Source organism: Serratia sp. CoH_122_TC_1 (assembly GCF_058191755.1).
Window position 1 is genome coordinate 300092 of the sequence record NZ_JBXWLA010000002.1, and the last position, 55712, is coordinate 355803.

63 protein-coding genes and 3 tRNA genes (1 of these 66 cut by a window edge) are annotated in these 55712 nt (G+C 52.4%); 15 read left to right on the forward strand and 51 right to left on the reverse strand.

Annotated features, from left to right (window positions below; genetic code table 11):
• From celB to AC2FC2_RS04070, 4 genes are all read right to left on the reverse strand, one after another.
• Positions 1-1190, reverse strand: partial view of a PTS cellobiose transporter subunit IIC gene (celB, locus tag AC2FC2_RS04055; RefSeq protein ID WP_404759845.1) — the 5' portion only. It extends 172 nt beyond the left edge of the window; the window shows 1190 of its 1362 coding nt (coding positions 1-1190); it begins with the start codon at positions 1188-1190; its stop codon lies beyond the left edge, outside the window.
• A 57-nt stretch (positions 1191-1247) separates the two neighbouring features.
• The gene (locus AC2FC2_RS04060) at positions 1248-2549 is read right to left on the reverse strand and encodes a 6-phospho-beta-glucosidase (RefSeq protein ID WP_490658785.1); all 1302 of its coding nucleotides are present in this window, start codon (positions 2547-2549) and stop codon (positions 1248-1250) included.
• Complete coding sequence (locus AC2FC2_RS04065; RefSeq protein ID WP_209632689.1) at positions 2542-2868, reverse strand: PTS lactose/cellobiose transporter subunit IIA; 327 nt, start codon at positions 2866-2868, stop codon at positions 2542-2544. Before AC2FC2_RS04065 ends, AC2FC2_RS04060 begins: the two co-directional genes overlap by 8 nt.
• A 111-nt stretch (positions 2869-2979) precedes the next feature.
• Positions 2980-3285 carry a PTS sugar transporter subunit IIB gene (locus tag AC2FC2_RS04070; RefSeq protein ID WP_209632688.1) on the reverse strand — a complete coding sequence of 102 codons (306 nt, stop codon included), beginning with the start codon at positions 3283-3285 and terminating at the stop codon, positions 2980-2982.
• 407 nt (positions 3286-3692) lie between these two features.
• On the opposite strand from AC2FC2_RS04070, the gene AC2FC2_RS04075 reads away from it, so the two are divergent.
• The gene (locus AC2FC2_RS04075; RefSeq protein WP_209632687.1) at positions 3693-4835 is read left to right on the forward strand and encodes a MurR/RpiR family transcriptional regulator; all 1143 of its coding nucleotides are present in this window, start codon (positions 3693-3695) and stop codon (positions 4833-4835) included.
• 242 nt (positions 4836-5077) lie between these two features.
• Positions 5078-5308 carry a biofilm development regulator YmgB/AriR family protein gene (locus tag AC2FC2_RS04080; RefSeq protein ID WP_209632686.1) on the forward strand — a complete coding sequence of 77 codons (231 nt, stop codon included), beginning with the start codon at positions 5078-5080 and terminating at the stop codon, positions 5306-5308.
• Positions 5309-6120: 812 nt separating this feature from the next.
• On the opposite strand, the gene AC2FC2_RS04085 is transcribed toward AC2FC2_RS04080, so the two are convergent.
• The 6 genes from AC2FC2_RS04085 to uvrY all read right to left on the reverse strand — a co-directional run bounded on the left by AC2FC2_RS04085 (position 6121) and on the right by uvrY (position 9657).
• Positions 6121-6206, reverse strand: a tRNA-Leu gene (locus AC2FC2_RS04085).
• Between the two features lie 10 nt (positions 6207-6216).
• Positions 6217-6290, reverse strand: a tRNA-Cys gene (locus AC2FC2_RS04090).
• Between the two features lie 57 nt (positions 6291-6347).
• Positions 6348-6423 (reverse strand) — tRNA-Gly (locus tag AC2FC2_RS04095).
• Positions 6424-6568: 145 nt separating this feature from the next.
• Entirely contained in the window at positions 6569-7117 is a 549-nt protein-coding gene (gene pgsA, locus AC2FC2_RS04100; protein WP_209632685.1) for a CDP-diacylglycerol--glycerol-3-phosphate 3-phosphatidyltransferase, read from the reverse strand.
• A 58-nt stretch (positions 7118-7175) separates the two neighbouring features.
• Positions 7176-9008 (reverse strand): excinuclease ABC subunit UvrC, encoded by a 1833-nt coding sequence (gene uvrC, locus AC2FC2_RS04105; RefSeq protein ID WP_209632684.1) that lies wholly within the window; start codon positions 9006-9008, stop codon positions 7176-7178.
• Positions 9001-9657 (reverse strand): UvrY/SirA/GacA family response regulator transcription factor, encoded by a 657-nt coding sequence (gene uvrY / locus AC2FC2_RS04110; RefSeq protein ID WP_012006273.1) that lies wholly within the window; start codon positions 9655-9657, stop codon positions 9001-9003. Before uvrY ends, uvrC begins: the two co-directional genes overlap by 8 nt.
• A gap of 784 nt (positions 9658-10441) precedes the next feature.
• On the opposite strand from uvrY, the gene AC2FC2_RS04115 reads away from it, so the two are divergent.
• Positions 10442-10666 (forward strand): DUF2594 family protein, encoded by a 225-nt coding sequence (locus tag AC2FC2_RS04115; RefSeq protein WP_020826235.1) that lies wholly within the window; start codon positions 10442-10444, stop codon positions 10664-10666.
• Between the two features lie 114 nt (positions 10667-10780).
• Positions 10781-11122 carry a GlpM family protein gene (locus AC2FC2_RS04120; RefSeq protein WP_209632683.1) on the forward strand — a complete coding sequence of 114 codons (342 nt, stop codon included), beginning with the start codon at positions 10781-10783 and terminating at the stop codon, positions 11120-11122.
• Between the two features lie 15 nt (positions 11123-11137).
• Here AC2FC2_RS04120 and AC2FC2_RS04125 read toward each other — a convergent pair whose 3' ends face one another.
• From AC2FC2_RS04125 to AC2FC2_RS04135, 3 genes are all read right to left on the reverse strand, one after another.
• Positions 11138-11569 carry a hypothetical protein gene (locus AC2FC2_RS04125; RefSeq protein WP_490658786.1) on the reverse strand — a complete coding sequence of 144 codons (432 nt, stop codon included), beginning with the start codon at positions 11567-11569 and terminating at the stop codon, positions 11138-11140.
• 224 nt (positions 11570-11793) lie between these two features.
• Positions 11794-12108 carry a hypothetical protein gene (locus AC2FC2_RS04130; RefSeq protein ID WP_209634229.1) on the reverse strand — a complete coding sequence of 105 codons (315 nt, stop codon included), beginning with the start codon at positions 12106-12108 and terminating at the stop codon, positions 11794-11796.
• Between the two features lie 65 nt (positions 12109-12173).
• Positions 12174-12404, reverse strand: a complete 231-nt coding sequence (locus AC2FC2_RS04135) for a hypothetical protein (RefSeq protein ID WP_209632681.1) — start codon at positions 12402-12404, stop codon at positions 12174-12176.
• Positions 12405-12572: 168 nt separating this feature from the next.
• Here AC2FC2_RS04135 and AC2FC2_RS04140 point away from each other — a divergent pair, with 168 nt between their 5' ends.
• Entirely contained in the window at positions 12573-12932 is a 360-nt protein-coding gene (locus tag AC2FC2_RS04140; RefSeq protein ID WP_209632680.1) for a hypothetical protein, read from the forward strand.
• A gap of 57 nt (positions 12933-12989) precedes the next feature.
• Here AC2FC2_RS04140 and AC2FC2_RS04145 read toward each other — a convergent pair whose 3' ends face one another.
• From AC2FC2_RS04145 to AC2FC2_RS04165, 5 genes are read right to left on the reverse strand one after another with little or no spacing between them, the layout of a single operon-like run.
• On the reverse strand, positions 12990-13145 hold the full coding sequence (locus AC2FC2_RS04145) for a hypothetical protein (protein ID WP_209632679.1): 156 nt from the start codon (positions 13143-13145) through the stop codon (positions 12990-12992).
• 48 nt (positions 13146-13193) lie between these two features.
• Positions 13194-14456: an FAD-dependent oxidoreductase gene (locus AC2FC2_RS04150; protein ID WP_490658787.1), complete on the reverse strand. Its 1263-nt coding sequence runs from the start codon at positions 14454-14456 to the stop codon at positions 13194-13196.
• Positions 14449-14709 (reverse strand): (2Fe-2S)-binding protein, encoded by a 261-nt coding sequence (locus tag AC2FC2_RS04155; RefSeq protein WP_490658788.1) that lies wholly within the window; start codon positions 14707-14709, stop codon positions 14449-14451. Before AC2FC2_RS04155 ends, AC2FC2_RS04150 begins: the two co-directional genes overlap by 8 nt.
• On the reverse strand, positions 14706-15830 hold the full coding sequence (locus tag AC2FC2_RS04160; RefSeq protein WP_490658789.1) for an NAD(P)/FAD-dependent oxidoreductase: 1125 nt from the start codon (positions 15828-15830) through the stop codon (positions 14706-14708). Before AC2FC2_RS04160 ends, AC2FC2_RS04155 begins: the two co-directional genes overlap by 4 nt.
• Positions 15830-16777 (reverse strand): 4-hydroxyproline epimerase, encoded by a 948-nt coding sequence (locus tag AC2FC2_RS04165; RefSeq protein ID WP_490658790.1) that lies wholly within the window; start codon positions 16775-16777, stop codon positions 15830-15832. Before AC2FC2_RS04165 ends, AC2FC2_RS04160 begins: the two co-directional genes overlap by 1 nt.
• A 284-nt stretch (positions 16778-17061) precedes the next feature.
• On the opposite strand from AC2FC2_RS04165, the gene AC2FC2_RS04170 reads away from it, so the two are divergent.
• The 5 genes from AC2FC2_RS04170 (at position 17062) to AC2FC2_RS04190 (ending at position 23350) form a co-directional block, all read left to right on the forward strand.
• Positions 17062-17907, forward strand: coding sequence for a helix-turn-helix domain-containing protein (locus AC2FC2_RS04170; protein WP_490658791.1), 846 nt, complete (start codon positions 17062-17064; stop codon positions 17905-17907).
• A gap of 208 nt (positions 17908-18115) precedes the next feature.
• Positions 18116-19036 (forward strand): dihydrodipicolinate synthase family protein, encoded by a 921-nt coding sequence (locus AC2FC2_RS04175; protein WP_265555031.1) that lies wholly within the window; start codon positions 18116-18118, stop codon positions 19034-19036.
• Positions 19037-19097: 61 nt separating this feature from the next.
• The gene (locus AC2FC2_RS04180) at positions 19098-20708 is read left to right on the forward strand and encodes an aldehyde dehydrogenase (NADP(+)) (RefSeq protein WP_490658792.1); all 1611 of its coding nucleotides are present in this window, start codon (positions 19098-19100) and stop codon (positions 20706-20708) included.
• 44 nt (positions 20709-20752) lie between these two features.
• Positions 20753-22318 carry an APC family permease gene (locus AC2FC2_RS04185; RefSeq protein WP_265555035.1) on the forward strand — a complete coding sequence of 522 codons (1566 nt, stop codon included), beginning with the start codon at positions 20753-20755 and terminating at the stop codon, positions 22316-22318.
• 18 nt (positions 22319-22336) lie between these two features.
• Positions 22337-23350: an Ldh family oxidoreductase gene (locus AC2FC2_RS04190; RefSeq protein ID WP_490658793.1), complete on the forward strand. Its 1014-nt coding sequence runs from the start codon at positions 22337-22339 to the stop codon at positions 23348-23350.
• Positions 23351-23395: 45 nt separating this feature from the next.
• On the opposite strand, the gene AC2FC2_RS04195 is transcribed toward AC2FC2_RS04190, so the two are convergent.
• Positions 23396-23824: a universal stress protein gene (locus AC2FC2_RS04195; protein WP_209632669.1), complete on the reverse strand. Its 429-nt coding sequence runs from the start codon at positions 23822-23824 to the stop codon at positions 23396-23398.
• A gap of 177 nt (positions 23825-24001) precedes the next feature.
• Positions 24002-24718, reverse strand: coding sequence for an autoinducer binding domain-containing protein (locus AC2FC2_RS04200; RefSeq protein ID WP_490658794.1), 717 nt, complete (start codon positions 24716-24718; stop codon positions 24002-24004).
• Between the two features lie 451 nt (positions 24719-25169).
• Between AC2FC2_RS04200 and AC2FC2_RS04205 the strand changes: the two genes are divergently transcribed.
• Complete coding sequence (locus AC2FC2_RS04205; protein WP_490658795.1) at positions 25170-26351, forward strand: MFS transporter; 1182 nt, start codon at positions 25170-25172, stop codon at positions 26349-26351.
• Between the two features lie 139 nt (positions 26352-26490).
• Here AC2FC2_RS04205 and AC2FC2_RS04210 read toward each other — a convergent pair whose 3' ends face one another.
• Positions 26491-26790 (reverse strand): putative quinol monooxygenase, encoded by a 300-nt coding sequence (locus tag AC2FC2_RS04210; protein ID WP_490658796.1) that lies wholly within the window; start codon positions 26788-26790, stop codon positions 26491-26493.
• A gap of 463 nt (positions 26791-27253) precedes the next feature.
• Between AC2FC2_RS04210 and AC2FC2_RS04215 the strand changes: the two genes are divergently transcribed.
• A complete protein-coding gene (locus tag AC2FC2_RS04215) occupies positions 27254-28492 on the forward strand; it encodes an MFS transporter (RefSeq protein ID WP_490658829.1) in 1239 nt (412 codons plus the stop codon).
• A gap of 86 nt (positions 28493-28578) precedes the next feature.
• On the forward strand, positions 28579-29073 hold the full coding sequence (locus AC2FC2_RS04220; RefSeq protein ID WP_490658797.1) for a DedA family protein: 495 nt from the start codon (positions 28579-28581) through the stop codon (positions 29071-29073).
• A gap of 136 nt (positions 29074-29209) precedes the next feature.
• Here AC2FC2_RS04220 and tolA read toward each other — a convergent pair whose 3' ends face one another.
• Both tolA and AC2FC2_RS04230 read right to left on the reverse strand, forming a co-directional pair.
• Entirely contained in the window at positions 29210-29767 is a 558-nt protein-coding gene (gene tolA, locus AC2FC2_RS04225) for a cell envelope integrity protein TolA (RefSeq protein ID WP_490307711.1), read from the reverse strand.
• A gap of 20 nt (positions 29768-29787) precedes the next feature.
• A complete protein-coding gene (locus AC2FC2_RS04230) occupies positions 29788-29988 on the reverse strand; it encodes a hypothetical protein (RefSeq protein WP_490307712.1) in 201 nt (66 codons plus the stop codon).
• Between the two features lie 329 nt (positions 29989-30317).
• Between AC2FC2_RS04230 and AC2FC2_RS04235 the strand changes: the two genes are divergently transcribed.
• Positions 30318-31142, forward strand: coding sequence for an endonuclease (locus AC2FC2_RS04235; RefSeq protein WP_209632662.1), 825 nt, complete (start codon positions 30318-30320; stop codon positions 31140-31142).
• 525 nt (positions 31143-31667) lie between these two features.
• Here AC2FC2_RS04235 and AC2FC2_RS04240 read toward each other — a convergent pair.
• Complete coding sequence (locus tag AC2FC2_RS04240; RefSeq protein ID WP_490658798.1) at positions 31668-33668, reverse strand: SGNH/GDSL hydrolase family protein; 2001 nt, start codon at positions 33666-33668, stop codon at positions 31668-31670.
• 103 nt (positions 33669-33771) lie between these two features.
• Here AC2FC2_RS04240 and AC2FC2_RS04245 point away from each other — a divergent pair, with 103 nt between their 5' ends.
• Entirely contained in the window at positions 33772-34929 is a 1158-nt protein-coding gene (locus tag AC2FC2_RS04245; RefSeq protein ID WP_490658799.1) for an acyltransferase family protein, read from the forward strand.
• Between the two features lie 18 nt (positions 34930-34947).
• Here AC2FC2_RS04245 and AC2FC2_RS04250 read toward each other — a convergent pair whose 3' ends face one another.
• The 27 genes from AC2FC2_RS04250 to lysC all read right to left on the reverse strand — a co-directional run bounded on the left by AC2FC2_RS04250 (position 34948) and on the right by lysC (position 55711).
• Entirely contained in the window at positions 34948-35541 is a 594-nt protein-coding gene (locus AC2FC2_RS04250) for a tail fiber assembly protein (RefSeq protein WP_490658800.1), read from the reverse strand.
• Positions 35538-36287: a tail fiber protein gene (locus AC2FC2_RS04255; RefSeq protein ID WP_490658801.1), complete on the reverse strand. Its 750-nt coding sequence runs from the start codon at positions 36285-36287 to the stop codon at positions 35538-35540. The genes AC2FC2_RS04250 and AC2FC2_RS04255 overlap by 4 nt, the downstream gene beginning before the upstream one ends.
• Complete coding sequence (locus AC2FC2_RS04260) at positions 36280-36951, reverse strand: DUF2612 domain-containing protein (RefSeq protein WP_490658802.1); 672 nt, start codon at positions 36949-36951, stop codon at positions 36280-36282. Before AC2FC2_RS04260 ends, AC2FC2_RS04255 begins: the two co-directional genes overlap by 8 nt.
• Positions 36948-38141, reverse strand: a complete 1194-nt coding sequence (locus AC2FC2_RS04265) for a baseplate J/gp47 family protein (protein ID WP_490658830.1) — start codon at positions 38139-38141, stop codon at positions 36948-36950. Before AC2FC2_RS04265 ends, AC2FC2_RS04260 begins: the two co-directional genes overlap by 4 nt.
• Entirely contained in the window at positions 38138-38491 is a 354-nt protein-coding gene (locus AC2FC2_RS04270; protein WP_490658803.1) for a contractile injection system sheath initiator, read from the reverse strand. Before AC2FC2_RS04270 ends, AC2FC2_RS04265 begins: the two co-directional genes overlap by 4 nt.
• On the reverse strand, positions 38488-39243 hold the full coding sequence (locus AC2FC2_RS04275; RefSeq protein WP_490658804.1) for a Gp138 family membrane-puncturing spike protein: 756 nt from the start codon (positions 39241-39243) through the stop codon (positions 38488-38490). Before AC2FC2_RS04275 ends, AC2FC2_RS04270 begins: the two co-directional genes overlap by 4 nt.
• A 1-nt stretch (position 39244) precedes the next feature.
• Positions 39245-40189 carry a phage protein gene (locus tag AC2FC2_RS04280; protein WP_243811175.1) on the reverse strand — a complete coding sequence of 315 codons (945 nt, stop codon included), beginning with the start codon at positions 40187-40189 and terminating at the stop codon, positions 39245-39247.
• Positions 40190-40220: 31 nt separating this feature from the next.
• Positions 40221-40526, reverse strand: coding sequence for a phage baseplate plug family protein (locus AC2FC2_RS04285; RefSeq protein WP_319858027.1), 306 nt, complete (start codon positions 40524-40526; stop codon positions 40221-40223).
• The gene (locus AC2FC2_RS04290) at positions 40513-41109 is read right to left on the reverse strand and encodes a phage baseplate protein (protein ID WP_490658805.1); all 597 of its coding nucleotides are present in this window, start codon (positions 41107-41109) and stop codon (positions 40513-40515) included. Before AC2FC2_RS04290 ends, AC2FC2_RS04285 begins: the two co-directional genes overlap by 14 nt.
• Entirely contained in the window at positions 41109-43118 is a 2010-nt protein-coding gene (locus AC2FC2_RS04295) for a transglycosylase SLT domain-containing protein (protein ID WP_490658806.1), read from the reverse strand. The genes AC2FC2_RS04290 and AC2FC2_RS04295 overlap by 1 nt, the downstream gene beginning before the upstream one ends.
• Positions 43108-43185: a DUF6889 family protein gene (locus AC2FC2_RS04300; protein ID WP_423152907.1), complete on the reverse strand. Its 78-nt coding sequence runs from the start codon at positions 43183-43185 to the stop codon at positions 43108-43110. The genes AC2FC2_RS04295 and AC2FC2_RS04300 overlap by 11 nt, the downstream gene beginning before the upstream one ends.
• A gap of 110 nt (positions 43186-43295) precedes the next feature.
• Positions 43296-43742, reverse strand: a complete 447-nt coding sequence (locus AC2FC2_RS04305) for a phage tail assembly chaperone (protein ID WP_490658807.1) — start codon at positions 43740-43742, stop codon at positions 43296-43298.
• Between the two features lie 10 nt (positions 43743-43752).
• Positions 43753-44193, reverse strand: coding sequence for a phage structural protein (locus tag AC2FC2_RS04310; RefSeq protein WP_490658808.1), 441 nt, complete (start codon positions 44191-44193; stop codon positions 43753-43755).
• 9 nt (positions 44194-44202) lie between these two features.
• Positions 44203-45684: a DUF3383 domain-containing protein gene (locus AC2FC2_RS04315; RefSeq protein WP_490658809.1), complete on the reverse strand. Its 1482-nt coding sequence runs from the start codon at positions 45682-45684 to the stop codon at positions 44203-44205.
• A gap of 3 nt (positions 45685-45687) precedes the next feature.
• A complete protein-coding gene (locus AC2FC2_RS04320; protein WP_490658810.1) occupies positions 45688-46230 on the reverse strand; it encodes a phage neck terminator protein in 543 nt (180 codons plus the stop codon).
• Complete coding sequence (locus tag AC2FC2_RS04325) at positions 46223-46609, reverse strand: hypothetical protein (protein WP_060425166.1); 387 nt, start codon at positions 46607-46609, stop codon at positions 46223-46225. The genes AC2FC2_RS04320 and AC2FC2_RS04325 overlap by 8 nt, the downstream gene beginning before the upstream one ends.
• The gene (locus AC2FC2_RS04330; protein WP_490658811.1) at positions 46609-47115 is read right to left on the reverse strand and encodes a phage virion morphogenesis protein; all 507 of its coding nucleotides are present in this window, start codon (positions 47113-47115) and stop codon (positions 46609-46611) included. Before AC2FC2_RS04330 ends, AC2FC2_RS04325 begins: the two co-directional genes overlap by 1 nt.
• Positions 47112-47522, reverse strand: coding sequence for a DUF4054 domain-containing protein (locus tag AC2FC2_RS04335; RefSeq protein WP_490658812.1), 411 nt, complete (start codon positions 47520-47522; stop codon positions 47112-47114). The genes AC2FC2_RS04330 and AC2FC2_RS04335 overlap by 4 nt, the downstream gene beginning before the upstream one ends.
• Complete coding sequence (locus AC2FC2_RS04340; protein WP_490658813.1) at positions 47491-47883, reverse strand: STY1053 family phage-associated protein; 393 nt, start codon at positions 47881-47883, stop codon at positions 47491-47493. Before AC2FC2_RS04340 ends, AC2FC2_RS04335 begins: the two co-directional genes overlap by 32 nt.
• Before the next feature lie 41 nt (positions 47884-47924).
• Complete coding sequence (locus AC2FC2_RS04345) at positions 47925-48872, reverse strand: DUF2184 domain-containing protein (RefSeq protein WP_490658814.1); 948 nt, start codon at positions 48870-48872, stop codon at positions 47925-47927.
• Positions 48873-48882: 10 nt separating this feature from the next.
• Entirely contained in the window at positions 48883-49386 is a 504-nt protein-coding gene (locus AC2FC2_RS04350; RefSeq protein WP_490658815.1) for a structural cement protein Gp24, read from the reverse strand.
• Between the two features lie 10 nt (positions 49387-49396).
• Positions 49397-50662, reverse strand: coding sequence for a DUF2213 domain-containing protein (locus AC2FC2_RS04355; RefSeq protein ID WP_490658816.1), 1266 nt, complete (start codon positions 50660-50662; stop codon positions 49397-49399).
• Positions 50663-50712: 50 nt separating this feature from the next.
• Complete coding sequence (locus AC2FC2_RS04360) at positions 50713-51261, reverse strand: phage head morphogenesis protein (RefSeq protein WP_490658831.1); 549 nt, start codon at positions 51259-51261, stop codon at positions 50713-50715.
• A 55-nt stretch (positions 51262-51316) separates the two neighbouring features.
• Complete coding sequence (locus AC2FC2_RS04365; protein ID WP_490658817.1) at positions 51317-52786, reverse strand: DUF1073 domain-containing protein; 1470 nt, start codon at positions 52784-52786, stop codon at positions 51317-51319.
• Between the two features lie 214 nt (positions 52787-53000).
• Entirely contained in the window at positions 53001-54239 is a 1239-nt protein-coding gene (locus AC2FC2_RS04370; RefSeq protein WP_490658818.1) for a PBSX family phage terminase large subunit, read from the reverse strand.
• Positions 54240-54310: 71 nt separating this feature from the next.
• The gene (locus AC2FC2_RS04375) at positions 54311-55042 is read right to left on the reverse strand and encodes a terminase small subunit (RefSeq protein WP_490658819.1); all 732 of its coding nucleotides are present in this window, start codon (positions 55040-55042) and stop codon (positions 54311-54313) included.
• Positions 55043-55555: 513 nt separating this feature from the next.
• A complete protein-coding gene (gene lysC / locus AC2FC2_RS04380) occupies positions 55556-55711 on the reverse strand; it encodes an Rz1-like lysis system protein LysC (RefSeq protein WP_490658832.1) in 156 nt (51 codons plus the stop codon).
• Position 55712: the final 1 nt, after the last annotated feature.

The window sequence follows — 55712 nt, forward strand, 5'->3', positions numbered from 1 at the left end:
GCTAAATAACCGCTAATGAAAATTGGCGTGGTGAAGGGCAACGCGATACCGACTGGGGGCGTTACCAGCCCGGTTGCCATCGCACTGTAAGTCACGATCACCAAGACTACCGGCGTCAAAATAAAGGGCAGGAAGAAATACGGGTTCATCACCAACGGAATACCGAACACCATGGGTTCGCTGATGTTGAACAGGCAACCTGGCGCAGCAATTTTTCCCAACTGTTTCATCTGCGCACTACGGCTGCGCACCAGCATAAAGATCACCAATCCCAATAAGGCTCCTGTCCCACCGGGGGCAATCCACAGATCGTAAAATTGCTGAGTAATGATGTGTGGGATCGGTTGATTGTTCTGAAATGCGACCAGATTTTCCGACATATTTGCCAGCCACACCGGCTGAATAAAGACCAATACAATGGCGTCGCCATGCAGCCCCAATGTCCATAGCAGACCAATCAGGATTACCGAGAAAATCATCCCCGGCAGTGTTCCGCCCACGTGGTGCATCGGGATCCCGATCAGCGTAGCGATCATGGTGTTGATATCGCCAAACGGCGTGGCTTCAACGATAAGGCGCAACAGCAATATCACCGCCAATACGCAAAAACCTGGGATCAGTGCCAAGAAGGATTTGGCCACCGCGGGCGGAACCCCTTCCGGCATGTTGATCACCAGGTTACGGTTATGCACAAAACGGTAGATTTCCGTCGATAGCAACGCGACGACAATCGCGACAAACAACCCCTGACTGCCGATAAAATTCATCGGCAACACGCCTTTGACGATCTGCTCGGCCGCGCCTTTCACTGGCGCAAACAACGTGTGCTGGGGAATGGTCATGATGAACGCCACCAGCGAAACAGCACCGGTACTGAGCGGGTCCATGCCGCGGTATTTTTCCGCCAGCCGGTAGGCGATGCCAAAGCTGGAGATAATCGCCATGATGTCGTAGGTTGCCTTAACCGGGTACAGCAATTTGTCGCGCCAGGCCGCGCCGAATATCTCCCCCATCAGATTGGCATAACTGGGGATCGGCAAATAGGCGAAGATCAGGAAGAATGACCCAATCAACATAAAGGGCATATTGAGAATTATGCCGTCCCGCACCGACAAAATGTGTTTTTGCCCCGCGATTTTTAACGCCGTAGGCAATACGTAACGTTCAAGAATGCTATTTAAACCCGCCATCATCCCCCCTGCCCGGCAAAGCCGGCTCTGTCGTGATTGTTATTATGGAATTTCGACTTAATTAAACTGCGGTAAATAGGCTTGATTCAGGCTCAGCACCTCATCCAACAACGGTTGTGCAATGCCGACACCACCAATCAACGGATTCACGACCAACGCCAACAGCGCACTTTGACGATCGCCATGCACGGCGGCCTCAATAGTCAGCCGTTCAAAATCTTTTACCTGTTGAGTCAGCCCGTTCATTGCCAGCGGCATCGGACCAAAACTCAGTGGGTGTGCGCCCTGTGCATCGATCACACAGTTGGTTTCAATCACCGCATCGTCCGGCAAGCCCTGAATAGCGCCGTTATTGCGGGTGTTCACCACCAGCACCTTACCGCTGTTGTTATGAATGGCACGGATCAACTCGACCGCCACTTCAGAATAGAACGCACCGCCACGGAAGCGCAGTTGTTCGGGTTTCTTATCCAATGCGGGGTCGGCATACAAAGCAAATAACTCCGCTTCAACGTTCATCACTTGCTCAGCCCGGGTCCCTTGCGCAGCAGCTGCGGCTATCTCTTCCTCCAGCATTCCAGCCGTTTGATAAAAATAGCGGTGATATGGGCAGGGAATCGCCCCCAGAGCCTGTAAAAACGCAGGCGGCCACGGCAGCTCTTTGATGTTATTCATCGACAGCGTTTCGCCATTGCTTAGCATGTTCAATACGTCGGCGGTGACATCCTTGCCGCTTTGCGTCACCTGGTGCACCCACACCATATGGTTCAACCCGGCGAAACGCAGATCCACCTGATCGTGCGGCGCTTTCAGCATGTCGGAAATCATGTGGTGCATCGTGATCGGCACATTACACACGCCGATGATCTTCGCCTTGCTGTAGCGTGATACCGCTTCGGTGACGATCCCGGCAGGGTTGGTGAAGTTGATGATCCAGGCATCCGGTGCAACGGCTTCCACCGTGCGGGCCACCTCCAACATCACCGGAATGGTCCGTAGCGCTTTGGCAAAACCACCGACGCCCGTTGTCTCCTGTCCAAGACGTTGATATTTCAACCCTAGGCGTTCGTCAGCTGCGCGGGCAGCCAATTGCCCCACCCGCAGTTGAGTTAGCACAAAGCGGGCACCACGGATGGCAGGCTCCAGCGAAAAATGCACCGAAACGACCACCTGTTCCAACCCGTTACGTTTGAACATTCTTTTGGTCAGTTCAGCAATGATGCCCACTTTCTCCCGACCGGATTCAACATCCACCAGCGCCAGTTCGGTCAATGGCACATCCTGATAATGCGCGATCAACCCTTCGACCAGCTCTGGCGTATAGCTACTGCCACCACCAATTACGGTTATTTTAGTCATTGCCTGCCCCTTGAGGTAAACGACGATAAAGCTCGATCATGTCAGTGGCCAGATCCTGGATCAGCATCGCGTTCATCAAATGGTCCTGCGCATGCACCAGAATTAAACTGACCGGTATTTTTCCACAGCCTTCGTCCATGCCTATCAGTTCCGTCTGCATGCTATGCGCCCGGCCGATGCCGGACTTCGCCTCTTCCAGCTTGACATCCGCGGCGTCAAACTCACCGTGGCGTGCCAGTTGCAATGCCGACAGCAGAGAACTGCGTGCACTCCCGGCATGAACCAGCAGTTCCATAACACTCGTTTCCAAATCCATCATTACCTCCCCTGGCCTGATTCCAGGCACAGCAAGCCCCGACGGATTAATAAAATAATCCGCTGTAAAATAATCAAAAATAGGGTTTGAGGGGCAATGCCCCACAGGGTGTTATCAGCCCAGCAGGCCCAGTGCCTTGTCCAGCACCTTATCCCCACGCAGGGTGCCGTAATCCAACATATCAATAACCGCAACGGTTTTGCCTAATGGGGCAGCCAGTTCCGAAAGGCGCGCGTGTTCATATTTCACCTGTGGCCCTAACAGTACAATGTCCGCCCTTTCAACGATGCGTTCAAAATCCGCTACGGGTACGGCTTCAATTTCAATATCCAAAGCACGCTTTTGTGCCTCGGTTTTCATTTTTTGTACCAGCATGCTGGTAGACATTCCTGCAGCGCAGCATAAGACGATTGTTTGCATTTTTGGGTGCCTCGATTGTGACTAGCCACCTTGGCTGTGCAAATATAAAACAGTGCTGTAACACGCTTGTAAATACCTTAGATCCATACGATTTGATTATGATTTTCACTTAATCTTTAAAAAACAAATTGTTAACTAAAAATTATCATGAAAATTTTTTTCAACACTGTGATCGACGATAGACTTTTATTCGCAGACAGAATCCATAAATCCTATTTAACCTTTAAAAACAGCAAGATAAATTATTGGCAACTAAACGATGAGAGGAGCATCTCGTTTTTACACAGGATGAATTGAAAATTATTTTCATTAATTTATTCTTCTGGTTATGGCTTTATGCCGCGCGAAAAACAGGCTAGTTTGGAACACAGATCGCCGATTGGCATAACAGAAGGGACACTGCAGTCATGGATCTCGTTTACCACATTCAGTTTCGCCAAAGCCCGTTCAATCGCCAGGAGGCGAAAATTGCCCGAACCATCCTGGATAATCCCGGATTCACGTCAACGGCAACCATTGAGCAGCTGGCCGAACGTGCCGGTGTCAGTACCGAGATCGTCGCGCATTTTGCTCAGTCCCTTGGCTGCCAGGATCTTAACGACTTTGTCTCTTTGATGCGCACCCAACCCGTACCAGCAAGCGCCGCTACCGCGGTGGCTCAACCTGTATTGGGCAGCATGGATATCGCTTTCGCATCAGCCGCCGGCATCGGTAAGCTACCGGGCGTCAGTTCCACAACGCTCAGTCGTTTTGCCAAATCCATTGGTTGCGAAGATATTGGTGACATTGTCTATCAGATCCGCGCACGCCAAAATCAATTCAGCCAGCAGGAAGCAAAGGTCGCGCAAACCATTTTGGACGATGTCGCCTTCGCGTCTTCCGCCACCATCGAGCTACTTGCCACCCAGGCAGGGGTCAGTCCGGCAACGATCACGCGCTTTGCCAAAACCATTGGTTGCGATGATATTCGCGATTTGCGAATGAAATTGGCGCAGGCCAGCGTAAGCGGCTCACGCTATTTAACCGCACAAACGGCGCCTAATGGGCCACCACGCCTGTGGTTGCAACGCGTTAATGACATAGAAACCACGCTCCATCAACAGCTGCAGCAGGTAGAGCATGCGGCGTTGATCGAAGCCAGCCAACACTTAAGCCAGTCCAAAAGCGTGCATATTTTTGGTGTAAATAGCATGGCACTCTACGTCAATGAATTGCAGCAACGCTTGGTCGGACTCGGCTATCCTGCCTTTGCCTGCCAGGACGCCGCGCTGATGCGTATGACGGCCTCCACGCTCAGTACGCAACAATGCGTTGTACTGCTGTCAATGAGTGGGGAAAACGCTGATCTGCTTAACGCCGCGAAGTTGGCCGGCGCTACTGGCGCTTACCGTATCGCCTTGGCCCCGGTTGGCAGCACGCTGGCTGGATTCGCCGACAAAGTATTGCCACTCAGTGGCGGTAGCGCTGCACGTTATGGACTAATGTTAACGCTCGATCTGCTGCTGGCGCAGCTACTGCCTGAGAGCCTGAGTTCGCAGACGGAAGATTAAATCTGCCTCCCTTTACCATTCGGTTCCTCCTTCAGCACAGCCCGCACTATGCCCATAACCTGAGGATTTTCCTAATTAACCATCTGGATTGCCGTTGCCTATTGATGGGAATATTCTTACTACGTTATCGTAAACCTTCCACATAGATATCAACCTAAGTGGAATTTGCAGGACTTTATTTTTTATATGGCTTCTCTGCCAGCTTCGGCTGGCATTTTAAATTTCACCAGCGGTAAAATTCTATGATCGATTATTCCCTTTACGGTCTCTGCGATAAAGATATCGAGACGTACCGTGAACACATATATCATCTGGTCGGTAAAAGTGTCATTCATGTGCTTTCCGCTAACACACCCATCACCAAGCAAAGTATTCTCGCCTATCTGATCAAAGAGATCGAGAAACAACCCGATGACTACAGCCAAAAGCTGCACAGAGCAGCAATCGAAGTTATCGGGGTAACAGGCCGCTAAGGAGAAGCATGCGCAAGTCGGATCTATGCACCATCATCTCTATTCTCGTCGTCGTAGTCATGATGTTAGTGGCGAACTGTAGCGCGGGTGATATTTCACTACTGGGTGCCGGGAGTTAAGATCTGACGCTTTGAAAGGCAATATCCGGTTTACATAACCGGATAGGGTCTTCATAACGGAGTGTGGCAGGCGTTATGTCACGTTAACCGCATCCTGGCAGCGCCGTGAGTTGGGCAGATGTACGCGTTGACCAAACCATGCAGGCCAGAAGCGGGTAAACCCTTTTAGATACGGCATCTTAAACCCTGATAACTAACGGCATTCACCCGTAATCGAGTTTCTGCCCTGTGGGCAAATGTCAGAATGCTGGGGAATCACGCCCAAGATTGACCCCAAAGGCCCTGAGCAGCCGGATAGCATTAAAATAGCCAACAAAAATAATCCCCCTCTCATCCCATCCTCCTTCTCATTTGCGCTATTTGGTTATAGATCACTTATCGCCGGCCGTCTTTAAAAAATGGCCTACTTTCATGTAAAAATCTGCGTATCAGTGCAATTAACATGATGACTCTTTTGCAGATTGCACAAGCTTATCGATCGGCATTGTAAGCCGACGACAGAAATGCTGATGAAATGGCCGATAGCCACCACGATAGTTTATGCATCAAACTCTATCTGGCGCTTTGTCAGCGGGGAATCATACAGGAGAAAATGAAGAGATATGATGAAGAGGAGTTTCAGATACAAAAAAACCGCCTTCCGGCGGTCACGACATTACTACTTATTGCTTGTTATTCTTGAATTTATTTTCCTGGTACCCGGGGCGGGACTTGAACCCGCACAGCCATAAGCCGAGGGATTTTAAATCCCTTGTGTCTACCGATTTCACCACCCGGGCTCGGGAAAATTGGAGGCGCGTTCCGGAGTCGAACCGGACTAGACGGATTTGCAATCCGCTACATAACCGCTTTGTTAACGCGCCTAAATTCTATTTGCCTTGTTCAGGCTAAAGCTCGTGAAACACCAGCTTTATCAAATTTGGAGCGGGAAACGAGACTCGAACTCGCGACCCCGACCTTGGCAAGGTCGTGCTCTACCAACTGAGCTATTCCCGCATCAATCAGAACTTACTGATTTTTTTGCTATCTTTCGGCAAATCACTGCTGCCGTCTGATGCGATGCATTCTACTTACCTGACGTAATGAGTCAATAAAATTGTTGTCTCATTACGTTTGTTTGACGATTTTTGCACCGCTTTGATCAGGGTTCCAGCAAATCTTTCCTGGCAGCGTTCAAATATTGGAACATTGACCAGAAAGTCAGCACCGCTGCGATGTACAACAAACCAAAAGAGACATACTCAACGGAGCGATCTGGACGCCACAACAATCCAACCAGCGACATCATTTGCGCCATGGTTTTTACTTTACCAATCCAGGATACGGCCACGCTGCTACGTTTACCAATCTCCGCCATCCACTCACGCAGTGACGAGATAATAATTTCACGGGCAATCATGGTCGCCGCAGGCAGAGTGATCCACCAGGTGTGGTAATGTTCCGCCACCAGCACCAGTGCCACAGCCACCATCACCTTATCTGCCACCGGGTCAAGGAACGCCCCGAAACGGGTAGTTTGCTTCCAGCGACGGGCGAGGAAACCATCAAACCAGTCGGTTATGGCAGCAAACACAAAGATAACGGCGCATAGCATCGGAGCCCAAGTGAATGGCAGATAAAATGCCAGTACAAAGAATGGGATCAGAACTACGCGGAACAGAGTAAGCCAAGTCGGTATATTCAATTGCATAATGCTAGGGTAACTATCTGGCTGGAGTGGAAATTAAGAGTATGTTGCTACATTGCCCTCAGTGTTTCAATGCATTGTAGATCTTTTCTGCCAATGCTTGTGAAATACCCGGCACTTTTGCAATTTCCTCCACGCTGGCGTTCAATAATGGTTGAAGTCCGCCCATATACTTCAACAACACCTGTCGCCTTTTTGGCCCAACACCGTCGATCAGTTCCAACGCGCTGGTATTTCTTACTTTTGCCCTTTTCTGGCGATGTCCGGTGATCGCGTGGTTATGCGAATCATCGCGGATATGCTGGATCACATGCAGCGCCGGCGAATCCGACGGCAGAGCAATGCCCTCGCCTTCTGGTACAAAGAACAACGTCTCTAACCCGGCTTTACGATCGGCGCCTTTAGCAATGCCAATCAGTAAAGGTTTGTTTTTATCCCAGGTCACATTCAGCGAGTTAAACACATCAATCGCCATGCCCAGTTGCCCTTTACCACCATCAATAAAGATAACGTCAGGGATTTTTTTCTCTTCCAGAGCCTTACCGTAACGGCGTTTCAGCACTTGCGCCATCGCGGCATAGTCATCACCCGGCGTAATACCGGTGATATTATAGCGCCGATATTCAGAACGCAGCGGCCCATTACCATCAAATACCACGCAGGACGCGACCGTTTGTTCTCCCATGGTATGGCTGATGTCGAAGCATTCCATGCGGTTAATCTCGGTCAGGTTCAACACCTTAGCCAATTCTGCAAGCCGCTGGTGAATCGTCGACTGCTGGGAAAGCTTGGTCGTCAGCGCGGTCGCCGCGTTAGTACGCGCCAGTTTAAGGTAACGCGCACGATCCCCTCGCGGTTTACTCTGGATCTGAATTTTACGACCGGCCAGTTCAGAGAGCGACTCAGCCAGCAGGTCTTTTTCCGGCAAGGTGAAATCCAACAGAATCTCCGCCGGCAAGGTGCGCATCTGGCTACCCTGTAAATAGAACTGGCCGACAAATGTTTGTACGACTTCGCTCATTTCGGTGCCGCCCGGTACTTTCGGGAAATAACTACGGCTGCCCAACACTTTGCCCTGGCGAATAAACAGCACGTGCAGGCAAGCCATACCTGCCTCGAACGCCACGCCGATCACGTCCAGATCGTCACTATTGCCAGAAACAAACTGACGTTCAGTTACCCGCCGAACTGCCTGGATCTGATCGCGTATGCGCGCGGCGTCTTCAAAGTTCAATGCTTTACTGGCGTTTTCCATCCGTTCAATCAACTGATGCAATACCTGCTGATCTTTACCCGACAGGAACAGACGCACATAGTCCACCTGCTGTTGGTATTCATCCTCGCTGACTAGCCCGGCGACACAAGGCCCCAGGCATCGACCGATCTGGTACTGCAGACAAGGCCGTGAGCGGTTGCGGTACACACTGTTCTCACATTGGCGTATCGGGAACAGTTTCTGCAACAGCGCCAGCGTCTCGCGTACAGCATAGGAATTGGGGAATGGGCCAAAGTATTCGCCCTTGGCGTGTTTGGCACCACGATGCACAGCCAGCCGCGGGTGGCTGTCCGCACTGAGGAAGATCAGCGGATAAGATTTATCGTCTCGCAAAAGAACATTATATCGCGGCTGGTATAACTTTATGTAGTTATGTTCCAGCAACAGCGCTTCTGTTTCGGTATGCGTAACAGTTACGTCTATTTGCGCGATATTTTTAACCAACGTCTCCGTTTTGCGGCTACCAACCTGCTGGCGAAAGTAACTGGAGAGGCGTTTTTTCAGGTCTTTGGCTTTGCCGACATAGATAACCGTGCCACTAGCGTCATACATACGGTAGACGCCAGGTTGGCTGGTTACGGTGCTTAGAAATGCTTTGGCATCAAAACGGTCACTCACTGCTTAACAACGTCTCCGCATTGAACAATCCGTGTCGGATAGCCAGGTGTGTCAATTCGACATCGCCGCTGATATTCAGCTTACTGAACATACGGTAACGGTAACTGTTCACTGTTTTAGGGCTGAGGCTCAGTTGCTCTGAGATTTCATTCACCTTTTTGCCTTTGGTGATCATCAGCATAATTTGCAGTTCGCGCTCAGACAGGCAGCTGAACGGCGTCTCAGTCTGCGGTTCCAGCTGGCTCAAAGCCATCTGCTGGGCGATGTCGGACGCGATATATCGCTGCCCGGCCTGCACGGCACGAATAGCATTGACGACATCCTGTGGGGCCGCCCCCTTGCTCAGGTAACCCGCAGCGCCTGCCTGCATTACTTTGGCAGGCAATGGATTTTCCGTATGAATAGTCAGCATGATGACTTTAACGTCGGGCGCATAACGTACAATTTTACGCGTGGCTTCCAACCCGCCAATACCCGGCATATTCATATCCATAAGAACGATATCTACAGCATTGCCACGGCACCATTTAACGGCATCCTCACCGCACTGGGCCTCACCGACAACTTTTATACCTTTGATATCTTCCAGAATGCGTCGTATCCCTGCGCGCACCAGTTCGTGGTCATCAACAAGAAGAACGCTAATCAAGGAAAAATCTCCAAAAAGAAGGGAGTAACGCAATCAGCCTCTGTTATAGCCTGAGATATTACTTGTTTTTCAGACAAGAATGAACACAGATTAATACTTACTCCCGATTAACTTTGCGCAGTGGGCCTGACTTTTGAATTTTAGTCCCTAACGCAGCCCGATAAAAGCCAGCCTGCCGATGAAAATAGGCGATGTAAATATTACGGTGCATACCTTTGCCCCATGATACAGAACCCAAGGTTAACTACAGGTAAAATCAGTGTAAGCAATCGCAACATTGATAATATTAGCACGAATACAATACCATTGTAATTCATTGAAAATGAACAAAATAGCAACCATTCATTTATCTGCCCCTTGGGTAACCACGATGGAAGACATTATTTCCTTATCTTACGGGCAACACATGGCAGGTAGATAGCATTGATATTTTAAATAACTTGTGCACGTTAACTGCGAGTTAGCGATCAAATACTTATTAAGTTTGGAAAAATAACTAACCTATTATTCTCCAACAAACCTGATGTCTGGCAGCAAGCTGCCGATTCATTAATCAATAATGAGTACGTGCCCTAATTTGGCGACAGTGACACCTTCTCCCCATCCCGCAGCCTCGTCCCCGTGCTGGCACAGCCCCATCAGTGCAGATGCATTTCTGCATGCTATGCTATACTCCGCGCCCAGTTAAAGACGCATCTGCACGCCAGAGTGAATGAAACCGGTGTGGGTGCGCATCAAAAATGCATATTGTTTCAGGCTTCGGCCTCAAAAATCAGGAGAGAAAATGAGCAACGTTGATTTCACTACGTCTGCAAACCCGGAAACGCTGGCAACAGAAGTCGCCTGTCTTAAAGCCACGCTGACGCTGATCCTGAAGTCGATCGGCCAGGCTGATGCCGGGAAAGTCATTATCAACATGGAACGCTTTATCGCACAAATCGAAGATCCGACCCAGGCCGAAATCTTTAAAAACAGCATTCAGCAGATTAAGCACGCCTACCGTCAATAATCTGTCCCCTTCAGGCCTGCCGTCAGGGCGGGCCCGCTTCCTCTGCGGTTTCCGACGAATTGATTCCCTTGGTTATTTCAGGCAATGTGTTTTTTATTTACGCCAGAGAGACATATGGGCATCGTGGTTAAAGCGCTGATCGGCGCGTTGGTGGTGGTATTCATTGCGCTGCTTGCCAAAAGTCGCAGTTACTATATTGCCGGTCTTGTGCCATTGTTCCCCACTTTTGCACTGATTGCTCATTACATTGTCGGCAGCGAACGTTCGATAGAAGCCCTGAGAACCACGCTGATTTTCGGCATGTGGGCCGTGTTACCTTATCTGGTCTACCTGATCTCACTGTATTGCTTTATCAACAGCATGAAGCTGTCTTGGGCACTGCTGGCTGCCGTATTGTGTTGGATCGCCGCAGCGTGGCTATTGGTTAGCCTATGGGGATGGTGGCAGGGGCGCTGACGGCCCCCGCCAGATTCATGGCTTGTTGGCCTGCAGGACAAATCCGCGTTGCATATCGCCGGCGATTCGGAAATAACGGCTCTCACCAGCACGTAACGTCATCGGTAAGCGGCCGTTGGTATCGCGCCAAATGCACAGGCTATTTTCGATCATATCCTGCCCAATGCTAATTTCATTATTACCTACGGGTATCCGAAACTCGGCCTTCTCTTTGGCCGCCAGTGATGCAGCAAACTCTCCGTTGATATACACCCCGGTACGGCAACTCCCTGCCAGCATTCCGCTGTCACGAACAACGACTACCGTTGCAAATGGCGTTTGCGGCACGTTCTGATAAAGCAACAAACGGCTAGGTGGTGGTAACTCCGCCTGTTGTAATGGAACACTTTGGGTGGCGCAGCCAGACAACAACATGGCCGTAACGAGTAAAGCGGCGTAATGCTTCATCCTGAGCTCCTGAAAAAAAACGATCCTCATAGTAGCAAGAGAATAACCGCCGACCGTAGCACTGAAGCGCTGTTGGTAGAAAAATAAGATAACTTCCAATGCTCTGGGGAGGATAGAAAAGAGGGCCATCTCCGCTTACCCACATTTTTCTATGTATAACAACCGGAAACATAAGAATATTCTGGTGTTATTATATTGAAATAGATAGGATTTTTATGGATAATCTAAAGCTTAACCATGCGTTTCTTAATGTCATCTTGAAAAACGCCACTCACATAGTTAAAGCCTTCATCTGTCACGTAAACTCGCGAATAGCCATTTTCCGATAATTCAGTCACCATATAACCGGAACTGATCATCTCCGGAGAGGGTGCATTCATCAGGGTGATAAAGCCCCGTCCTCGACACCACTGATAAAAACGCGTGCGGCCATAGCCCAATGAATCACCCACATCTGAAAGATTTCTCAACCCATCATAATTATCTGATAATGAAGGTAAACCAGCACTGTCTTTAGGCACTTCAGGTTTATTCGCCAAAATAAAACTCCCTTTAATGTCTTCATCATCATGACAATCATCTATCGATCCTGAATCTAGAAAATTTACACATGGATTGCAATCGCATTACCTGAAAATTCAATAATAGTTTTAACTGTGAAAACCCATAAAAAGCAATATAAATACCCTGCAACCAATTTTGCATACTTTAAATATCCTTTCTTAACCAAGAATAAAGAAAAACCCTTGGGTAAATATCTTAAAAATGCAGGAATATAAAACCCGAAAAAAAACTTAGCGCGTGTATTATCACAATTAATTATTATTTCAATCATCAGTGAATTTCTCAGCCTCCATCCAGGCCGGCAGACTACATCAACCTCATCTAAACAATAACTATTATCATTTCCTTTTTTGGCACCAATTTATTACACTCCCCCCTTCCTCTGCTAGGAAAATTCCTAGGGAGTGCGTATAGGACGAAAGGAAGAGTCAGGGACACCATGAAGACGTATAGATTTTTGATTATATTACCATTAATGGCATTGAACGCCTGTACACAGTGGGAAAGAGCGGGTGCAGGCGCTGCCACTCGCGATGCTGAATATGCCGAATGCAAAGGGCGCGGCTTCGAGCGTTTTCCACCCGACGTGGTGAGAGATTTTGAATTTAGCTACGAAAACACCTATCAGACTTGCGAGAAAGATAAGAAGAACTGCCCGGCAGGTTATCGCTACGAAAAACAACCCTCGTTTAAAACGGTGCAAAATGATCGTAATGAGGGGGCCCGTTCGGCAACCATCGAAGCCTGCATGTACGGCAAAGGCTGGCATGAGAAAACGTATTATTGGCCACAGTATTAGGAATGCCAATGACAGGGTTGGCATGGCGCCTTCACCGATAGCGCGTGCCGCCGGAGATTATTCATCATCACCGTGCGGCATGCCGGACCTGGGTTTACGCTTGTCCCCTTCCGGCTTTTTATCTTTTGCCGCTGATAATGCCCGGCCAATCAGCCACAACAACAGAGGCATTAGCAGCAGGCACAGCCCCAGTGTAATCAGTGCATTTGTCATCCGTTCTCCGCCCGATTTTTCCGCTCACTCTGTCTGAGTGTAGCAGGCTTATCCGTCGGTTTTTATCCTTCCCAAGCGCGCCAATGTTGCCCCCCTTACCGGTGTTAATGGAATGCGCGGCGTTGAAAACTGCCAGCCGAACACGTGGCGTGCCGCTGTCGCACAGATCTTGCCCTGGCAGGCCCCCATGCCACAGCGGCTCCTCAACTTGGCCGACGTCCAGTCAGGCAAGCCACTAACCTCCCCCAGCGACACATCTTCACAACGGCACAACAATGTTTCGGGTGTCGCCAGCGCTTTCAATGCTGGATTAAGCACAAAGGCTCGCGCCACCGTATCAGAAAATTGCTGCCACTTGGCACGTTGTGCCGTTAATGCCTGCATATTCTCCAGATTGCCGGTTGCGGCATATCCAGCAATGGCGCCTTCAGCCAGCGCCAGTTCACTGCCGCCAATACCGGTACATTCACCGGCTGCATAAATATTCGCTTGGCTGGTCTGCTGGTCATCGCCCACCGCAATAACGTCATTGTCGATACGGCATCCCAATAGCATCGCCAGCTCGATATTCGCCACCAGCCCAAAACCACAGGCCAAACGTTCGCAGTCCAGTGTCACCACGCGCCCGCCTTTTTTAATCCTAACCGCTTTTAGCCGCTGTTCACCTAACGCCTCCAGCACATGGCAGCCTGGACGATAATGGCTATTGGCGAGAGCAAAAGACTGGCGTAACTTCACAGGCCAACGCCATAACCCGCCGGCAAAAGCCGCTATTTGCGAGACGGGCGCTTGCTCCGCCAGCATTATCACTTCCCCCCCTGCGCTGGCAACACTGTTGGCAACGGCCAGCAGCAATGGGCCGCTACCCGCAATAACCACCCGCTCTCCTTTAATAGGTAGCCCTTGCTTAATTTGCGCCTGCAGGCCGCCCGCGCCGGTCACGCCCGGCAACGTCCAACCGGGAAACGGGAGCAACAGTTCCCGAGCGCCACAGCACAAAATCAGTTTTTGATACTCCACGGTGCCACTGTCCGCCGCATCTTCGTAGAGAATGCTTTGCGGCCCACACTGGGCTACGATTTTGACACCATTAAGCAATGTTATATTACTCTTTGCCTCAACGGCCCGACGGTATTGCTGCGCTAGCGTAGGTAGCGCTACAGTCGGCCCATCGCGCCAGATTTGCCCCCCTGGACGGAGGTTGTCGTCAAGCACCAGCACTGACCGGCCACTTTCTGCCGCAGCGCAAGCCGCCGCTAACCCGGCAGGACCAGCACCAACAATCAGTACATCACACGTGAGCTCACTCATTCTCTGTCCTTTCAATATGCATTCCAGGTTGACACAGCGTCTGACATGCCAGCCTCCGAAGCCCATTCACCGTGACACGACACTCCTGGCAGATACCCATGCCACAAAACGGCGCACGTAATTGGCCGCTGACAGAAAAACGGCACCCATCCTGCCCACTCAGGCTGAGCGCAGCTGCCACGGTAACGCCCTCCGGCACGCAGAGAGTTTCACCGTTAAGGGTTAACGTAAGTAGAGTCTGTTTCTTGTTCATACCGACAACGCCTCTTTCCGAAACATGCGCGATGCCAGATAAGGCGTGTCATCAATGGCCGGTCGATGATTATGGATCTGCGCCGCGATCAGTGCTGCGCTGCCCAACGCTGTGGTGACACCCAACCCTTCGTGACCTAACGCTAACCATAACCAGCGATGTTGAGGATGCGGGCCCAGCAGCGGCAAGCCGTCGGCAGACGCGGCGCGTTGACCGGTCCAGCAGCGGATAATGTTCATCTGAGCCAGTTCAGGCAGGAAGGTGTTGGCGCGTGCCAACATGGCGGCCAGCAATACCATATCGATAGTGCTGTCAGGGACATCAAACTGGCGCGACGAGCCGATCAACAACTGGCCTGTTGGGCGAGCCTGAACGTTAAATGCTACCGAAGTGCCATCACTGGCATGGGCACTGGCGCCATAACCCAGTTCAACCAATTGATGACGCACCCGTCTGGGGTAACGATCGGTGATCGCAAGATGCCCTTTCTTCGCACGTAATAAGGGGTGTTCCAACAGCCTATCGGCCTGTAGGCCACTGGCCAGTACGACAACCGGCGCCGTTAGCCGTTCACCGCCGGCCAACACGACGGCCTGCGCTTCCAGCGCGATCGCCTCACCCGTGATCACCCTGACCGCAGACCCAGCGTCAGCGACTAACCACCGGGCAACGTTAGGGGCATACACGATGCCGTCACCCGGCACGCGTAATCCCCCCGCCAACCCGGCACGCAGCATAGGTTCCAGCCCCACAACCTGAGTGGAGCTCAATGTTTCACTGGCAACTTCATATTCCGCCATACGTTGCCGCTTGCCTGCGGCAATGGCCATTTCATCGTCCCGCTCTGCCAGCCACAACGTACCACAACCGCGCCAGGCGCAGCTTTCCGGCATCCGGTCCACCACGCTCCGCCACAGTTGCAGCGAGTAGGCGCTTAAGGCCAGTTCCGCCGGGTTATCATCCATGCAAACCAGATGCCCCATGCCTGCTGCCGTCGCACCCGCACGCTGATTGTCTACCAGCAGGACTTGAACCCCCTGCCTTGCCAGTTGCCAGGCGCAGGCAGCACCAATGATGCCTGCCCCCACCACAATCACCTCGGCACGCCTGCAGGCAACCATTAACGGATCCCCCAAATAAAGGGATCACGCTCATCTAACAACAGTTGGCTGTCAGCACACACATAGGCTTGCCCACGAATAAACGGCGTCACGCGATCGCCGTTATGCTGGTAATAGCCGCTGAATTGGCTACCAATCACACTTGCCTGACGCCAAATTTCTCCTGGCTGTAATTTTCCGTCAGCGGCCAGACAGGCCAGCTTTGCACTGGTGCCAGTACCGCAGGGGGAACGGTCATAAGCCTTGCCCGGGCACAGTACAAAGTTGCGGCTGTCAGCCTGCGTATCGGCGGCAAAGAGTTCGATGTGATCAATAACGCCACCCTCTTCCCCATAAATCCCCGCCAGCTCCAAAGCCTGACGCACAGCCCAACAAAAGGCCGTTAGGGCCTCCAGGTTTTGCGTATTGATAGCCAGATGATGCTCGCCGATCAGAAAAAACCAGTTCCCGCCCCAGGCAATATCGCCAACCACCGTTCCGTACCCCGCCACCTCAACCGCAACCTGTCGGCGAGATCGGTAAGCGGGCACGTTTTCCACTGTTACACTGCCATCCGCGTGCAACGTGGCATTCACCGTACCCACCGGGGTTTCTATCAGGTGCTCCCCTACGCCAATCCGCCCCAGATAGGCCAGCGAGGCCACCAGTCCGATAGTGCCGTGGCCGCACATCCCCAGATAACCGGCGTTATTAAAGAAAATCACCCCTGCCGTTGCCTGTGGTGAACAGGGTTCACACAGCAAAGCCCCCACCAGCACGTCATTGCCGCGAGGCTCCAGAATAATAGCGCTGCGCCAGTCGTCATACTGTTGGGCAAACAGTGCCTTGCGCTCCGCCATACTGCCGGTGCCCAATGTGGGGAATCCATCGACGATCAGCCGTGTTGGCTCACCGCCAGTATGGGAATCGATCGCGCGCAGCCGGGTGAATTGCGAAGTAAGAGCCATCGGAGTCTCCTGGGTTAATGAAATGTTACCGATAGCGTTAGCCTGACCGAATATGCTGATGACGGCTTGATGCATTTCGGCGCGGGGAATGCAGAAATCAGCACAATTTTCGGCTTGGCGTTTTACCGGATGCCCGCTCAGTGGCATGCAAAAGTATGCGGTGTTCCGCATAATTGGCAGCTACGCTTGAAAAGTTATAAGAAAGTTAATATTGATTAAGCGCTTCAAAAATGGCCTGCCCGGCCGCCTCAGATTTGAGTCACTCGACGGGAAAAGGTATTGCTATGCGATTAGCCCAAGACCATCCGGTTATCACTGCTCCCCGGCCCCTTGTTGACGAACAGGAAGAGGACGTCTTTGCCATTGAACAACTGTCTCGCTGGTGCGATGGCCTGGCACAACAGCGCCCGAATACCCTGCATGATCTGCTGAATTCACTGGCGTTGATCGTGCCGCTGCTCAACGCCATTCCCAACGTCGTGTTCTTTATCAAAGACGTGCAGGCACGTTATTTGTTGGCCAACCTGACACTGGCTAAACGTTGTGGATTTAAAACCGTCACACCGCTTCTGGGTAAAACCTCGGCGGACGTGTTCCCAGCGCAGCTCGGTTCGGGGTATACCGAGCAAGATCGGCGTGTACTACTCCATGGCGTTATGATCCAGGATCAGCTGGAAATGCACCTGTACAGTGGCCGTGAAACCGGCTGGTGCCTGACGCAAAAGCTGGCGCTGTATGATACTCAGGGCAAAATCATCGGCATGGCGGGCATATCGCATGACCTGCAAGAGGCCAAAGCGAATCACCCCGCCTATCAACGTTTAGCCGCCATAGACGTCTATATTCGTCAGCATTATGCCCGCCCAATTGCTCTCGAAGAACTGACGACGCTCACTGCGCTTTCCGTGGCGCAGATCGAACGTTACTGCAAACGCATTTTTCATCTCACGCCACGCCAGATGATCCACAAAGTACGCCTGGAAAAAGCCACCGAACTGCTGGCCAGCGATTTGCCCATTACCGACATAGCCTTGCAGTGCGGCTACACTGATCACAGCGCATTCAGCCGCCAGTTCAAGGCGATGACCGGCTCCACACCTCGCGATTTCCGCATCACGCTCGCACCATAACGCATTGACTCATATCAATAACCTCTTCCTTTTAGGCGTGGTAAACGTCAGGGTTTTGGCTATCTGATGTTCTGTCCAATTGTGCCAATTTCGTCATGGCATTCGGCGAAAACCGTCAAGCCCCTGCGAACAATACAGGTCAATCTGTGATTGGATTTTACCAATAATTCACCATTGATTAACAAACTTGGACGACAGGACAAACACTATGAGCCATAAAGCCATTAGCTGGAGCGGCGTATTTCCGGCGGTCAGCACTCAGTTCCGCAGCGACTTTTCTTTGGATCTCGACGCCACCCATACGGTGATCAAAAACCTGGTCAAGGACGGCGTTTCGGGTCTGGTGGTCTGCGGCACCGTGGGTGAAAATACCTCGCTGACAATGCAGGAAAAACTGTCAGTCATTGAAGTCGCACGTGATGCTGCACAGGGCAAAGTGCCCGTCATTGCCGGCATCGCCGAATTCACTACCGCCTTCGCGAAGAATATGGCGCGTGAAGCTCAGAAGGTCGGTGTCGACGGCATTATGGTCATGCCGGCATTGGTTTACTCTGCCAAACCCCATGAAACCGCCACACACTTTCGCAGCGTTGCCACCGCCACCGATCTGCCGATCATGGTCTACAACAATCCTCCCATTTATAAAAACGACGTGACGCCCGACATCCTGACGACCCTGGTCGACTGCGAAAATATCGTGTGTTTCAAAGACTCTTCCGGTGATACCCGTCGCTTTATCGATTTGCGTAATGAGGTCGGTGACCGCTTTGTGCTGTTCGCAGGCTTGGACGACGTCGTACTGGAAAGCATCGCCGTCGGCGCCGAAGGGTGGATCTCAGGAATGTCTAACGCCTTCCCACGCGAAGGCGAAACGCTATTCCGCCTGGCGAAGCAAAAACGCTTTGAGGAAGCGCTGGCGCTCTACAGCTGGTTTATGCCGTTGCTGCACCTGGATGCGCGACCGGATTTGGTGCAGTGCATCAAGCTGTGTGAAGAGTTAGTCGGCCGTGGCAGCGCTATCACCCGTCCGCCACGTTTAGCGCTGCAAGGCGAGACGCTTGCCGACGTCACTGCGGTGGTCAAAAAAGCGCTGGCAAACCGCCCAGCATTGCCGAACGTCGGTCTTTAATCGCCGCTCTCACTCGCCCGGTTCACTGCCGGGCCTAGCCACTTGCTAAACAGGGGAACCCATGCCCAACGCCTATACCCTCAGCGGCCGACAGTTTATCGGCGGCCAACGCTACGCCAGCGGTGAGGCCGACCTTATCAGCCTGCGTGCCGATAACGGTCTGCCGACCGGTCATGTTTTTTTCTCAGCCAGCGCCACAGAAGCCGCCGCGGCTGCCGACGCGGCCGCACAAGCCTTCACGGCTTATTCACAACTTAGCGCCGAACGCCGCGCCGATTTTCTTGAGGCGATTGCCGACCAATTGGATGCACTGAGTGAGGATTTCTTTACCTTCGCCATGCAGGAAACCGCGCTGCCATTAGCTCGCCTCAGTGGCGAACGGGCCAGAACCAGCGGCCAGATGCGGCTATTTGCCACCTTGCTACGCCGTGGGGATATGCATGGCGTGCGCATAGACAGCGCGTTGCCGCAGCGGACACCGTTGCCACGCCCCGATCTCCGGCAGTATCGAACCGCCATCGGTCCGGTGGCCGTATTTGGTGCCAGCAATTTCCCTCTGGCGTTCTCCACTGCCGGTGGTGATACCGCCGCTGCACTCGCGGCGGGTTGCCCGGTGGTGTTCAAAGCGCACAGCAGCCATATGATCACTGCCGAATTGACCGCGCAGGCAATTGAACGGGCAAGAGAACAGCAAAACATCCCGGCCGGCGTCTTCAACATGATTTACGGCGACCGCATCGGTGCCGATCTGGTCCAGCACCCAGCCATCCAGGCGGTGGGCTTTACCGGCTCGTTACGGGGTGGCAGGGCCCTGTTCGATCTCGCCATGCGCCGCCCGCACCCTATCCCGGTATTTGCCGAGATGTCGAGCATCAACCCGCTGATCGTGATGCCGCAGGCGTTGGCCCGCCGTGGTGAGCAAATTGCGCACGAACTGGTTGCCTCCTTCACCTTGGGGTGTGGGCAGTTCTGCACCAAACCGGGGTTGATCATCGCCCCACGTGGAGAAGCATTTGATCAATTTATCCAGGAACTCGCCTCGAAGGTAAACGTTGCCGCGCCGCAGGCCATGCTGAACGCCGGCACGCTGACACATTTCCACAGCGGGTTGGCTGCACTCGAAAAACAACCAGGCATTCGCCACCTTGCCGGCAACCGCGAGGAACGACCTTATCTGGCGGCACCACAGCTGTACCAGGCTGATATCGACTTGCTGCTGAGCGGCAACCCGCTGTTGCAGGAGGAAGTGTTTGGCCCTGTGGCCATTGTGGTAACGGTGGAAAATAACCAACAACTGACTGCCGCGCTCGATAGCCTGCAAGGGCAATTAACCGCCACCTTGCTGGCCGACGAGGGCGATTTACATGATGCCGCACCGCTGGCGCAACAGTTGACGCGCAAAGCGGGACGTGTGCTGTTCAACGGCTATCCGACTGGAGTAGAAGTGTGTGATGCCATGGTGCACGGCGGCCCTTATCCTGCCACCAGCGATGCACGCGGCACCTCTGTGGGCACGCTGGCTATTGAACGCTTCCTGCGCCCGGTTTGCTTACAGAATTATCCTGCGGCACTGCTGCCACCGCCGTTACAAGACAGTAATCCGCTTGGCCTACTGCGGCTGGTTAACGGTATTTACACCCGTGACCCAGTCCACTCATCCGCCAACCATTAGCCAGACCACATCTGCATGCCATCTAATAACAAAAGGGTAAAACCATGACAACCCAAGGCAAATTCAAGAAGCAGCTTACGCTCACCGACTTAACGTTTATCGGCCTGGGCGCAATATTTGGTTCAGGCTGGCTGTTCGCCGCCAGCCACGTGTCCTCCATCGCCGGCCCAGCCGGTATTTACTCCTGGCTGATAGGTGGCCTGGCCGTCTTACTGCTCGGGATTGTTTATTGTGAACTCGGCGCCGCACTTCCACGCGCCGGCGGCATTATTCGTTACCCGGTGTTCTCCCACGGGGAACTGATGGGCTATTTACTCGGGTTTATTACCCTAATTGCCTTCTCCAGCCTGATATCGATAGAAATTGTTGCTGCCCGCCAGTATGCCGCCGCCTGGTTTCCTTTTCTAAGCCAACCCGGCTCGGGCAACCCGACATTGATCGGCTGGCTGGTCCAGCTGCTGTTGCTGTGTTTTTTCTTCGCCCTGAACTACTACAGTGTCAAAACCTTTGCGAAATCCAACAATCTGATCAGCGTGATTAAATTCGTGGTGCCGCTGTTGGTGATTGTGGTGCTGTTCAGCTTCTTCAAGCCTGAAAACCTGCACAGTCAGGGGTTTGCTCCCTTCGGCTCTGCCGGGGTGGAAGCAGCTATCTCAGCCGGTGGGATTATCTTTGCCTATCTGGGACTGACGCCCATTATCTCGGTCGCCAGCGAAGTGCAAAACCCGCAGCGCACCATCCCTATCGCGCTGATCCTGTCGGTGGTGTTATCCACGATTATCTACGTACTGCTGCAAGTGGCCTTCCTCGGCAGTATCCCCAGCGAAATGCTGAGCGGTGGCTGGGCCGGCATCAGTCAGCAATTTTCACTGCCCTACCGGGATATCGCTATCACATTGGGCATGGGTTGGTTGGCATTTCTGGTGGTAAGTGACGCGATTATCTCGCCGAGCGGCACCGGCAACATTTATATGAACGCCACGCCGCGCGTGGTGTACGGCTGGGCGCGCGCCGGGACCTTCTTTAAGATCTTTACCCGCGTCGACGGAGAGTCCGGCATCCCACGTCCCGCACTGTGGTTGACTTTTGCGCTGTCGATCTTCTGGACGCTGCCTTTCCCCTCTTGGGAGAGGCTGATCGGCGTAGTGTCCGCCGCATTGGTGCTGAGTTACGCCATTGCACCTGTTACCGCCGCAGGCCTACGCCGCAACGCGCCTGATCTGCCGCGCCCCTTCTTCGTGCGTGGGTTCTGCGTGCTTGGCCCGGTTTCTTTTATTATCTCGGCGCTGATCGTTTACTGGTCCGGCTGGAATACCGTTTCCTGGCTACTCGGCCTGCAAATCCTGATGTTTGTGGTCTATATCCTGTTCAAAAACAAGGTGCCAACCCACGCCGTCAGCCTGAAGCAGCAAGTTTGGTCCTCACTGTGGCTGATCGCCTTCTATGCGCTGATTATTATCGCGTCCTACCTCGGCAGTTTTGGCGGTATCAACGCGATCGGCCACCCGTGGGACACCCTCACGGTGGCGGTCATTGCATTAGCCATCTATTACTGGGGAGCCTATACCTGTTTACCTCAGGCAAATTTTACCGGCGATGAAGAAGAGTAACTGCGGAGGGAATATCTGATGACGCAAACCCAACACCTGTCGCTAAACGATGCTTATCATCTTGCACTGCGTGCATTGCACAGCAACGGCTTCAGCGCCGAACATGCCGATGCCGTCGCGCAGAACGTAACTGCCGGTGAACGTGACGGCTGCGCCTCACACGGCCTGTACCGAGTGCTCGGCTGCGTGCGTTCGCTGTTGGCAGGTAAAGTCTCTGCCGACGCCACCCCCACGCTGATCGATCAGTCCCCGGGAATTTTGCGCGTGGATGCCCACGACGCTTTCTCGTTGCTGGCCTATCGTACGGCACTGCCAACCTTTATCGACAAGGTACGCACCAACGGCATCGCCGCCTTGGCGATTAACCACTGTGTGCATTACTCCGCGCTGTGGGCGGATATCGAGCCATTAACCGATCAGGGGCTGGTGGCATTGGCCTGTACCCCTAGCCATGCCTGGGTCACGCCTGCGGGTGGAACCCGGCCGCTGTTTGGCACCAACCCTATTGCCTTCGGTTGGCCTCGGCCACAGCGGCCGCCGTTTATTTTTGATATGGCCACCAGTGCGGCTGCACGCGGGGAAATTGAACTGCATCGGCGTGCGGGTACGCCGCTACCGCCAGGTTGGGGCATAGACCAACAGGGGGAACCTTCTACCGATGCCGCCAGCGTGTTGCAAGGCGCGATGCTGACCTTTGGCGGCCATAAAGGATCGGCGTTGGCGGCGATGGTAGAACTGCTTGCGGGGCCACTGATTGGTGATATGACCAGTAAAGAGTCGCTGGCCTATGATAAGCAGACCGGTTCGTCGCCCTATGGGGGTGAGCTTATTATCGCGATGGATCCCGATCGTTTTTTGGGTGCAGACAAAACAGCCCATTTAGCCCGGGCGGAGGCGTTGTTCGCTGATATGAACGAGCAAGGGGCACGTATTCCAGGGGAACGGCGTTTTCAACAAAGACAATACAGTGAGCAGCATGGCATTACCTTACCGAAGACGCTGTATGACGACATTGTGGCTCTCTGCCGCTGAATGATGCAGGCCCGCAACCGTGAATTGCGGGCCTGAATAAAAAGATTATCTGACCACCATCACGGAGATGTTGGCATGGCGCACAATGGCCGCGGCATTGGAACCCAGCAGATAGGTTTTCACACTTGGGCGACGCGAACCGATGATGATCAGGTCAGCGTCAATTTCCTCCGCCAATTCCAGTACCTGATCGCGTGGAGAACCGAAACTGACGGTATAATCCAGACGCTCCAGCGGAATGTCGACTTCCGACATGATTTTTTTCAGCTTATCGATGGCCTTCACTTCCGCCTGGTTTTCAAACTCTTTAATGCCAAACGAATACGCAGTGACGAACGCCGAAGCATCCGGCAACGTATGAAGGAAATGCACTTTGGCACCAGAAAGCTTCGCCAGATACTCAACATGCTTCAGCGCATGCTCGGTCAGCAGGTCTTCTTCAATATCTATCGGCACTAATATTGTCTTGTACATATCACATCCCTTCTATGTAACCGCAGTGCCTACAGGGTACTGCCGAGAGGGATAAGGGTGAACCGCTTTCTCGCGCTTTTGTGATCGGCAGTATAAACGAAAGGGAATGACTCTCTGTTTAACAGAATATAAACATAACATCCCTAACGGCTAGCCAAATAATTATTTCAGCGTCGGCTAAATCAGCTGTAAATACACCGCTTTTGCCGTGGCGGCGGTTTTATTGGCCACCGACAGTTTTTTAATAGAATTGCCGATATGAAAATTCACCGTCCGCTCGCTCAACCCCATTAACAACGCCGTTTCTTCCGAGGTTTTTCCTTCACTGCACCAGCGTAAAATATCCTTCTCGCGCAGCGTCAGTACGTCTTTTATCGCCTCGTCGTTCACCGATATTAATGCTTCACGCAGCGTTTTATGGGCAATCTGCGCCAGCCACAGAAAAAAGGTTTCGTGGCGTGCGCCGGCCTGCGGTGACTGGTCAGGGATCTTTTTACCGGCAAAGGTGAGAATACCCAGCCGACCATAGCAATCCTTGATCGACTGCGACCAACCTTCGCGAAGACCGAATTGCGCCATACGCCACCACAGCGCCGGCTTATTCTGATAGAACTGCTCGTCCCAATAAAACTGCAGCGTAGAGTGGTGAGCCCGTTCAATCATCGGGTCTTGCAGGTACACCCGCAGTTTGCGGTAGTCCTCCAGGTATGGCTCGGGGTAATTGCTTTCTATCAACATTTTTGGCCGGCTGGCCGGATAGCAGGAAAAGACCGTATAAGAAAAGTACTCAAAACCCAGCGCCTGAGCGCAAGGTGCCAACCGACTTAAAAACACCTCGCGGTCAGACAGGCTGCTGAGCAGATCATCCATCAAAGGCTGAATGTGAGTGTCCATAAAGCGGTTCTCCAGCGCACAGTGCAGGCCAATCAGTAAGTGAGGTTCACTATATCAGGGCGAGAACGGCCGTTTCATATAATATAAACACCCTGGCTATAACTAAAAGTAACGATGCCATACATGGGTGAATATATAACCACGTTAAACCCGCTGCTTGCTGGTTTTACCCAGAGAACAAAAAAATCCGTGTTGTTAACCTGTTATTTCTACCAGTGGACACCAATGTCCTCCCCCCATTACTTTTGCCAGTAACACCCGGAACAATTTAAACCCGAATAAAAGGCTCAGCCTTTCAAACATAAAAAAACTCACAGCGATTTTTATGGCAAAGGGTTATTCGCAATGACCCGCACCATAAGCAGAGATATCACTTATTCGTGGGAACTGAATGACGTACAAACACGATTTTTCAATCACAACAGCAATCATCTAAATCGGGCCCGCTACCATGACAGATTATAATGGCCATTTCCTGACGCTGTGCCTGATGGCGACCGGTACCTTTGCCATAGGTACCGATGCGTTTATCGTCGCCGGCATACTTAATGAGGTATCTGACACCTTTGCAATGAGCCCCGCACAGACAGGTCAATTAATCACGGTCTTTTCCCTGGCTTACATGATGTTTGCTCCACTGACAGCCTGGCTGCTGGGCAACGTCAACCGTAAGCCTGTTTTACAGTTGGCTCTGGGGCTATTTATCGCCGGAAATCTGGTCTGCACTGATGCCGACAGCTTTCTTCAAATGTGTGCCGGGCGCGTACTGGCAGCGCTAGGGGCAGCTTGCTATATGCCACAGGCTGCCGCCGCTGCGGCTGGACTCGTCTCGGAAAAGCGCCGTGGGCTGGCGATAGCGATCGTTTATGGCGGTATGACGCTGGCTATCGCCCTGGGCATTCCTTTTGGAACCTTCTTGGCCACGCTGATCGGCTGGCGAGAGATCTTTTTACTGATCGCACTGCTGAGTGCTTTCTCGCTGCTGGGCCTTTCACTGACACTCAATACCATCACGGCGTCGGGTAAACATACGCTGAAAGAACGGCTTGCCCCACTGCGGCAAAAAGCGGTACTGACAACCTTAGTGATCACCTTCTTCGCCGTTTGTTCCGAGCACATTGTTTACAGCTATGTGAGCGTATTGCTAAAAGACACCCAGTTGGGCCAGGAGGCAATTTTGCCCCTCGCGCTGCTGGTGTTCGGTATCGGCGCAGTCATCGGCAACATCGTTTCCGGCCTGTTGACCGATACCTTCGGCAGTAAGTTTGTGCTGCTGCTTTCGGTATCTGTTCAAACCGGTTCACTATTCCTGCTGACGTTTTACGCCACGTCCCCTTGGTGGGTACTCACGATTTTCCTGGTGTGGGGCATTTGCGGCTGGATGTATCTGGTCCCCATTCAACATCACTTATTATCACTGTCAAAACCTGTTGGTGCGTTGACCGTTTCACTAAACAGTTCGGTTTTGTATGCCGGTATTGCGGCAGGCAGTATGTTGGGTGGCCTGACGCTGTATACCTTACCGATCTACTGCCTGCCGCTATTGTCGTTGCCGTTGGGGATCTTCGCCCTGTTGTTAATACAGTTTTGCTTCCAGAAAGAAAAAATCGTGACGCCTCTGTCAGAAAAATGAATACCGTCAAACTGGCTGGATAGCTTTTCTTTTGAGAGCATTCCTAGAGTAGGCCCGCCATTGATCGTCTAATTTTTAATCACCACAAGACCGCATTTGAGAAGCCATTAACCCCGCTCTGCGGGGATTTTTTGGTCTTTCAACGCTCCGCTGAAGGGAAAGGGTGCATAAATAGAAAGGTACAAGGTTTGCTTTGGTGCTGATTGATCAACGGCACTAATCGTTTGAAATGTTCAGTTTGGCAATGAGTATCCAGCGCGGCTTGATCGGGCCACTCCTCAACGAAAATAAAATGTCCCGGATCCTGATGATCAATAAACAGTTCATAGGAAAGGCAACGTGGTTCCTGCCGGGTTTTCTCGACCAATTCCTGATACAGCGGCATCACCGTGTCTACACAATCGAGCTTGATAAAATCTTCTGCTATTACCTTTAGCATGTCGCCCTTTCCCTTCAGCATATCTATCATGTGGGGTCACTCTACCTGCGCAGAACAGAGTTTGCCTTTATTAAATGCAAAGTTTGGCATTCAGTGATTGCGCGCACAGATCTTCATCACCAAGCTTGAATCACTCCCGCCCATATGTGAATTTCAGGTTAACCAATTGTCAATTTTTAGTGTCCGAAAGAGTTCTTCCCTAGTCGCATGACCAGGATCGCGTTTATCGCCGATTTTTTTGCCCACAAAGGCCTGACCATTAGTCCTTTAGGCCTTTAGGCAAAACTGAATACCGACAGTGAATGCTCCCGCAGTGGCAATGGAGGCAAGAGAGCTGCCGGTCTTGCGTCGCTCTCCGTCGTTCAACCTGTTTGAGAGGTTTAACCCAGTGAACAATACGACCTACACCAGCCCCGCGCTCAACTCAGCCATCAAGAAGACCTGGCGCAGATTGATCCCCCTGATGTTCTCTTTGTATTTTGTCGCCTTTATCGATCGCGTGAATGTGGGCTTTGCCAAAGACGCGATGTCGGTTGATATCGCCTTGTCACAATCCGCCTTCGCACTGGGTGCGGGGATATTCTTCGCGGCTTACGCCATCTTCGGTATTCCAGCCAACCTGCTGATGAATAGGCTGGGAGCGAAAGTTTGGCTCAGCGCCACCACGGCGGTATGGGGGGGTCTGTCAGCCTGCACGGGTTTCGTCAGCAACGAATACCAATTTATCGCCCTACGCTTCCTGCTGGGGCTGGCCGAGGCGGGCTTCTACCCCGGGATCCTTTTGCTCGCTTCCATTTATTTCCCCAACAAGATCCGAGCCTCAGTGATAGGTATCTTTGTGCTCGGGGTTCCCGCCGCCTTGACCCTGGGCTCACCGATTTCTGGCGCGTTGCTTGAAATGCACGGCGTGCTGGGGCAGCCAGGCTGGTTCTGGATGTTTGTCTTGGAAGGTTTGCCGGCCGTTGGCCTGGGGATCTTCGCCTATTTCTATCTTGACGATAGCCCAACCACAGCACGCTATCTGACTCCGGAAGAAAAGCAGGCGTTGGTGACGCAGTTAGCCCTGGAACAAAAAAATACCGAGACCAGCAGTGTGAAAGATGCCTTGCGGAATACCAAGGTTTGGCACCTGGCTTTTATTTACGGCACCATTCAGGTCGGCGTGTACGGCCTGTTGTTTTTCCTGCCCTCGCAAGTGGCCTCGCTGATGGGCACCAATTTTGGGTTTAAAGCATCGCTGGTAGCGGCAATCCCCTGGGCCGTGTCAGCATTTGGGGTCTATTACATCCCGCGGTATGCCGATCGCAAAACCGCTCGCCGTTTACCCATCGCCATCGGCTGCATGCTCATTGCCGCGCTGGGATTGGTTGCCTCTTCCTATGCCGGTCCGATTCTTGCCATTATTGCGCTGTGTTTTTGCGCCGTCAGCTTTCTGGCGGTGCAACCGATATTCTGGACCCTACCTGCACAAATACTTTCAGGCCCGGCGTTGGCGGCCGGCATCGGTTTTTGCACCACGTTGGGCGCACTGTTCAGCTTCCTGGCACCGTTAATACGGACTGAGGCGGAACTGCGTTTCAATAGCCCGCATGCAGGCTTGATCGTGTTGGCAATGTTCTCTTTGCTGTGCGCCGCGTTGATCTTCGCCTTAAAAGGATGGGCCGCGAACAACACCAGAAGCCATGCTCAGATCAGTAGATAATCTGGGCGTTGAAGCCATTCGATTTAGCTTATATTGAAGCGGTTAATGGGACACTGACCCTCAGGCACATTTTATGAAGGTCTTCCATGGAGGCATTAAGCGCCACTCTCGCCAAATATGGCCCAGAACCCGGCTTCCTGTTGCTGCTCATTTTCCTGTTTGCCTTGGGTAAGTCGGTCATTTTTATTTCTTCGGTACTGCCGCCCGCCTCAGTGACGCTGATGCTGGGTATTGTCGCCGGTAAACCGGTACTGGCCGACACTCACGTCTGGGCGGCAATTACCCTCGGTGCCCTACTCGGCTCCATTTTATCCTTCCACTGCGGCGCATGGCTTCAACATCGTAGAAGCGGAAACTGGCTGCCGGCCCGTTACCACGGTGCAGTGCACAAAGCGAAATCCGCGCTACAAAAGAATGGGATCCCGCTCTTGTTTGTATCGCGTTTTTTAGCTGTGATGCGCTACACCGTACCTTTGGTCGCCGGTATGATCTCTTTGCCACGCAAGCACGTCTATTGCGCCAGTGCGCTGTCTGCCGGGGTTTGGTCCGTCGCCTTGATGTCTGTAGGGCAGCTATTTTAAGTGCCGTAATACCCGGCGGCTCTCATCGCCCAGGACTAATGCCCTATCAGAGAAACCGGCTGCGGCTAAAGGAAACATGGTCGAACGGCAAAGAGATGGAAAGCGCCTTGCTGCCACAATCCTGTCGCCATTCCGGTTATTGGGGACGAAACTCCAACGCGGCATTTTTAACGACACGATAAACAGCGGGTGAAGGGGGTTTGGGAAAGCTGGCATTTGTGATTGCCACTATCGCTGCGCGGCAAAGAGCGGGGTCACCGCCTTCGGCTTGAACATCTATGAGCATTCCATTCGGAGCCAGTTTAATTCTTAAAGAACATTTCTTACCGGCGTAAGCATCGGCAAAGTGGAAATGGCTTTGAATAGCCGCGCGTATCTGCGTGAGATACGCATTGATCTCGTCACCAGGTACAGGCGTTGCTTTACCTTCCAAGCCAGCAAAAAGCGCATCGACCTCGTCTCCAGATGGCCCCGGTTTAATCGCGCTGGTCTTAGAGCACCCCGTCAACAGCAGCGAGGCAATCACGAAAACTAATGCCGGTACGCTAACGTCAAACCCTAAATGTGTTTTCCTCACGATTCCCTTCCTTTTAAAACAGCCTGTGGCAGCCCGATTTATGGGCCAAGGTATAGCAGACGACGCCAATTCACTGGCTATGACGTATGATTGCCTGGCTAAAAAGCAAAAACCCACTCAGGTGGGCTTATTCTCATTCAGTTCTGGCGGATAGCGCGCTTCATTTCCCGCTCACCCGGCGATTGCGTTTTCACTGAGAGAGGGGCGACAAACTCTTTCCACTCTTTACCGCTCGACGGGTCTGCAGACACCTTGTTAAACGACTCATAATCATCTTGCTGGTCCGCGCATCCTGACAGCACAATCACGCCCAGAGCAACGAGTAGCGATTTACGCATATCTATATCCCTATAGGTAAAATTCGTGCAAATGATAACAAATCTCAACTTCGAGATAAAGCACGGGTCTGAAAGCAAAAATAGGCATCTCAGTGCGATAAGCGCAGCGACAGATACCGTCCCTTTACGCCTGACGGCAAGCTATTGCCTCTTGTGGTCGTCACTACAGAACAGGTCAACGGCATGATTGATGATGGTCACGTAGTTAAGCACATACGCTTCGGGATGATTCTTAGCACAACCTGAGCAGGTGATACGCTTATAATGAGACAATATTAACGTTGGCGTGATACGCCACGTCTGCATAAACGGTGAGTCCCTGATAGCCCATGTATCAATACCCTGAACATCTGACTGAACAAGTCGCCAATCTGCCGCAAACCTGTGGGGTCTATTTCTTTCACGGAGACAACTGCGCGCATCCGCTATACATAGGCAAAAGCGTCAATATTCGCCGCCGTGTTCAGTCTCACCTGCGTAATCCGCGGGAAGCGCGATTACTTGCCACCACCCGTCGCATAACCTGCATCGAGACAGTGGGTGAGATTGGTGCGCTACTGCTTGAATCATCTTTGGTTAAACAACAAAGTCCACTTTACAACAAGCGACTGCGCAAAATTCGCCGGCTTTGTGCGTTACAAGTGCAAGACTCCCAAACGCGTATCGTTTACAGCGATGCGCTGGACTTTTCCCGAACGCCAAACTTATACGGCCTGTTTCTGCGGCGCACGGCGGCCATCGACTTTCTGCTCGATATTGCCGATCAGGAACGACTTTGCCTGACACATCTGGATATTGAAAAAGGCCGCCCCGGTCAACCCTGTTTTCGCCACCAATTAGGCAAGTGCGCAGGCGTATGCTGCGGGAAGGAAACCCCACAAGCCCATCAGACCAGGCTGATCGGTGCCCTGGAGCAAGCCCAGGTACGACACTGGCCATACCCTGGGAGAATCGCCATCGAGGAACGGCAAGGCCAACTCAAGGCCTTCCATATAATCAGTAACTGGTTCTACCTCGGTACCGCGGCATCGTTGCATGAAGCTGAAAAGCTCAGTTTCCCGGCCGATGAATTCGACCGAGACTGTTACCGTATTCTTTGTCGACGGCTATTCCATGAAAGCCGCGAACACATTCACTTGATTGACAGGGTATAACCCGTACCAAACCAATTCGCGCCCTTCGGAACGCCGAACCGGCAGGTTCATCCCATCAGAAGTTTCATTATCAATTTTGTAGGAAATCGGCGGTGGAAAGTCGATAGAAATGGGCGAAGACAGACCCGGCTTGCGCCAGATCACTTAACTGAATATTCACGCTAGATTTATGCAATTTTTGCGAAGTGTATCCCAATTAGGCCACACAAAGAAAAATCGGAAAGGAAGAAAACACGCTAACTGCATGATTTGTTGGTGGGTCGTACAGGGTTCGAACCTGTGACCAATTGATTAAGAGTTGTATGATTTAGTATCTATATCACCAACTTACCGCATCAGACCGCGCTCACACGTCCCAAGATGCAAAAAGTTAGAAAACCATATAAACAGATGTGAAAACATTCCTGTCCCAAGTTTGTCCCACCTCAGCGACCATTACCCCATGACTATCCCCGGAGTGACACAATGGCAGCATTCCTATCCCAAAGTTAAATAGCCGGGGTCCATCCCGGCATTAATGCCTTGTTAAATCGACTCTAAAAACGCCTGGATTTTCGCAGCCATCACGATATGACCAGCATCGTTCGGATGCAGACCGTCAGGCGCGGATCCACCTGGGTACGTGAAATAGTATGAGTTGGCTGCAGGCACGTACACCGGCAGATTCCCCTCATGGTACAGATCAAGGCACGGAATTGAGTAGTGAGCAGCATATCGCTTAATCAAATCAGAAAGCTGTTCAAGCGTATATCCCACGGCGTTTGGGGTTGCGTTGCTCCCCCAGTTCTCAATTCGTGGCAACGGCGTGAAAACGGCAACCTTCTTCGAATAGAACTTCGTAATCACTCCCAGCAAGCAGGTGTTGATGCAGCCAGAAATCGTCGCCGTTCCAGAATCCAAGAATGAACCGAGCGGTTTCGAGTTGTTCACCTGCCCCCAATCATTCGTGCCGAAAAACACCGTTAAATAATCAGGTGTTTCAGTGATTGTATCTGCAACTCCAGAACGCCCATAGTAACCAGTGCCACTAATGCCATAGTTATATATGGTCATGCCGCCAACATTATCAGAAACGTATTCGTGATAGTTTCTATTTGTCCTGAAGTTTTTTGCAGTGATGCTATCACCGACCACTGCCCAAGAATGCCCTTTAATGGGGGAATTTTTTTGGCTCTGCATATCCGATATTAATTGCCGTGCTCGGATATCCACCAGCCCATAGGCTTTCAGAGCCGCCATTTTCTGCACTGGCCCAATGATCGACAATGTGGGCCGGATGTCCCATTTGGGGCCAGGCAGATACACGTTCATAAACGCGAATTTCGCCGAACTGTCAGCAGGTACGGTGAAAGAGCGAGTCAAACCTGAACCATTGAGCGTGACAAGACCCAGTGTTGCACCCGTGACAATATTGTCAGTCTTTAGTGTGACAGCGAAGTAATCAGCATTGAAAGACGACGCACCAATTGTATACGTCTTTCCAGCAGCGACAGGAAACACATTCAATACCGTCCCTGCAGATGATTCAATGTTACCGGCATTTGCTCCAAGTGCACGAACAAAATAATTTGGCTTATCATTTGTAGAGTTGTATAGCTGGCCGCCAACATCTTCAATTAGCGACATGCTATCTACAAGCAGATCCTCTCGAGCGTACTGATCGTATATTTGTATGCCATTAACTTGTTTAATTACGTCGACATAAGCTGATACGCTCTGAGTAATATCAAAACCACCGTTAGTAATCATGACGTTCATAAACGCAAACTTTGCCAAGCTGTCGATTGGCACAGTGAACTCTCTAACTGAACCGCTACCGTTAAGACTTAAAAGCCCTAGAGTGTCACCTATTACATCGCTGTCTACTTTTAGTGCCATAGCAAAATAGTTAGCTCTAAAATCTGTTGACTCTATTTTGTAGGTTTGCCCAGGCTCGACTGGAAAGCGTGTCACTACGGTCGGTGCTGTGGTTGTATTTTTAATTTTTCCAGCATCTACGCCACCAGCTACAACATAATAATCATGTACATTCATTGATTGGTCATAAAGTTTAATCCCTACTCGTTGGTTTAAGTTAACAACAGAAGAATTTACATGTTCAACGAACCTTTTGCTTGGGTCAGAATTTATAAATTTCGCAGTTCCTGATTCATTTTTGTAATAGTTAAACGATATCGCTACCCCCGCGCCATCTTGGATCGCAACACGAAACGATTTTCCATCAGCCGTTCCCGCGATACCTGCAATCGTGCCATCAGGGTCAGTTGCAGACGTGTAGTAGGTATTCGCGTCAGCAATGTTCTGGGCATTATCAGCGGCTGCCTCAGCGCGGTCTGCATCGGCAGATACACCCACTGCTGCCGTTTTCGCCTCACGGCTGTATTTAAACGATGCATCGGCTGACTGAGCGGCACTATCCGCCGACAGGCTACTCTTTGCTTCGTCTATTGCTTGTTGCGTACCCCGTAGGGGTAACACAACGTCAGTGCTGACGACTCCATCAACTGGCAATCCATTAAATGACATGGCTGATTCTCCAATTTCCTGTTGACGGCTGGCGTCAAAATGGTTGTAATTTATTGGTTAAAAGTGGTTTCTTGGTACTGCAAGATAAAATGAGATTGTTTTAATGGATAAAACACATATAAATTCAGCAGATTCCATAAGGGGGTTGGCGTGCTTAGCTGTTTTATTGTCCCATGCAGCCCTTACTTTCTTTCCCGCATTGCATGGCCTTCCTGAATTATCTCGTAATTTAGATAACATCAGAGCAGCGGCAATGTTATTTAACTCCCCAGTAACTTTCTTATACTCTGGGGGAGCAGCCGTATATGTTTTCTTTGTTCTTAGTGGAATTGTTCTCAGCAAAAGCTATAGTAGGCTGTCTGTTAAAATAACAACCATCCCACAACAAATTTTAAAAAGATACATAAGATTAATGATTCCGTGCTTAGCATCCATATTGCTAAGTTATATAATCTTATCCAACACTAACATTGACACCTCCTTGGCTTCTGCCTGGATAGATAAATTCGGGAAAGATAGCTACAGCCTATCATCTGCACTATTTGATGGTGTTATTGGTATTTTTATTGATTCCGGATTCAGTAAATATAATTGGGTTCTCTGGACGATGAGGATAGAGTTTATCGGTTCAATTATTTTGCTTGTCTTATATACTGCACCAAAGAAAAACAGAATCATCTACAAATCACTACTTGTCATTGCCTTTGTTCTTTCATCAATAATAAGTGATGCACCCCCTATTTCGTTGGGGATACTTATGTTTGTAATTGGCTCTTTAATGACAGACTTCGAAATTAAAACCGGAAAGTTATTAAGCATAACAATACTTATTTTGGGGCTGTATTTATCAGGGTATCATTATGGTTCGTCTTCATATGATTCCTTATCAAGCTTCTCACGTCCTGATTTTAAATACTCATATCAGAATATAATATATTCAGTTTCTGGCGTTGCTATATGTTACTCATTGATCGGTTACGATTGGCCTTGGTTATCCAAAGATAACGGGATTTTAAAAACAGTTGGAACACTATCGTTTTCATTATATCTAACTCACTTAATAGTGATATATGCCATCGGCATTCCATTTTTTAATTTATTATCATCATTCGGATATAGTTACATGTCATCGGCTTTCGTGGTAATATCATTTATATTGATATTCACTTTTTCTTTGTCATATTTTTTCTATGTGGTATTTGATAATGTCGCAATCAATTTATCCAAGATGGTAATTCCAAACAAAATAAACAAAGGCTGAAAAGTCAGCCTTTATCATTTACGGTTTTTTAGGCCATGTTATCGCTGGTGCAGAACTAACGTCTAGGTGCTGCAATAATTGGTAATACCCCATCCATTGTGTCAACTCCTTTTTATCAGCATCAGAAATAACACCAAGCATCAGCTGGGTTTGCCATACCTGCGTATAGTTAATAACTTCTGAAAGAAGTGATTTTTTAGTGGCATTAGCTTCTTCAATATCATCTTGTTTTTTCGCCTCTTTATTCAGCACCCACTCATTACCGTCCCAAAAATCATACTTTGAATTTGGTTTATACGTGGTTGTATTTTTAGGATAAGGCCCGATTGCTTTTATTTTGCATTCAGAACCATCTGCCGTGCTATAAACAATGTCACCCCTATGGTCTTCTAAAACACTCCAAAAGCCATTATCAAATACTGCTATTTCACCTGCATTATAAGAAGGCGGTTCTATCAGCGTTGATGACGCCGGTATTCCTGAGCCTATGAGCGTCATAAATTCAAATGAGCCGCTATACTCACCGCTTAGGGAATCGAATGAATAGCACGTCGCGTTACCGGTTTTCGTTGCTATCCCAGAAGAATCAAACTCTGCCTTATCTGACATCATGCTGCCCTCACAATATAATTAAATGCAATGCTTCTCGGTCTGTTCTCGTTCGCTGTGGGAACTGCCTTGCTTGCGTCTAAATAAATGCCGGTAAATTGGGATGGTACTGGAGAGCTAAAACCAGTCAATGGCTGTATTGTTGTAACGCCAAAAGCAGTAAGAGCCCCATGAAAATCTGTTGTTTGTAGGTAGGTAAGGCCGGGTCCGGCAGTGGTTGTTGCTGCACCAGTTATGTTCCTAATAGCATCGCTCTGAGAACTCAATAACGCTCGGCCAATATCAACACCTCGCGTATTATCCCAACCACGAATAAACTCCCCTCTCAGGTCTGGCAACTTATTACCGTATAACGCAAAAAGCTTTGGATACTGCGCCTGAGTTATTGCCTGACCAGACATGGTGATCCATCCATCCGGTGGTATGCTTGCCGGCCAAGGTATCGGAATTCCCTCTGGTAACGAAGATCCTTTACCCAAACCAAGGTTTGAAACAATCGCATTTGTAAATTTCGCTACAAGCCCATTTACGTCTCCATCGTCAAGGGCATCGACGTTCGAATTAGCAATAAATTCCCCAATTACAGCCGCCATTGTCGACCCCTGGCGCCAAGCTTTGTTGAGCTGGGAGGCCTTGGCAACACCCGATGCAAAGCCAGCAGCGCGCCCAGGGAGAGCCTGATAATCATCGGTGGATATAACGTTGGCATTTGCAGCAGTGCCAAAAGTTAAAAATTCGTTCTTAGCCATGTGGTGCTCCCAGCGGTGTTCCCCAGGCTCCATTATCGAAGCCGGAGATAAATTCATTGTCGATATCGAAGCCAAACAGCGGTCCAGATTCGGTGGTGATGGTGTAATTCTTGATGCGGACGGTTGAGGGTTTGATATCCAGATACCCCAACTCGATTACCGCCTTCATAACCGGCGTTATCTTTTCCCCGGTGATATAAACCGACATTGTCATATCGAAGTTATCGACGGCGAATATCTTGGTTTTCCCGTCGGGGAAAATGATCTGATAGACGTCGCTCAGGGTTTCAGTGGTGCCGTCCCAGTGGTTCGCGGCAATTTTTGCCCGGATTATGGTTCGGTAGGTGTCATCACCCAGTTCAGTGAAGCCACCAGCATCGAACCGCCCGCGCCACAAGCCTGCATCAAAGCCCAGCTCTTCAACATCCAGAGAGAAATAAACGCCGGTAATCGGCGTTGCAATCTTCCGCCCTATTCCCACCCACAGCCCGACTGTGTCCAACGGCACACCGATGGCCGTGTCCAGGTCGAAATCGCCAATCAGCTTTGCTGTGGCGTTCTGCACGTCGATTAGCGGCTGGGTAATGAGGGATATATGGTCGTAAAATTTGGGTTTGTGTTTGTGATAGGAGGTAATGAGTTTTTGGTATTTTGTTTCGCTCATGGGATCACCACCACTTCAATGTTTCCAGGTGCGCAAGCGGCGACTGCGTTAAAGCCTACTATGACGTTTGCCGGTGCCAGGCTATCGGGTGAAGTACCGATTTGCAGGTCAGTGATATCAAACGTTGCGCTGTCGGCATTGCCATTCAGATTTGCAGGCAAGAACAAGCGAGTGAGGTACACCGGATCGCCGATCTTGATTTCATTGATGTAGGCGGCGACGGCCTTTTTGATTTCCTCTCCTACGCCGGAGGTATAGCCCTGCAGCGCTTTAATTTCTACACGGGCGAAAATGTTAACGCTTGTCGGACGATAAAAATGGATAGGATGAACGATGCCGTATTTGTCTGTAACGTCGATCGTAGTTGTGCCGTAAGTTCCACCACCGGGCGTTTTCTTCGTCGCGATGGTTTTCGCGATTGCGGTAGCGTCTCCACCAGCGACTACTAGCGAGATACTGTGCGGGGGTAATCCGTTGTCATCGGTTACGCTGGTGTCGTTCTCGTAGCCCCGGTAGCGCTCTACGCCATCCAGTGTCGCTACAGCACCCATAATGCCATCGAGAACAGTCAGGGACGGAATGGCTACCGATTTAGCCTGGCGCTGGCGCAGCTCTGCATCAGTTTCTACTTTGCGCCCTGCTGTGGCCGCTGCCGGATTAGTTACCGACTGCCAGCCGCGCGTCGGTGTCCCGATCTCCGTGATGGTCCCGGCGGGTGCTACAATCGCGCCATCCACCTGACAGGTTGCCGTTACCGTCACTGTGCCATCGATACCGATCACTACGCTGGCCGGTAGCGACCAGGTAATGCCGTTACTATCACGTACCGTGCCGTTGGTGATCGACACGCCAACCTGGCCAACAATAAGCACGTCAGCCATTGAGCGTGATGCCGGTGTCACTGCAATGCCGTTAATTTTGACGTTAGAGGCTAAGCCACGTCCCTGCGCCGTTGCTGGGCTGAATGAGTTATAGACGGCGATCGCCATGTTGTTCGCGTCGTGGATACCCAGTGCATAGATAGCCAGCATCTGACCGTCTTTGCTGTCTGGGTCAAGATAGACGTCATCTCCGTAAATCTGGTGAAAATAGCCTGTCAGCTTGCTGAGTATCGTCTGGTAATCAGGCGCGCTGATACCGCTCGCGGTCACTGTGGCCGCAAGCCCTAATGTATCGAGATTTAGCATTATGCCTCGCTGGTTACAGTCGTTTCGCCGTACAGCGTGTTAATGGTCGCGGTGAAGGTCACGCGGCGCGTATCCGGGTTAAACTCCGTGGTGAATTCAAGTATTTCGCTAACGCCCTGGGTGCCGAGGATCCGCTCACGTACCGCCATGTTGTAGGCGGCTGATTTGTGCTTGCCAAGAATGGCCTCGCGGTATGGAGTACCCTCGGTCACATCGAGGAACCATTCCCCCGTCCAGAGCGCAAAGCGTGTTTTTACCGCCTGTGCGACCGCCTCCGGGGTGTTCTCCAGAAACGTATTGTCACCCTGACCAAAGGTGTAATCTCCGTTCTCGTCCTCTTTCCGATACTTCACTGCGGGCCTCCTGTCTGGCCACCGCCAGTTTCTACACCACCGTGTTTATGCGTCTGCAGGCTGATGCCGCCCGCTTTGACATCGTTGGTCACGTTTACTGGCCCCAACATCGTCGCCGTGCCGCCACCGTCGCCCATACCTTGAGACAGATTGCCGTTAATCGTCACGTTACCGTTGAGCACAATCTCTGGAGAGTTTATTTCCGTGCCACCCTGCGCGCTGGCGGTCAGTTTCCCCGGTGTTGTGACTGTTACGGCATGGCTGCTCGGATCAAGTTCAATAAAGGCCTTGCCGTCATCGGTGCGCAGCTGCGCAGCACTGGTGCTTATACCGCTGATTTTCTTCGCCTGCGACTGCGGACCAACCAGCGCAAAAGCATCTGCAAGATGGTGCTGGCGCTGGTCTACGGGTTCCTGCACCCCGCCGTTCTGCCACCAGTAATCGATGCAGCGGTCGGCGAACACGACAAGGCATTCGTCGCCGGCAGTCACTGGAAACGTCAGCGTGACGCCTCCGCCGCGCGGGAACACGACAGGAACATCAACAAGTAGTGGCAGCGCCACCGATGACAAGGAGCCGTCAGATTGCCGCACAGAGGCTTTTACAGCCGGTTGGATCGTGGCAGTTACCGCGTCAACGTCGAAAGACTGGATGATGCCGGGCATTGCCACCCGTAGACTGGTACTGAGTGAATCAGCCACGGCTTTCAGCACCAGCTCAGGGGAGTCCTGGCGTTCGTTGTTCGTTACCACGTTATGCTCCTGCCCGGATGGTGGATTGGTTCAGCAGCCCCGCGCCGCCCTTGGCAATACAGATCATGTCCTGATACCAGGCATTGCCGCGCGTGTCGCCGTAATAGGCGATGTTCTTCACGATGTAATCACCGTCCATGTCCAGCACTGCCGGCTGCTGCACTGAGGCGCCCGCTGTGCTGCCGGTGGCGATCTCTTGGTTTGACAGGCCGACCTGGTTTATCGATTTGTTGTCGAGGCGGATCAGCGTGTCGAGCTGGATGTTCGGGTTAATCAGGCATTTCACGTTGATGCCGCCGTTAATGGTTTGCTCAGGCATGCCGATCAGGCCCGTCTGCGCGTTCAGCACGATGGCATCGGCCAGATAGGCGTTTTCCGGCACCATCTGCAGGCGCCCGTTCTCATAGCGCCATGTTGCCTTGCACTGCGCCGCCAGGCTGGAAACTTCATCCCGGTGCATGCCGAACATCGGTTTACCGCGTGGCGCCTTGGTGGTGGCAAATTCCGGCGTAGCGCCGGCGACGATGTCGTAAACCCCGATCGGCTTCATCAGCGCGGTGTGTACGTCCTGTTGCGTGTACCCGGCTGCGAGCGTGGTGTTCATCACCGCGAAGTTATGCGCCTGGTCACTGTCGGCCGCCTGGATCACCACGTAGGTGTCGGTCGGGTTTTCACGCCCGCTGTAGGAATACTGGATCTGACCGGAAAAAATCAGTCCGAAATTGTCCTGGTAGCCGGCGACAAACTTTATCTGCGTGAACTCGTTTTGCCTGATCCGGCTATTGGTGTTCCGGCTCAGGTTGTAAATCTTGAACATCGCCGTGGCGGGGTAACTGATGTCGGGTCTGCTGATGTTGAAGCTGATTTTCAGGCCGGATAATTCCAGCCCTTCCCCGGCATCGTTCGCCACGATCAGGCTGCATTTTCGCATCCAGTTAGTGGTCATAGGCGCCCCATAAAAAACCGCCCGAAGGCGGTCAGTTGGTCAGAAAGTAGAGATGGGACTCAATGCCCAGATTAGTCTGCGTCGGTGGCGCCAGCACGGCGGGATCGGACATCACGAACAGCTGACCGCCAATCCCCAGATAACGATACTGCGCCAGCAGGTCGGCACCGGCCACCAGCGGGATCCCTTGGATAATCGGCGTCTTGTCGTTGCTGGCAATGTCCAGCACCCACCCGGCCATGTCGCGCCACATCAACGTAAGCTGGTATTGCACGCCGGCCAGCTGGATAGCGAACTGCTGTGATACCGGCGTAAGGGGGATTTCAACCAATGCCAAGGAAGCCTCCTGCAGACTTTAAAATGCTCTGCTGCTTTTCCGGTGTGGTCGGGTTTTTCAGCCCTGTGTTGCTCACGCCGCCGGTGTCCTGGGGCGATTGCATGTTTTCCGCCGGCGTAGTGGTCACCTTCTGCGTTTCGGTGATGATGAGCTCGCGCAGGGTGAGCGTTGTCATCAGCACGTTCTCGCTGGTTTTATCGGTCAGCACCTCAATAGCGCGGATCAGCATGTTCTGATACTGCCGCTTTCCGGTCGTCACGGCAAAAGGCACTTTGCTTTTTTTCAGCTCCAGCAGCTGCTGATAGACGTCCGCCGGGCTGGTGCCCAGCGATAAACCGGTACTGACGTTAAAAATCTCGGTCGTGTCGATCCCGTCTATCAGCGATCCGCCACTGGAAAATCCCAGCTCCATCGTCACCTCGGCGGGGCGATCATACGCATGGTCGCTTGTCGGCGCACCGAGCTCCACGGGGTGCTCGGTGATTTCCGTCGCGTCCATGTGCTTCTCGCTGATTGCCACGCTCGGCACGATGATGCCAATGCGGCGCCGCTGCTGGGAGAACAGCATAGATAAAATATCCATCAGCCCACCTGCGTTTGCATGTTGCGCGTCTGCCGGCGGTAAACACCCTCAACCGCGTCACCGGTCAGGCGTGCTGTTTCGCGTGGATCACCGCTGCCCTGCACGTTGATGTTGAACGTTGGCGCTCCTTGACCGCCACCAGCACTTCCTGGCATGTTGCTCAAAACACGCGGAATGTAGTTCCGGGTTTCCTGCGGCATCAGGCCCATGCCATGCTTCTGCACGTTACCGATCCCCCAGTTATAGGACGCCAGGGCCTTCTCCAGATCGCCACCGTTCATCTTCAAGAGCTGACTAAGATATTTTGCTGCAGCTGCCGCAGATTTCTCAGGGTCGAATACATCGTTGCCGCGCAACCCCATATCCCGAGCCGTACCCGGCATAAACTGGAACAGCCCCTTGGCGCCAGCGCCTGATACAGCAAACTGGTTCCCTGAAGACTCGGTAATAGCTACGCTTCGCAGCAGCCCCGCCGGCAGGTTGTAGAGCGACTCCAATTTACCAAGAGTTGGTTGTAACCACCCCAACAGAGCAGCACCGTCTTTTGTCGGCTGTGGCCGTTTGACGGATTGCCCATGCTGATCAACTTCGTCACGGCGCCATGGAAGAATGCTCTTACCCCATTCGTTGACCGTATCAGAGCCAGGAAGATTGTTCAGTAGGTTGGTAATAGGGTTGTCTTTCAACCAGGAAAACTTTTCCTCAAGATGTTTGGCGACCTGCTCTTCTAGCGCTAATAGGGCGCCGATAGTTCCTACTTTGCCAAGGCCACCCAGCGCTTTAGACAACCCGCCAACACTTTTTGTAACCGATCCGATCGCACCGACCATTTTCGCAGCCCAAGTCACAGCGATAAAACCGGCAAAAATTTCCAGCGTCGTCTTCCACCCACCGACGGCATCTTTCAGTTCCAGCAACTTGTCGCGGATCCACAGCATAGCCTGCTTGGCCTTTTCGATGTCAGGTTGCCATTTCGCCCAATCAATGAGACTGTCGCCGCCCTCTTTCCACGTCTGGTAATCGTCATACAACAAAACCAGCGCAGCAATAAGGGCAGTGATCATCCCAATAGGAGATGTCAAAAAAGCACTGTTCAGCACTCTCCATGCCACCAGCAGGCCACCCAGTACCTTAATCAGCCCCTTGGTTTTATCATCCAGCCGATCCCACCATCTCATGAGATCGCCGGCTCCCTGCACGCCCCGATAAACCAACGTCATGATGCTATCGGCTAGTGAAAGCACCTTTTTCAGCAAGGCGGTGATCGTTCCCTCTATTTTGGGGAAGTTAAGCAGGATATTTTTGCGGAAGCTTTCGAGATTCCCGGCCAGGCCGCCGGCAAGATTGCCGCCGATCTTGTCACGCATAATGCCGAACAGGTTCGTCAGTCCGCGCATCTGGGTCATGAATTTGTTGGACTGCTCCGCCGCTTTTTGCGAATCGAACCCCGTGGCCTGCAGCATTCCCTGATAATCAGCGGTAAACCCCTGGACACCTCGCCGCATCGCCAGCAACGTGCTTTCGTCAATGCCGAGGATCTGCGCATACTGGTTAGCGCGGTAGTACGGCATTTTCGCCAGCTTATCGCCGACCAGCGTCACCAGTTGGGCAGTGTCTCGCAGATTACCGGCCGCATCTCGCGTCTGAACACCCAGATTGCGCAAGAAACCCTCTGCGCCTGGCGTCGAACGCAGGAAGCGCGCCAAATTGTCCAACGTACCGTTGAACCCCTCAACGCTGCCTCCCGCCTGACTGAATGCGTATCCGATAGCCCTGATACTGTTCGCCGTGGCGCCAGTGCGCTGTGACTGCCAATAAAGGCGGTCGAGTCCGCTCGCGATCTTCGTTGTAAAACCGACAACAGTTAGGGCTGCTGCCTCAACAGCCGCGCCCATTTTCACTACGTTCATCGTGACACCGGAAACCACCGTTTCGAACTTACGGCTGCCAGCTTCATCGATATCGAACCCAAGGGAGATCAAAAAGTCCTTGATGGTATCAGCGTTCATTGTCACGGCTCCACTTCTCAATTCGGCGCTGGTTTTCCTCTTCAACATCGAGATAGTCGTTCATCATCGCAATGTCGCAGAGGTCTACCGCGCCAGACTTAAGATCTTTGATATCGATATTAAAAGCTCTTGCCGGGCGGAATATGTAATCCTCTCCGCCTGGCAACGTTTCAAGCGTTATTCCGCTGGCTGCGCCGGGGCCACCGCTGGCGCTTCTGGAATTTTCTCTTGGAGTTCTCCCAAAAAATTTCCCAACGAATCCCCCACTACGCGCGCCACGATTTCAAGCATGCCCATCAGATCGATGTCATCAAACATCAACTGACCATTATTAAAAATTGGCGCATAACTTTTACCCTGCTGAACGGATACGACAGCCAGGCAAGGATGGATGATTGCATTACTATCGTCTTCGCTAATATCGGACAGTGCCTGAGCGATAGCCGGCAGAGCGGTTTTAATCGCATCCTCAATCGAAATCTGCCCGGACTTTAGCTGTCTAATGACCGAGATTTCACTCAGCAGGCCGGACAACAGAGGGAGCAACTTGCGAGATATTTTCAGCTGCTCAAAAACATTTAACTTGGCCGCACGGTACTGCTGGCCCTTAATTTCAAATTCCATGCATCACTCCTTAGAAGGTGCCGAGCAGTTGATCGACCAGACCAGCGTCAAATACCCAGGACACAGTCCCGCCGGATTTGGCGTTCTGCCAATCGGGGATTTTCTGGAAAGCGACCGAGCGCGCGGTGCAAACGTCGTTGCTGGCGCTGTTACGCATCACGATCACGTTATTGCCCCAGGTGGCGGAAGATAGCGATTGAGCGTTATACATCGCGCTCAATTTGGCATTGGTTGGCGAGGTCTTGAGCAACGTCACGGTGATTGTGCCAGCTTTGCCGGCGTGCAGGCTTTGCATCACAGATCCATCGGCGCCGATGGTCATGGTGTTCTTCGCTTCAACCATCGTGACGGTCATGCCTTCCTCGGCGTTGCCCGAGCCATAACCCAGATCGAACGCACCACCGGGCCCGACGATAGAGGCGGAATAATCCAAAAAGCTGTAAGTAGACATTTTTGCCCCTTATCGATTTACGTTGATGATGACATCGGCGAAGTGCACAGCGCCGGCCAGCTTAATTGCGCACTGGATCACCGGTGCCTTACGTGCCTCTCGGTCTGCCTGTGCCTGGCTGGCGATAGGCGGCGCGTAGGTGTAATAACCCGTTGTGAGCGTGTCTCCGGTCGCCAGGTTGCCGATTGGGTCGCCATTCCACACGCCCGGCGCCATAAGGCCGTTAGTGACGCCCTGATCAAGTGAGCCATTGACGCTGGTCAGCAAGCGCGTGATGCCCGGATCGGTCTGTGGCACTTTGCTTGTGCTGGTATAGAGCACGTTATAGAGGTTGTTCTGCACGTAGTTCTGCAGCCAGTCCAGGCCGTGGCGCTCGTCGAAGAAATCGCCGTTGCACATCAGGCCTTCCTGGATGATCGCCGTGTCGTTGTCGTAGTTGACGAACACGTTGCAGTTTTTCGCCGTCAGCGTCTTGGCCTGCGTCTGGGTCAACGTTTCCGCCGCAATGCCAGGCTGCTGCTTGAATTTCAGCGTGATCGTGGTGTTGTTACCGAGGAAATTCACGGTAAACGCACGCCCGAAGATGGACGCCGAGGCATACGGGCTCGCGCTGGAATACTGAATGAAGGTGCGCCCGTATTTGGCGTTTTTCAGCTTGCTGGCGATGTCGTTCTCGTTGTCCAGATCCAGCACGCCGGTGTTTTGCGTGGTGTAACCGAAGATGCGGGAAACGTCATCGGACTGGATAAAGGCCGCCACGCTAATCACGTCGTCATCGCTCAGCGATGTGTCGGCGATCTGCAGGCCATACCAACCGGTAGACATATCGGCCAGCTTGTAGATGCAGGACTGAATATTTTCAGCAGCCGCACGCGGGATAGCCAGCGCCCCGGCGTTCTGCACTGCACCCATCATTGCCGAGATATCTGTGCCGGTCGTGTTGGCCGAACCATAGCCCACCGCTGACGTTTCGCCGGTCGATTTTGAGGTGATGATGAATCGGCTGTTCACTGCGTCCCACGTCACATTAGCTGTGGTCAGCTTCTCAGCAATCCGCGCGGCCACGCCGTTCAGATTAGTTTCTGCCGAAAAGTCCACAGCGGTGATCGTCTTGTTGGTGCCGTCGATGGTGATTTTCATCGCGCCATCGGTGACCGAGGCCCAGGTGCTGATCGCCTGCTGCGCCGGCGTCAGGATGGCACAGCGCAACAGTGCCGCCTGGTCTTCTTTGATCCAGCGGCCAATGTACAGCGTGCGCGGCTGCGGCGTCTGCTGGAAATACAGGTTAGCAGCCTTGTACTCCGGCGCCTCCATGCCGAAATCTGCGCCGACGTCAGTAATGCCCGAATAGCTGCGCATGCGCTGACTGCCGTCAATGACATCAGAGCCACCGACGATCAGCAGCGCGCCGAAATTGCGCCCCTGTGCAGCACGTAGCGCCATATTCACCGTCACATTGACGATGTTCGATACAGGTAAGCCCTGTGACATAGATTATTCTCCGAAGAATTGAACCGGTGCTTCCACCAGCGACTTGATGCCGTACTCGCGGATCACTTTGCGACGCAGGCGCACGGCGATGTCATACCGGCGCACCCACTGGTTGTTGATGAGTTCTGGAAGGTTGAATATCCGCCCACAGTCGAGCAGGGTCAGATCGCTGTTTTTCAGCTCGTCATTGTTCTGCGAGACAAATAGGCCATCACGGAAACGGGTTGCTACCGTCATGCCCTGCGGGCCGTAGAAGCACACCAGAATATCGATGGTTTCGTGCGACCACTGTTCGGCGCTTTCATCGCCCTGGATATACGCGGGGTTGGCATCTTCCTGTACGCCGGTAATGCCGAAGGCGCTCCAGGTGGTGCCGTTTTTCGGTATCTGCGGTTGCGGGTCAGTCCAGCGCGGATAGACGTCGCCTGCATCCATGCCGGTGACACCACGGATCCACCGACTAACCTGGCGTTCCAGCGCCTCGTCGTAGGTAGGCCCATCACTGACCGGCGTCAGGTATCCGGGTGCTGTGCTGTCGTTACTCAACGGGTGATCCTCCGTCAAACTCCATCAGCTCACAGTGTGCCTGAACGAACCCCGCGCCATACGCCGTGTACGGGTCAACAAACGTCACGCGGTACTTCCTGCCCCGATAGGTCACGACATCCGCATCAAGGCCAGGCTGGCCCTGTGTGAGCCGAAATTGCGTCACGATAAGAATGGCGCCGTTAATGTTCTGGCCGGCGGCCATACGGCGCGCTTCCAGTGAGCGGTCAACGGTCACCACACCGGAGAAAGGAACATCCTGCTGAGTGTTGGTCGTGAAATTGTCGTCGTCACGCTCTTGAATCTGCCGGTGGCAAACCAACGTTGTATCGACAAAATCAGGATCCAGCAGAACCTCGGTCACGTCGAGAAGCGGCATTATTTACTCCTTACCACGTAAGTGATTGAGCGCAGCAGGTAGCCATGCGCATAGAGCGGCTTGTCGCCGGGAATGCCCTTGGCGCGCCGGTTAGCCTTCGTCATCTCAGAGAGAGGGTGAAGCCTGTCACCGGCACCAATGACCGCCTTGGCGCCATCCCGCGCAATCTGTCCAGCGCTTTCCAGCTCCCGCTGCGCCGCCTCTGTTTTGCCGTTCAGCGCAGCCACGGCGGCCGCCTTCAGGTGCTCAGTGGTTCGCGGCTTGGTGTCCTCGATCCCCATATCCAGAAACGGGCGCGGTGGCAGCGTGACGGTTTGGCCGCCAAGCTGCACCGTGGCGCCGGTAGATTGCAGATAGCCGATCTCCGCGTTGTTCAGGCTTTCGCCATCCTCACGCGCTGCATTAGCCTCTGGAATGCCCACCAGCACATCCATTTTCGAAAGCGAACGCAAAGACGAAAGCACCGATTCGGCGTTGTCCTTCCTGACCTTGAGCCCGCTTTTCACAGGATTTGCCTCCCGCCCGCGCCGAACATCGACCACCACCAGAAGAACTCCCGCCCATAGGCGGTGTTATTCCAGAAGCCAGCATCAGGATTAATTACCCCTGATACGTCATAACTGACGCTCACCTTATCGACCGATTTGGATGTCGCCACACCGGCCGATCCGTTGCTGTTCACCCGTCCCAGCACAGAACCAGCCAGCGCGCGGCCGCGCAGCTCCGTGTAATGCGCCGTGAAAAGCTCAGCGAGATACACGAACTGATCGCCCAGCACGTTTTGGTTGAGGATGGTGTCAGCCTGGCCGAGGTAGAAATTTACAGCAGCGTCGGGATAGCGGGTCTTGTCGGCAAACTCAGGAAAGTCAGCGCGGAATTTCTCATTTGTTGGCAGTAGGCTTTTTTTTGGCATTGTCGGTCACCTTTGCCGCTTCCAGTTGCTTCTGCAGATCGGCGATAGTGGCTGCGTGCTCGTCAATGGTCTTGGTGTGCGCGTCACGCTGCCCTGTCTGCTCGGCCACCTTGTTCTGCTCCGCTTCCAGTTGCTTCTGCAGATCGGTTACCTGGCCTTCCAGTGAAGTCACCCGCAGAGACAATTCGCCGTCCTGCTGCTCCTGCTGCAAATCAGACTCAGACAGCGGTTTGGCGTGGTGGGTGAATGCCCAGTGCTTTTTAACGTGTTCGGGGAAGCTGTCGTGAATGCCCGGCGTCAGTTCATGGCGACTGCCATCAGCAAAGCTGAGAGAAGCGGCCGAAGATACGATGTATTTCATTTCGTTGCTCCATGAAAGGCGGGTTTCCCCGCCATCAGTGATCAGGCCGCCGGCACGTCAAGGTAGGCGATGGTGTTGGAATAAGGTGTTTCCACCTGGCCCAGTTTGCCGTAGTACACGGAGAGCTGTTGCATACCGCGATACTCAAGCGGCGTGCTCAACAATGGCACCATTGGGAAACGAACATACTGTTCGTCCTGGGTGTACGCGACAATACGATGCGCACCACCAGCGCCACGCTTTGACGCCCACTTCATGGAGACGATTTCCAGCGGTTCGCCGTTCTCCTGGAACGCGATGGTGTTGATCTTGACGTATTCCAGTACGGAGATATTGCCAGCAGAGGAAACTTTCTTACTCGCCAGCAGGCCGAACAGTTCCGGCGCCAGGCCGATTTTTGCCGGGCATACCGCATAACCAGAGCGCACCCAGCCGTCGGTCAGCACCAGGTTGATGTCCTGTACGATAACGTCAGGATCGGTTGTTGCCGTCCACGCTGCTGATGCGGCGATCGGTATTACCGAAGGTAGGTTGAGCAGACCAGAAACACCCAGCTCTGAATCGCCGATATACACCTGTTCGTCGGTGTCCATATTCCATTTGAGCTTCATGCCTTCGTATTTCTGGGTATCGATAGGACGCCCCAGTTGCTGAGCAGAAGCCAGTTCGAGCACTGTCCAGCCCACCTCCTGCGCCCACGGTGTCAGATTGTTACGGGTTGGCTGAATATCCAGTTCAATGCCAGGAATCGCCGTACCTTTCTTGCCCATCCAGTTTTTACCGTGCGGATTTGGGCCGCCGACGCTGGCAAAGTCGGTATTTGTGAAGGATGACACTTCGTCAGCGATGGAGATATCGCTACGTAATGGCATATCGCGCGTCCATTTTACGGACACTAGCGGCATATTTAGCCGCTGATCCATGCGCTCCAGTTCACCGACGAGGAAAACGCCGGAGGAGTCGATGGTAGCTCGGTCAATAGTAAACATTCAGTGTTCCTCAGATGTTAAAGGCAATTTCGACACGGCCATCGGCTTCGCCTGGCCCCATTACCTCTGCACTTACCAGCTGAGGCGTGTTCTCGGCTGTGGCGTCCAGCGTCAGCACAAAAGTGCCTACCGGGCTGCCAGCAGTACCACCAGCGACGCGGACATAAATCGGGTCGCCTTTCTTGGCGCTAGGCGCGGTGCCAGCGGTAACTTTGACGCAGATATAACCCCGCTTCAGGTTGTCAGCCACCTGGTTCACGTTAACGCCCAGGTACGCGAGGTCAGCATAGGATGTGATCGGGTATGGGCGTACCAGAATGCCCTTCACCTTGTCGATGGTGTCGCCTGATTCCAGCGGCACAAACTTGTCGTTCACGTATTTGCCAGCCAGACCATAGGAAGCGAATTGCTTCAGGTGGTCGAGGGTCACCGGCTCAACGGTGAGATCGCGGGGACGCGTCACGGCCCCGGCAATGCCCATAGGCATCCGCGTTAAATAAGCATTTCCAGCCATGTTGATTACCTTATTTGCGTTCGTTCCAGAATTTTCGGTTCAGCTCATTGATCTGGGCTGGCGTGAGATTTTTAGGGGCGGTTGCGCCGTCGATCGTGTGCTTGTTGATTGGCAGCGGCGTGATCTGGTTTTTCACCTTGTTCATCTGCACAGCAGCGGTGAATACCGTATCAACGGTGGCTTTTGGTGCTTTGTTGAAGTCATCTACACCAAACGCTTTCAAGCTGTCACCGGTTTTCAGTGCATGGTTCAGCACCTGGCGCTTGAGGCCTTTGTCACCTTTCGGCTGGAATCCTGGACAGATAATTTCAGCGTCAGAAATGATGTTGCGTTTGAACGCAGCATCACCGGTCACTTTCTTATCTTCCTCAGCATCTTCATCACCCGTAGGTGTGTCATCATCCGGATCCGCGTCAGTGGTTTTACCTTCCAGTTTATCCAGTCGAGACAGGATCGCACTGGCCCATTCAGGCACTTCTGCATCACCAGTTTTTTCCGGGTCTTCTGGATCTCCATCAGTGGTCGTGCGGTTCTCCGTTGGCAACGATGTTGCCTGCGAAGGCATGTTGATGTTGATAGTGGAACCGGGGATAGAGCCCATGCCGTCAGATGGCAACTCCGGCGCTTCGTCGATGAGTTTATTCAGCGCATCCTCATCTTTCGTTTTAATGGCCTTAGCCAGGTTTTTAAGCCATGACATTATCGGCTTCTCCTTTTTGGTTAATGGGGCAGAATCCCCGATAGCACAACGAGAACCCGCCCGACCGCGGTCTATACCGACAGCCAAATGGTTTCCTGTGATTTGGTATTGCTTACCCTTACCGGGTGATAACTGCTTGTATTGGGCGTCATAGCCGCAGCTGACATCGGTCAGCCCTGAGTTGATACGGTCGATGGCTTCCTGCCGCTTCACCAACACATCGGCGATCAGTAAATCTGATTGATCACCAGTGCCGCGACGGACGTTCTGGATGTGGCCGTGAGCCAGCTCCGAAAAATTGGACGGGTTAACGAAAACGATATTGCCTTCGTCGTCCTCTGGGTGCCCTACCGTGACAGCGACGCCCTCGAAGCTCGCTATGGTTTCCGTGGAGAAAACCTCGTCTTCGGTACGGTAAACGTGCACCAGTCCATCCAGACCTGGCTCGAGATCGATTTCCTCAGGTAAATACGTTTGCACCCCAATGCGTGCGATCGGAACGTCCTTACACAGCAGGGATCCGTCTGCCAATTGATAGCGGGTTTCACCCAGTCGGGTCGTGAAGAAATATTTCATGAGTTACCTGCTAAATGGCGGGCATAAAAAAACCGCTCAACAGCGGTCTGTTATTTTCTCGGGCTGGGGATATCTACCTCAGACCAACATTTGCAATTTGGCAGGCATCCAGCGTGCCCTGTCATGCCGTCCAGTGTCGGAGGATTAGCCCAGTGCACAAATTTATTCCGCATCTTAAAATGTGAAGGCCGAGTGCCTGCACCTTCGATGCGCCACCAATACCCCTCTGAACCGACGGACAATGCGCGGGCCTGCGTCAGTGCACCAGTGGCGCGTCCTATTTCGGTGCGGGCAATCATCTTCGCCCTGCTGGCTGCTACATCGCCGGACTGCATGATCATCTCGTACAGCGCGTCGGGACGCTCACCGTTGATGGTCGCCTCTATTGCACGCTGCTGTATCTCGCGAACGCGGTCGGCGGCCTCCAGCGGCAGAGATTTCATTAACTGGATTTGCCGGTAAACGATATCCTGCGTCACCTGACCGATCGGCGTGTTGCCGACCACGTCCCGAAGTCCCTCAGAAATTTGCTGTGATACCGATCGCCACTGGTTCCACTCTTCGCGCTCAACCTGCAGGAACATCTTTTGCCCCACCATAGCGGCCCAATCGTCCAACACATGCGAATAGTCGATGAGGTGATCGGCAACCGTGTTAGCGCTGCCCTGGGAACCATCGTAGGAGCCAGTTACGATTTGGTTTATCTGGCTGACTATCCCCAGTAGGCTTTTCTGATACTGGATTTCTGAACGTCGGCGGAGCGCCGGTTTCAGATTCAGACTCCGCATACTGCGACTTCGCATCTTCAATATCCTTGTCGGTGATTGAACCGCCAATGCCGATCACGTCGGACAGGTTACGCAAGTCATTCAGGGCCGCTGCTGGCGACATGCCAATGTCACGAACGGCCGTTGCAAGGGCGCTGGCCACGTTGTTTGCCATCGTCGCACGGTCGGTGTCCGACATCTCCCAGAGCTTATTGAACTCAAAAGAGAAATCCTCCGGCAGTTTTTCGCCGAACTGAGAACGCCAGGTGATATCCATGAGCCAGCGAATGTGACGACGTAAACGGCGCTCCTGCAGCGAGTTAATCCGGCTGTAGTAGTTCTCCAGATCCCCATCACCGGTACTGAAACCGGATGGAGACTGTCCGAACAAACGCACCAGGGGAATGCCTGTGGCGCCGGAAACCTGCTCAGCAAATCGCAAGATGACATCAGCTATGCCAGAGAACGAGTAGCTATGCGTCGCGAACTCATCGTTCTTGTCCATGACGGTCATGCCTTCGATGGTCTGAAACTCACGGATCATGTCCATGTGCTTCATCAGCCCCTCTTCCAGGGCGCCACCGGTGGCGAGGATTTTGCGCAGCCCCTCGATGCTGTAGGTACGAAGGTGCGCCTTGTGGATCAGCTGCGTTACACCAGCCGTTGCGGTATCAAAGCCCTGGATGCGCTCGAAGATGCGTTCAATAACCGACATGCCCCAGCCGTTTTCTGTTATCGACTGCTGATAAGGTAGCGAGTCACCATCCATGCGGATCAGGCGGCTGTGGTGAATATTCCAGGCCGGAACCCCTTTTTGATTTGTCACCACCTTGTAATACTTCGGCTTGCCAAACTCTGGCCCGTAGTCGGTAACCGGGTCGTTGTAACTCGGATCGAGCTGCCAGCGGTCAAAGCACATCAGTCCCTTGAACTGCCCCTCTTTGATGCGGTCGAGGTTCAACGGGGTACTCATGTTTTGCCCTTCAATCAGCACTACCAGTACCGCGCCACCGTACAGCCGTGACCACTTAATCAAATCGTTCAGGCCGTCCCAAATTGCGGCGGAATCCCAGAAGGTTTCGACCTGGCCCTTCTGTCCCGGCTTCAGTTTGGAACTGATGTTGATGCCCTTGCGGGTCATATCGTCAGCGACGGCATCGACAGCGGCACCTACCAAGAACGATGACCGATAGGCAAATTCCAGCATCACGCGGTTACGGGTGATATACCCCGGCGTATAGGTGCCAGCAGATTGGATGTTTTGTGCCTGTGCGCCTAATTTGGCGGGGAAATTGTTATACCCGTCAGCTGTCGCAACGGGCTTTTTAGCGCCGTTTCGGCGATTTTTGCGGGCCATCTTTCCCTCTCTGAAAATTGTCGATTTAGACGAGTTTTTAACATAATGACTGTTAACCGCACCGACGAAACAGCGCTCACCTGCTGATTGCGCTCAGTGGATGATTTATCTGGTTTTTCTCGTCGGGATAGCTGAAAACGGACTGCATAAACAGTGCATAAAACAGGGGTGATTTTGCATAGCCGTTTTTTAAGTCCAAACGGCTATTTTGTCGTTACTGCTGCTTGCCGAGCGCGGCCCAAACTCCCAGATCGCCTTCGCTGGTGATGTATCCATCAAGCGAATAGCGCACCGCATCCCACAGGTGGTTGTGCTTGTCCACAACGACGGGCAACACTTCCCCGGTTAAGCGGTCGGTCTTGTAAGAGTAGAGCCTCGCCTCATCCACCATGTGCTTGCATCGCTCATGAATGATGATTTCCTCGAAGCCCTTCAGGTAGGCGATACCATCCTCAACGCTTCCGGGCCATTTGGCTGCCGCATCAATAACGAAACCTTGGCGCGATAAGTAACTGATCGTCTCAGGACGGCTACCATCACCATGTATGGGCCATCTGCGGGCTAATGGAATGCCAGGATACTTTTTCTCATCACCGGTTTTCCACTGGCTTAATTGATCGGCGGTTGCGCCCTCCTTCCCTGCGTAAAACTTCCACAGGTCGTCCAGCTCAACGCCTACACCGTATGCCTCATATTCGATATAGAGTTTTCGGCCAATAATGAAACATCGCACCAAGGTAGAAGGGTCATTAGCAAAACCGAAGTCTGCACCGAAGAACAACCGATCCGCCTCTAGCCATAGCTCATCAGAGAATGCCTCTACGCGATATTTGCCAGAGAAAATTACCGCTTCACTGATGGCACGTGGCATGCCTAACCAAATGTGTTCGTAGGCCTCAAAGTCAATGCGCTTGCAATACGCCATCTCCTGCCGGAGTACGTCCGGGAAAAAGGCGTTATCACAATAGTTGACCTTGCGAACAATCACACCACCATCCGGCGGATCCTCCTGGTGCCGGGTCATCAGTTTATAGGTCGGGTCGCTTTCCTCTCGCGGGTTGAACGATACCCAGACCTCTGACTTATTGGCACGCACTGTAGGGCCGAGAATATCCCAGCTATCCTGCGATACTGTCTGCGCCTCTTCTACCCAGCAAATTTTGATGCCGAACATCGATTTGATGGACTGAATATTGTTGCGCAGACCTTTGAAGGTAAATCGAGTGCCGTTTCGACCGGTGATTTCGTTATTTTTTACGGTGTAGAAGTGATTGAGGCCCAGCGCATAAATTTCCGCCTCCAGCAGCGCCAACACGGAATCACCGATTGAGTTTTGGAACTCCCGCGCACAGAGGATGATCATCGGGTCGATGGCGCCATGAATAACCAGAGCGCGCGCAATCTCTACCGACTTACCACCACCACGGCCGCCGTATGTCCAGCGCCAACGCACAGAACCGATCGGGGCGTCGTACAGAACGTCTGTCGCCCAGTCACTACTAAAGGCATACAGAACGCCGTCAATTATGACTGGGCTGTCTGCTTTCCCTCGCGCAGCTTTTCCATGTGAGCGGCCCAGACATCAGCCGAGCAGTTCGCCGGGGTTACAATGCAAACCTTGCCGTAACTCAGCCCAGCCAGATCTACATTCACCTCGGTTTTATTCGTGCTCATGTCGATGCCGGTCAGTTGCGCGGCGTTCTTCACGTTCGGGGCAACCTGACCAAATTTCTGATTTTTCAGCGCCTGTTGTGCAGATTTGTACGACAGCTCTGCCAGATGTCCAGCGTTGAACGAAACCAACAAAGCGGCATCGTTGCGCAGCTCCTTCACCCTGGCTTTTATATCCGGTCGGCGCAGTAACACTGAGGCCTGAGATTCTGCGTTCGTTGGCGCGTAGCCTGCGCAAACAGCAGCGTCTTTCCCCGGCATGCCCTGCGCAATATTCTGCGCAAACTGTTCATGCTGAGGTTTTAACAGGCTTGGGCTTTCTTGGTGGTCACCCCCTGCTTCACTGCCAGTAACAGGCGTATCGGCCTTAGGTGCCATTGGGGTTTGACTGTTTTGCGCACTCTGCGCACTGCGCACTTTCTTCTGCGCAATTTGCGCATCACTTTGCGCAGGCAGTTTTATGTAGCGGCGGGCTGTTGCGTAGTTTAATCCGTTAGCCTCACACCATGCCTTGGGGGAAACGTTGCTCTTGGCATGCTCGGTGAGGAACTGATTTTGCAATGCCCCCCAGTCCGGTTTTGCCATGCTCCCTCCAGAATAAAAAAAGCCACCAGCGCTACCCCCACAGCGAGCCAGAGTAACGAGGTGACTTTGCTTTGCGCATTACGCAGCACCTGGATAGATGCTCTGTGATGGGCAATAAAAAAACCGCCCAAAGGCGGTTGATGTAGGTGAAAGGCAGGCCAAGCTAATTGCGATTTACCGCCACTTCCAAGTATCCCTACTGGCACCGTGACCAGCATGGGGTTCGAGAATGGCAGTGTCACCTGAGCCCCTTGGCTTTTCATGTATTGACCATCCCTCGTTACAGGAATGGCGGGAGACACCCTAACGTCCCAGACGCGGGTATTAAAGGCTCAAAATGGTCGCCCATCTTGGTAATTCTCCCTACTCACTATCCTCTCTATTCTGTTACCCCTGGCTCAGGAACCCTGACGTAACGATCAGCGGTTGCTTAAGGGGAAGTCCAAAAACTGGGTCAAAAAGACCTCCTGAACTTTCCGTGGGTTAACAGTGAGATAATATCTGAAAAATTGGTTATCGCAAGCGTTGCTCGTTGTGGATAATTTCCCGCCATTGGTTCAGTGTGGCCACCTGTCCGGCGCAGATTGATAACGCTGTTTGCAGCGCCAGCGTATAGCTCAGAGCATCACCCCAGGTGTCTCCTTGCAGCGTTGGTAGCTCACATGGGATG

Coding starts and splice junctions, on each gene's coding strand:
- AC2FC2_RS04060 (WP_490658785.1), bottom strand. CDS start 2,549: ATGACTAAAATAACCGTAATTGGTGGTGGCAGTAGCTATACGCCAGAG.
- AC2FC2_RS04065 (WP_209632689.1), bottom strand. CDS start 2,868: ATGATGGATTTGGAAACGAGTGTTATGGAACTGCTGGTTCATGCCGGG.
- AC2FC2_RS04070 (WP_209632688.1), bottom strand. CDS start 3,285: ATGCAAACAATCGTCTTATGCTGCGCTGCAGGAATGTCTACCAGCATG.
- AC2FC2_RS04075 (WP_209632687.1), top strand. CDS start 3,693: ATGGATCTCGTTTACCACATTCAGTTTCGCCAAAGCCCGTTCAATCGC.
- AC2FC2_RS04080 (WP_209632686.1), top strand. CDS start 5,078: ATGATCGATTATTCCCTTTACGGTCTCTGCGATAAAGATATCGAGACG.
- pgsA (WP_209632685.1), bottom strand. CDS start 7,117: ATGCAATTGAATATACCGACTTGGCTTACTCTGTTCCGCGTAGTTCTG.
- AC2FC2_RS04115 (WP_020826235.1), top strand. CDS start 10,442: ATGAGCAACGTTGATTTCACTACGTCTGCAAACCCGGAAACGCTGGCA.
- AC2FC2_RS04120 (WP_209632683.1), top strand. CDS start 10,781: ATGGGCATCGTGGTTAAAGCGCTGATCGGCGCGTTGGTGGTGGTATTC.
- AC2FC2_RS04125 (WP_490658786.1), bottom strand. CDS start 11,569: ATGAAGCATTACGCCGCTTTACTCGTTACGGCCATGTTGTTGTCTGGC.
- AC2FC2_RS04135 (WP_209632681.1), bottom strand. CDS start 12,404: ATGATTGAAATAATAATTAATTGTGATAATACACGCGCTAAGTTTTTT.
- AC2FC2_RS04140 (WP_209632680.1), top strand. CDS start 12,573: ATGAAGACGTATAGATTTTTGATTATATTACCATTAATGGCATTGAAC.
- AC2FC2_RS04145 (WP_209632679.1), bottom strand. CDS start 13,145: ATGACAAATGCACTGATTACACTGGGGCTGTGCCTGCTGCTAATGCCT.
- AC2FC2_RS04150 (WP_490658787.1), bottom strand. CDS start 14,456: ATGAGTGAGCTCACGTGTGATGTACTGATTGTTGGTGCTGGTCCTGCC.
- AC2FC2_RS04155 (WP_490658788.1), bottom strand. CDS start 14,709: ATGAACAAGAAACAGACTCTACTTACGTTAACCCTTAACGGTGAAACT.
- AC2FC2_RS04160 (WP_490658789.1), bottom strand. CDS start 15,830: ATGGTTGCCTGCAGGCGTGCCGAGGTGATTGTGGTGGGGGCAGGCATC.
- AC2FC2_RS04165 (WP_490658790.1), bottom strand. CDS start 16,777: ATGGCTCTTACTTCGCAATTCACCCGGCTGCGCGCGATCGATTCCCAT.
- AC2FC2_RS04170 (WP_490658791.1), top strand. CDS start 17,062: ATGCGATTAGCCCAAGACCATCCGGTTATCACTGCTCCCCGGCCCCTT.
- AC2FC2_RS04175 (WP_265555031.1), top strand. CDS start 18,116: ATGAGCCATAAAGCCATTAGCTGGAGCGGCGTATTTCCGGCGGTCAGC.
- AC2FC2_RS04180 (WP_490658792.1), top strand. CDS start 19,098: ATGCCCAACGCCTATACCCTCAGCGGCCGACAGTTTATCGGCGGCCAA.
- AC2FC2_RS04185 (WP_265555035.1), top strand. CDS start 20,753: ATGACAACCCAAGGCAAATTCAAGAAGCAGCTTACGCTCACCGACTTA.
- AC2FC2_RS04190 (WP_490658793.1), top strand. CDS start 22,337: ATGACGCAAACCCAACACCTGTCGCTAAACGATGCTTATCATCTTGCA.
- AC2FC2_RS04195 (WP_209632669.1), bottom strand. CDS start 23,824: ATGTACAAGACAATATTAGTGCCGATAGATATTGAAGAAGACCTGCTG.
- AC2FC2_RS04200 (WP_490658794.1), bottom strand. CDS start 24,718: ATGGACACTCACATTCAGCCTTTGATGGATGATCTGCTCAGCAGCCTG.
- AC2FC2_RS04205 (WP_490658795.1), top strand. CDS start 25,170: ATGACAGATTATAATGGCCATTTCCTGACGCTGTGCCTGATGGCGACC.
- AC2FC2_RS04210 (WP_490658796.1), bottom strand. CDS start 26,790: ATGCTAAAGGTAATAGCAGAAGATTTTATCAAGCTCGATTGTGTAGAC.
- AC2FC2_RS04215 (WP_490658829.1), top strand. CDS start 27,254: ATGTTCTCTTTGTATTTTGTCGCCTTTATCGATCGCGTGAATGTGGGC.
- AC2FC2_RS04220 (WP_490658797.1), top strand. CDS start 28,579: ATGGAGGCATTAAGCGCCACTCTCGCCAAATATGGCCCAGAACCCGGC.
- AC2FC2_RS04230 (WP_490307712.1), bottom strand. CDS start 29,988: ATGCGTAAATCGCTACTCGTTGCTCTGGGCGTGATTGTGCTGTCAGGA.
- AC2FC2_RS04235 (WP_209632662.1), top strand. CDS start 30,318: ATGTATCAATACCCTGAACATCTGACTGAACAAGTCGCCAATCTGCCG.
- AC2FC2_RS04240 (WP_490658798.1), bottom strand. CDS start 33,668: ATGTCATTTAATGGATTGCCAGTTGATGGAGTCGTCAGCACTGACGTT.
- AC2FC2_RS04245 (WP_490658799.1), top strand. CDS start 33,772: ATGGATAAAACACATATAAATTCAGCAGATTCCATAAGGGGGTTGGCG.
- AC2FC2_RS04250 (WP_490658800.1), bottom strand. CDS start 35,541: ATGATGTCAGATAAGGCAGAGTTTGATTCTTCTGGGATAGCAACGAAA.
- AC2FC2_RS04255 (WP_490658801.1), bottom strand. CDS start 36,287: ATGGCTAAGAACGAATTTTTAACTTTTGGCACTGCTGCAAATGCCAAC.
- AC2FC2_RS04260 (WP_490658802.1), bottom strand. CDS start 36,951: ATGAGCGAAACAAAATACCAAAAACTCATTACCTCCTATCACAAACAC.
- AC2FC2_RS04280 (WP_243811175.1), bottom strand. CDS start 40,189: ATGACCACTAACTGGATGCGAAAATGCAGCCTGATCGTGGCGAACGAT.
- AC2FC2_RS04290 (WP_490658805.1), bottom strand. CDS start 41,109: ATGGATATTTTATCTATGCTGTTCTCCCAGCAGCGGCGCCGCATTGGC.
- AC2FC2_RS04295 (WP_490658806.1), bottom strand. CDS start 43,118: ATGAACGCTGATACCATCAAGGACTTTTTGATCTCCCTTGGGTTCGAT.
- AC2FC2_RS04300 (WP_423152907.1), bottom strand. CDS start 43,185: ATGATGAACGACTATCTCGATGTTGAAGAGGAAAACCAGCGCCGAATT.
- AC2FC2_RS04305 (WP_490658807.1), bottom strand. CDS start 43,742: ATGGAATTTGAAATTAAGGGCCAGCAGTACCGTGCGGCCAAGTTAAAT.
- AC2FC2_RS04310 (WP_490658808.1), bottom strand. CDS start 44,193: ATGTCTACTTACAGCTTTTTGGATTATTCCGCCTCTATCGTCGGGCCC.
- AC2FC2_RS04315 (WP_490658809.1), bottom strand. CDS start 45,684: ATGTCACAGGGCTTACCTGTATCGAACATCGTCAATGTGACGGTGAAT.
- AC2FC2_RS04325 (WP_060425166.1), bottom strand. CDS start 46,609: ATGCCGCTTCTCGACGTGACCGAGGTTCTGCTGGATCCTGATTTTGTC.
- AC2FC2_RS04335 (WP_490658812.1), bottom strand. CDS start 47,522: ATGCCAAAAAAAAGCCTACTGCCAACAAATGAGAAATTCCGCGCTGAC.
- AC2FC2_RS04340 (WP_490658813.1), bottom strand. CDS start 47,883: ATGAAATACATCGTATCTTCGGCCGCTTCTCTCAGCTTTGCTGATGGC.
- AC2FC2_RS04345 (WP_490658814.1), bottom strand. CDS start 48,872: ATGTTTACTATTGACCGAGCTACCATCGACTCCTCCGGCGTTTTCCTC.
- AC2FC2_RS04350 (WP_490658815.1), bottom strand. CDS start 49,386: ATGGCTGGAAATGCTTATTTAACGCGGATGCCTATGGGCATTGCCGGG.
- AC2FC2_RS04355 (WP_490658816.1), bottom strand. CDS start 50,662: ATGAAATATTTCTTCACGACCCGACTGGGTGAAACCCGCTATCAATTG.
- AC2FC2_RS04360 (WP_490658831.1), bottom strand. CDS start 51,261: ATGGTGGGGCAAAAGATGTTCCTGCAGGTTGAGCGCGAAGAGTGGAAC.
- AC2FC2_RS04365 (WP_490658817.1), bottom strand. CDS start 52,786: ATGGCCCGCAAAAATCGCCGAAACGGCGCTAAAAAGCCCGTTGCGACA.
- AC2FC2_RS04375 (WP_490658819.1), bottom strand. CDS start 55,042: ATGGCAAAACCGGACTGGGGGGCATTGCAAAATCAGTTCCTCACCGAG.